At 73.5% G+C, this 57,671-nt stretch carries 44 protein-coding genes and 1 pseudogene (2 of these 45 cut by a window edge); 20 read left to right on the forward strand and 25 right to left on the reverse strand.

Annotation, left to right across the window (positions count from 1 at the left end; genetic code table 11):
- Positions 1-210 carry the 3' portion of an ABC transporter ATP-binding protein gene (locus tag AB0G59_RS21430; RefSeq protein ID WP_360913835.1) on the forward strand. 1,533 nt of this gene lie to the left of the window's left edge, so the window shows 210 of its 1,743 coding nt (coding positions 1,534-1,743); its start codon lies beyond the left edge, outside the window; its stop codon occupies positions 208-210.
- Entirely contained in the window at positions 207-2,096 is a 1,890-nt protein-coding gene (locus AB0G59_RS21435; protein ID WP_360913837.1) for an ABC transporter ATP-binding protein, read from the forward strand. Before AB0G59_RS21430 ends, AB0G59_RS21435 begins: the two co-directional genes overlap by 4 nt.
- 18 nt (positions 2,097-2,114) lie before the next feature.
- On the opposite strand, the gene AB0G59_RS21440 is transcribed toward AB0G59_RS21435, so the two are convergent.
- The 11 genes from AB0G59_RS21440 to AB0G59_RS21490 form a co-directional block, all read right to left on the reverse strand.
- On the reverse strand, positions 2,115-4,673 hold the full coding sequence (locus tag AB0G59_RS21440; protein ID WP_360913839.1) for an ATP-binding protein: 2,559 nt from the start codon (positions 4,671-4,673) through the stop codon (positions 2,115-2,117).
- Positions 4,674-4,845: 172 nt separating this feature from the next.
- Positions 4,846-7,350 (reverse strand): acyl-CoA reductase, encoded by a 2,505-nt coding sequence (locus AB0G59_RS21445; protein ID WP_360913841.1) that lies wholly within the window; start codon positions 7,348-7,350, stop codon positions 4,846-4,848.
- The gene (locus tag AB0G59_RS21450) at positions 7,350-8,507 is read right to left on the reverse strand and encodes an acyl-protein synthase (RefSeq protein ID WP_360913843.1); all 1,158 of its coding nucleotides are present in this window, start codon (positions 8,505-8,507) and stop codon (positions 7,350-7,352) included. Before AB0G59_RS21450 ends, AB0G59_RS21445 begins: the two co-directional genes overlap by 1 nt.
- Positions 8,504-9,646 (reverse strand): GNAT family N-acetyltransferase, encoded by a 1,143-nt coding sequence (locus AB0G59_RS21455; RefSeq protein ID WP_360913845.1) that lies wholly within the window; start codon positions 9,644-9,646, stop codon positions 8,504-8,506. Before AB0G59_RS21455 ends, AB0G59_RS21450 begins: the two co-directional genes overlap by 4 nt.
- Positions 9,643-10,950 (reverse strand): MFS transporter, encoded by a 1,308-nt coding sequence (locus AB0G59_RS21460; RefSeq protein ID WP_360913847.1) that lies wholly within the window; start codon positions 10,948-10,950, stop codon positions 9,643-9,645. Before AB0G59_RS21460 ends, AB0G59_RS21455 begins: the two co-directional genes overlap by 4 nt.
- Positions 10,947-12,218, reverse strand: coding sequence for an AMP-binding protein (locus AB0G59_RS21465; RefSeq protein ID WP_360913849.1), 1,272 nt, complete (start codon positions 12,216-12,218; stop codon positions 10,947-10,949). Before AB0G59_RS21465 ends, AB0G59_RS21460 begins: the two co-directional genes overlap by 4 nt.
- A 261-nt stretch (positions 12,219-12,479) precedes the next feature.
- Complete coding sequence (locus tag AB0G59_RS21470; protein WP_071963736.1) at positions 12,480-13,133, reverse strand: response regulator transcription factor; 654 nt, start codon at positions 13,131-13,133, stop codon at positions 12,480-12,482.
- A 39-nt stretch (positions 13,134-13,172) separates the two neighbouring features.
- A complete protein-coding gene (locus AB0G59_RS21475; protein WP_360913851.1) occupies positions 13,173-14,885 on the reverse strand; it encodes a histidine kinase in 1,713 nt (570 codons plus the stop codon).
- 136 nt (positions 14,886-15,021) lie between these two features.
- Positions 15,022-15,291, reverse strand: a complete 270-nt coding sequence (locus AB0G59_RS21480; protein WP_071963807.1) for a DUF1876 domain-containing protein — start codon at positions 15,289-15,291, stop codon at positions 15,022-15,024.
- Between the two features lie 61 nt (positions 15,292-15,352).
- Positions 15,353-16,087: a Mut7-C RNAse domain-containing protein gene (locus AB0G59_RS21485; RefSeq protein WP_360913853.1), complete on the reverse strand. Its 735-nt coding sequence runs from the start codon at positions 16,085-16,087 to the stop codon at positions 15,353-15,355.
- A 69-nt stretch (positions 16,088-16,156) separates the two neighbouring features.
- On the reverse strand, positions 16,157-17,065 hold the full coding sequence (locus tag AB0G59_RS21490; RefSeq protein WP_360913855.1) for an AraC family transcriptional regulator: 909 nt from the start codon (positions 17,063-17,065) through the stop codon (positions 16,157-16,159).
- 119 nt (positions 17,066-17,184) lie between these two features.
- Between AB0G59_RS21490 and AB0G59_RS21495 the strand changes: the two genes are divergently transcribed.
- The 6 genes from AB0G59_RS21495 to AB0G59_RS21520 all read left to right on the forward strand — a co-directional run bounded on the left by AB0G59_RS21495 (position 17,185) and on the right by AB0G59_RS21520 (position 23,372).
- The gene (locus AB0G59_RS21495) at positions 17,185-18,108 is read left to right on the forward strand and encodes an MBL fold metallo-hydrolase (protein WP_360913857.1); all 924 of its coding nucleotides are present in this window, start codon (positions 17,185-17,187) and stop codon (positions 18,106-18,108) included.
- Between the two features lie 202 nt (positions 18,109-18,310).
- Positions 18,311-18,610 carry a phosphopantetheine-binding protein gene (locus tag AB0G59_RS21500; protein WP_360913859.1) on the forward strand — a complete coding sequence of 100 codons (300 nt, stop codon included), beginning with the start codon at positions 18,311-18,313 and terminating at the stop codon, positions 18,608-18,610.
- Positions 18,607-19,830, forward strand: coding sequence for a beta-ketoacyl-[acyl-carrier-protein] synthase family protein (locus AB0G59_RS21505; protein ID WP_360913861.1), 1,224 nt, complete (start codon positions 18,607-18,609; stop codon positions 19,828-19,830). Before AB0G59_RS21500 ends, AB0G59_RS21505 begins: the two co-directional genes overlap by 4 nt.
- Positions 19,827-22,061 (forward strand): MMPL family transporter, encoded by a 2,235-nt coding sequence (locus tag AB0G59_RS21510; RefSeq protein ID WP_360913863.1) that lies wholly within the window; start codon positions 19,827-19,829, stop codon positions 22,059-22,061. Before AB0G59_RS21505 ends, AB0G59_RS21510 begins: the two co-directional genes overlap by 4 nt.
- Positions 22,062-22,198: 137 nt before the next feature.
- Positions 22,199-23,080 (forward strand): hypothetical protein, encoded by an 882-nt coding sequence (locus AB0G59_RS21515; RefSeq protein ID WP_360913865.1) that lies wholly within the window; start codon positions 22,199-22,201, stop codon positions 23,078-23,080.
- Between the two features lie 49 nt (positions 23,081-23,129).
- Positions 23,130-23,372, forward strand: coding sequence for a hypothetical protein (locus tag AB0G59_RS21520; protein ID WP_360913867.1), 243 nt, complete (start codon positions 23,130-23,132; stop codon positions 23,370-23,372).
- Positions 23,373-23,421: 49 nt separating this feature from the next.
- Here AB0G59_RS21520 and AB0G59_RS21525 read toward each other — a convergent pair whose 3' ends face one another.
- Entirely contained in the window at positions 23,422-24,477 is a 1,056-nt protein-coding gene (locus AB0G59_RS21525) for an NAD(P)-dependent alcohol dehydrogenase (protein WP_360913869.1), read from the reverse strand.
- A 119-nt stretch (positions 24,478-24,596) separates the two neighbouring features.
- On the opposite strand from AB0G59_RS21525, the gene AB0G59_RS21530 reads away from it, so the two are divergent.
- The gene (locus AB0G59_RS21530) at positions 24,597-25,484 is read left to right on the forward strand and encodes a helix-turn-helix transcriptional regulator (RefSeq protein ID WP_360913871.1); all 888 of its coding nucleotides are present in this window, start codon (positions 24,597-24,599) and stop codon (positions 25,482-25,484) included.
- Positions 25,485-25,490: 6 nt separating this feature from the next.
- Here the strand turns inward: AB0G59_RS21530 and AB0G59_RS21535 are convergent, their stop codons facing one another.
- The gene (locus tag AB0G59_RS21535; protein ID WP_360913873.1) at positions 25,491-26,396 is read right to left on the reverse strand and encodes a S1 family peptidase; all 906 of its coding nucleotides are present in this window, start codon (positions 26,394-26,396) and stop codon (positions 25,491-25,493) included.
- A gap of 443 nt (positions 26,397-26,839) precedes the next feature.
- On the opposite strand from AB0G59_RS21535, the gene AB0G59_RS21540 reads away from it, so the two are divergent.
- Positions 26,840-27,646 (forward strand): putative hydro-lyase, encoded by an 807-nt coding sequence (locus AB0G59_RS21540; protein WP_360913875.1) that lies wholly within the window; start codon positions 26,840-26,842, stop codon positions 27,644-27,646.
- 11 nt (positions 27,647-27,657) lie between these two features.
- Here AB0G59_RS21540 and AB0G59_RS21545 read toward each other — a convergent pair whose 3' ends face one another.
- From AB0G59_RS21545 to AB0G59_RS21560, 4 genes and pseudogenes are all read right to left on the reverse strand, one after another.
- Entirely contained in the window at positions 27,658-28,677 is a 1,020-nt protein-coding gene (locus tag AB0G59_RS21545; protein ID WP_360913877.1) for a TIGR04222 domain-containing membrane protein, read from the reverse strand.
- A 16-nt stretch (positions 28,678-28,693) separates the two neighbouring features.
- A pseudogene (locus tag AB0G59_RS21550) lies at positions 28,694-29,975 on the reverse strand (DUF692 domain-containing protein).
- Between the two features lie 118 nt (positions 29,976-30,093).
- Positions 30,094-31,113 carry a 2-oxoglutarate and iron-dependent oxygenase domain-containing protein gene (locus AB0G59_RS21555; protein ID WP_360913879.1) on the reverse strand — a complete coding sequence of 340 codons (1,020 nt, stop codon included), beginning with the start codon at positions 31,111-31,113 and terminating at the stop codon, positions 30,094-30,096.
- 328 nt (positions 31,114-31,441) lie between these two features.
- Positions 31,442-31,756 carry an antibiotic biosynthesis monooxygenase gene (locus tag AB0G59_RS21560; RefSeq protein WP_360913881.1) on the reverse strand — a complete coding sequence of 105 codons (315 nt, stop codon included), beginning with the start codon at positions 31,754-31,756 and terminating at the stop codon, positions 31,442-31,444.
- 338 nt (positions 31,757-32,094) lie between these two features.
- On the opposite strand from AB0G59_RS21560, the gene AB0G59_RS21565 reads away from it, so the two are divergent.
- The 6 genes from AB0G59_RS21565 to AB0G59_RS21590 all read left to right on the forward strand — a co-directional run bounded on the left by AB0G59_RS21565 (position 32,095) and on the right by AB0G59_RS21590 (position 37,432).
- The gene (locus AB0G59_RS21565; protein ID WP_360913883.1) at positions 32,095-32,526 is read left to right on the forward strand and encodes a rodlin; all 432 of its coding nucleotides are present in this window, start codon (positions 32,095-32,097) and stop codon (positions 32,524-32,526) included.
- Positions 32,527-32,708: 182 nt separating this feature from the next.
- A complete protein-coding gene (locus tag AB0G59_RS21570) occupies positions 32,709-33,395 on the forward strand; it encodes a DedA family protein (RefSeq protein ID WP_360913885.1) in 687 nt (228 codons plus the stop codon).
- The gene (locus AB0G59_RS21575; protein WP_360913887.1) at positions 33,392-34,066 is read left to right on the forward strand and encodes a phosphatase PAP2 family protein; all 675 of its coding nucleotides are present in this window, start codon (positions 33,392-33,394) and stop codon (positions 34,064-34,066) included. Before AB0G59_RS21570 ends, AB0G59_RS21575 begins: the two co-directional genes overlap by 4 nt.
- Positions 34,063-34,779, forward strand: coding sequence for a phosphatase PAP2 family protein (locus tag AB0G59_RS21580; protein ID WP_360913889.1), 717 nt, complete (start codon positions 34,063-34,065; stop codon positions 34,777-34,779). The genes AB0G59_RS21575 and AB0G59_RS21580 overlap by 4 nt, the downstream gene beginning before the upstream one ends.
- Positions 34,780-34,914: 135 nt before the next feature.
- Positions 34,915-36,114: a cytochrome P450 gene (locus AB0G59_RS21585; RefSeq protein WP_360913891.1), complete on the forward strand. Its 1,200-nt coding sequence runs from the start codon at positions 34,915-34,917 to the stop codon at positions 36,112-36,114.
- A 19-nt stretch (positions 36,115-36,133) separates the two neighbouring features.
- Positions 36,134-37,432, forward strand: a complete 1,299-nt coding sequence (locus AB0G59_RS21590; protein ID WP_360913893.1) for a DUF1343 domain-containing protein — start codon at positions 36,134-36,136, stop codon at positions 37,430-37,432.
- A 7-nt stretch (positions 37,433-37,439) separates the two neighbouring features.
- Here AB0G59_RS21590 and AB0G59_RS21595 read toward each other — a convergent pair whose 3' ends face one another.
- From AB0G59_RS21595 to AB0G59_RS21610, 4 genes are all read right to left on the reverse strand, one after another.
- Positions 37,440-38,372, reverse strand: coding sequence for a polysaccharide deacetylase family protein (locus AB0G59_RS21595; protein ID WP_360913895.1), 933 nt, complete (start codon positions 38,370-38,372; stop codon positions 37,440-37,442).
- Between the two features lie 187 nt (positions 38,373-38,559).
- Positions 38,560-39,636, reverse strand: a complete 1,077-nt coding sequence (locus tag AB0G59_RS21600; protein WP_360913897.1) for a YncE family protein — start codon at positions 39,634-39,636, stop codon at positions 38,560-38,562.
- Positions 39,637-39,797: 161 nt separating this feature from the next.
- Entirely contained in the window at positions 39,798-40,907 is a 1,110-nt protein-coding gene (locus AB0G59_RS21605; protein ID WP_360913899.1) for an isoaspartyl peptidase/L-asparaginase, read from the reverse strand.
- Positions 40,908-41,007: 100 nt separating this feature from the next.
- Entirely contained in the window at positions 41,008-41,874 is an 867-nt protein-coding gene (locus AB0G59_RS21610; protein ID WP_360913901.1) for a diaminopimelate epimerase, read from the reverse strand.
- A 353-nt stretch (positions 41,875-42,227) separates the two neighbouring features.
- On the opposite strand from AB0G59_RS21610, the gene AB0G59_RS21615 reads away from it, so the two are divergent.
- Positions 42,228-43,544 carry an NB-ARC domain-containing protein gene (locus AB0G59_RS21615; protein WP_360913903.1) on the forward strand — a complete coding sequence of 439 codons (1,317 nt, stop codon included), beginning with the start codon at positions 42,228-42,230 and terminating at the stop codon, positions 43,542-43,544.
- Here the strand turns inward: AB0G59_RS21615 and AB0G59_RS21620 are convergent.
- On the reverse strand, positions 43,529-44,284 hold the full coding sequence (locus tag AB0G59_RS21620; RefSeq protein ID WP_360913905.1) for an SDR family oxidoreductase: 756 nt from the start codon (positions 44,282-44,284) through the stop codon (positions 43,529-43,531). The genes AB0G59_RS21615 and AB0G59_RS21620 overlap by 16 nt on opposite strands.
- 121 nt (positions 44,285-44,405) lie before the next feature.
- Here AB0G59_RS21620 and fhuB point away from each other — a divergent pair, with 121 nt between their 5' ends.
- Both fhuB and fes read left to right on the forward strand, forming a co-directional pair.
- Entirely contained in the window at positions 44,406-46,598 is a 2,193-nt protein-coding gene (gene fhuB / locus AB0G59_RS21625; protein WP_360913907.1) for a Fe(3+)-hydroxamate ABC transporter permease FhuB, read from the forward strand.
- A gap of 255 nt (positions 46,599-46,853) precedes the next feature.
- Positions 46,854-48,077, forward strand: coding sequence for an enterochelin esterase (fes, locus tag AB0G59_RS21630; RefSeq protein WP_360913909.1), 1,224 nt, complete (start codon positions 46,854-46,856; stop codon positions 48,075-48,077).
- 63 nt (positions 48,078-48,140) lie between these two features.
- Here the strand turns inward: fes and AB0G59_RS21635 are convergent, their stop codons facing one another.
- Genes AB0G59_RS21635 through AB0G59_RS21645 form a run of 3 tightly spaced genes read right to left on the reverse strand, consistent with a single transcriptional unit; the run spans position 48,141 to position 56,972 of the window.
- On the reverse strand, positions 48,141-49,577 hold the full coding sequence (locus tag AB0G59_RS21635; RefSeq protein WP_360913911.1) for an MDR family MFS transporter: 1,437 nt from the start codon (positions 49,575-49,577) through the stop codon (positions 48,141-48,143).
- Positions 49,574-49,777, reverse strand: coding sequence for an MbtH family protein (locus AB0G59_RS21640; RefSeq protein WP_071963763.1), 204 nt, complete (start codon positions 49,775-49,777; stop codon positions 49,574-49,576). Before AB0G59_RS21640 ends, AB0G59_RS21635 begins: the two co-directional genes overlap by 4 nt.
- Before the next feature lie 4 nt (positions 49,778-49,781).
- Entirely contained in the window at positions 49,782-56,972 is a 7,191-nt protein-coding gene (locus AB0G59_RS21645) for an amino acid adenylation domain-containing protein (RefSeq protein WP_360913913.1), read from the reverse strand.
- A 155-nt stretch (positions 56,973-57,127) separates the two neighbouring features.
- Between AB0G59_RS21645 and AB0G59_RS21650 the strand changes: the two genes are divergently transcribed.
- On the forward strand, positions 57,128-57,671 hold the 5' portion of the coding sequence (locus tag AB0G59_RS21650) for a M20 family metallopeptidase (protein ID WP_360913915.1). 584 nt of this gene lie beyond the right edge of the window; 544 of the gene's 1,128 nt are visible here — the first part of the coding sequence; its start codon is at positions 57,128-57,130; its stop codon lies off the right edge, out of view.

Genomic DNA, 57,671 nt, shown 5'->3' on the forward strand with positions numbered 1-57,671 from the left:
CTGCGGGCCGCCCTCGCGCCCGAGGTCGCGGGGGCGACGGTCGTCGTGGTCGCCCAGCGGATCAGCACGGTCCGGGACGCCGACCGCATCGTGGTGCTCGACGCGGGCCGCGTCGTCGCCGCGGGGACCCACGCGGAACTCATGCGCGACAGCCTCACCTACCGGGAGATCGCGCTCTCGCAGCTCACCGAAGAGGAGGCCGCGGCATGACATCCGCGCGAGAGAAGCCCCACGGCACCGTCACCCGGCTGCTGGGGCTCCTGCGGCCCCACCGGGCGCTGGTGGCCCTGCTGCTGGCGCTGGGCATCGCCGGCGTCACCCTGGCCGCGTTCGGGCCGGTGCTCATGGGCAAGGCCACGGACCTGGTCTTCGCGGGCGTCGTCGGCAAGCGGCTGCCCGCCGGGACGTCCCCGCAGGAGGCGATCGAGCAACTGCGCGCGGACGGCCAGGGCTCCCTCGCCAAGGTCTTCAGCACGGTCGACGTGCACCCCGGCCGCGGCATCGACTTCGCCGCCCTGGAGCACGTCCTGCTGGTCCTGCTCGCCCTGTACCTGGCGGCGTCCCTGTTCACCCTCCTGCAGGGACGGCTGGCAACGCTCGTCATCAACAGGGTCGTCCTCGACCTGCGCGAGAAGGTGGCGGACAAGCTCGCGCGGCTGCCGATCGGCTACTTCGACCGGAATCCGGCGGGCGAGCTGCTGAGCCGGGTCACGAACGACGTCGACAACCTCCAGCAGACCCTTCAGCAGGCCCTCTCCCAGCTGATCACCTCGGTGTTCTCCTTCCTGGCGCTGCTGGCCATGATGTTCGTGATCTCGCCGCTGCTGGCGCTGGTGATGCTGGCGAGCGTGCCGGTGTCGGTGGTGCTGGTGTCCGTGATCGCCAAGCGCGCCCAGCCGCGGTACGCCGAGCAGTGGGCCGCCACCGGCACGCTCAGCGGGCACGTCGAGGAGATGTACAGCGGGCACGCCCTGGTCAAGGGCTTCGGCCGGCGCGAGCTGGCGGAGCGCGCCTTCGACGAGCACAACGACGCCGTGTACCGGGCGGGCGCCAAGGCGCAGTTCGCCTCCGGCACGATCGAGCCGTCGATGATGTTCATCGGCAACCTCGGCTACATCGTGGTGTCCGTGGTCGGTGCGCTGCGCGTCGTGAGCGGCTCGCTGTCGATCGGCGACGTGCAGGCCTTCGTCATGTACGCCCGCCAGTTCAACCAGCCGATCGTCGAGGCGGGCACCGTCGCCGGCCAGCTGCAGTCGGCGATCGCCTCGGCCGACCGGGTGTTCGCGCTGCTCGACGCGGACGAGCAGGGGCCGGACCCGGACCGCCCGGAGCGGCCCGCGCGCATCGAGGGCCGGGTGGAGTTCGAGGGCGTGGGATTCCGCTACTCCCCCGGCACTCCGCTGATCGAGGACCTGTCGCTCACCGTGGAACCTGGGCAGACAGTGGCGATCGTCGGGCCGACCGGTGCGGGCAAGACCACCCTGGGCAATCTCCTCATGCGGTTCTACGAGCCCGGCGAGGGCCGCGTGCTGCTGGACGGCACGGACATCACCCGCATGCGGCGCGACGAACTGCGCGGGCACATCGGGCTCGTGCTCCAGGACAGCTGGCTGTTCGGCGGCACGATCGCCGAGAACATCGCCTACGGGTCCCCGCTGGCGACGCGGGAGGAGATCGTGGCCGCCGCCCGCGCCACCTGCGTCGACCGGTTCGTACGGACCCTGCCCGAGGGCTACGACACCGTGCTGGACGAGGAGTCGTCCGGGGTGAGCGCCGGCGAGAAGCAGCTGATCACGATCGCCAGGGCGTTCCTGGCGGGGCCGGCGATCCTGGTGCTGGACGAGGCGACGAGCTCCGTCGACACCCGTACCGAGCTGCTCATCCAGCGCGCCCTGACCTCCCTGCGCGCCGGCCGCACCAGCTTCGTCATCGCCCACCGGCTCTCCACCATCCGCGACGCCGACGTCATCGTGGTGATGGACGCCGGCCGGATCGTCGAACGCGGCACGCACGACGAGCTGATCGGCGCCGGCGGGACCTACGCCCGGATGTACGCCTCGCGCACGCAGCCGGGGGCGTCGGCCGTTCCCCGCTGAGCGGGGAACGGCCCCCTCTCACGCCGGCCCGTCCGCGGCCGGGGGCGGGGCGGCGGGCAGGGAGAGAACCATCGTCAGGCCGCCGCCGGGGGTCTCCTCGGGCACGAGCGTGCCGCCCATCGCCTCGGTCAGGCCGCGGGAGAGGGCCAGACCCAGACCGAGGCCGGTGGTGTTGTCGGTGTCGCCGAGCCGCTGGAACGGCGCGAAGGCCCGCTCGCGGTCGGCGGGCCGTATGCCGGGTCCCCGGTCGACGATCCGCAGCTCGACCCGGGCGGCCAGGGTGCTGGCGGCGACGGTGACCGGCCGGCCGGCCGGGGAGTGCCGGGTGGCGTTGGCCACCAGGTTGGCGACGACGCGCTCCAGCAGGGGCGGATCGGCCAGGACGCACGGCACGGCCTCCACGTCCTGGACGCGGACGCCCGAGGCGGGGGTGTCCGGCAGGCTGTCCAGGGCCTGGGGCAGCACCTCGGCGAGCGCGGTGGGCTGCAGGTGCAGGGTCAGGGCGCCCGCCTGGATGCGGCTCATGTCGAGGAGGTTGTCGACCAGCCGGCTGAGCTTGATCATCGACTCCTCGGCGGTGGCCAGGAGCTCCTCCTTGTCCTCCGCGGAGAAGTCCACGTCCCGGCTGCGCAGCGAGCTGATGGCCGCCCAGCCGCCGGCGAGCGGGGTGCGCAGGTCGTGGCTGACGGCGGCGAGCAGCGCGGTGCGCATGCGGTCGGCGGCGCGGACGGGTTCGATCTCGGCGGCGGCCTCGGCGAGCCGGGCGCGCTCCACGGCGGCCGTCAGATGGGCGGCGAAGGCGGTCAGGACGCGGCGTTCGGTGGCGGGCAGTGCGCGGCCGTGCAGCACCAGCTCGTCGTCCTCGCCGATGGGCACCCGGGTGACGGCGGGCGCCGGCGTCCCGTCGGCCGCGGCGGGCCCGTGGACCGGCTCCCTCTCGCGGGGGCGCAATTCGGCGGAGTCCATGCCGAAGGTCTGGCGGGTGCGCTCCAGCAGCACCGGGACGGCCTGCTCGCCGCGGAGGATGCCGCCGGCCAGCGAGGACAGGGTCTCGGCCTCGGCGGTGGCGTGCGCGGCGCTGCGGCCGAGCCGCAGCGAACGGTCGACGACGGCCGCGACGGTGACGGCGACGAGCGCGAAGACCAGGAGCGCGAGGACGTTGTTGGCCTCGGCGATGGTGAAGCGTCCCGCGGGCGGGATGAAGTAGTAGTTGAGCAGCAGCGAGGCGGTGACGGAGGCCAGCAGCGCGGAGACCACGCCGCCGATGCAGGCCACGCCGACGACGGCCGCGAGGAAGAGCAGCGCCTCACTGGTGAGGTTGAGGCTGAGGGCGTCGGCGACCGCTTGCCGGCGCAGCAGCAGGGTGAGCAGGACGGGCAGGAGGAGTCCGGCCACGGGCCCGCCGAGCCGCCGGGCCGGCGACAGTCCGCTGCCCGGCAGGGGCCGGCTCCGGCCGCGGCCGGCCCGCTCGTGGGTGACCATGTGGACGTCGATGTCGCCGGATTGCCCGACGACGGTCTCGCCGACGCCGCGCGCGTCGGCCAGGCGCCGGAGCCGGCCGCGGCGGCTGACGCCGACGACGAGCTGGGTGGCGTTCTCGGCGCGGGCGAACGCGAGGAGGGCGGCGGGCACGTGCTCGCCGACGACGGTGTGGTAGCTGCCGCCCATGCTCTCCACGAGCCGGCGCTGCCCGGCGAGTGCGGCGGGCGAGGCCCCGGCGAGCCCGTCGCTGCGGGCGACGTGCACGGCGAGCAGGTCACCGCCGGAGGAGCGGGCGGCGATGCGGGCGGCGCGGCGGATGAGCGTCTCGCCCTCGGGGCCGCCGGTCAGGGCGACGACGACGCGTTCGCGGGTCTCCCAGACGCCGCCTATGCCGTGCTCGGCGCGGTAGCGCTGCAGGGTCTCGTCGACGCGTTCGGCCACCCACAGCAGGGCGAGTTCGCGCAGGGCGGTGAGGTTGCCGACGCGGAAGTAGTGCGAGAGCGCCGCGTCGATCTTCTCGGGCGCGAAGATGTTGCCGTGGGCCATGCGGCGGCGCAGTGCCTCGGGGGCCATGTCGACGAGTTCGATCTGGTGGGCGCGGCGGACGACCTCGTCGGGCACGGTCTCGCGCTGCGGCACGCCGGTGATCTTCTCGACGACGTCGTTGAGGGACTCCAGGTGCTGGATGTTGACGGTGGTGATGACGTCGATGCCGGCGGCGAGGAGTTCCTCGACGTCCTGCCAGCGCTTGGGGTGGGCGGCACCGGGGGCGTTGGTGTGGGCCAGCTCGTCGATGAGGGCCACTTCGGGTCGGCGTGCCCGTACGGCGTCGAGGTCGAGCTCGGCGCTGTCGCCGGCGGGGTGCGCACGGCGGGCGCGGGGCACGACCTCCAGGCCGTCGAGCATCTCCTCGGTGTGCGGGCGGTGGTGGCACTCGGCGAGGGCGACGACGACGTCGGTGCCGCGCAGGGCGCGCCGCCATCCCTCGTCCAGCATGCGGTAGGTCTTGCCGACTCCGGGGGCCGCGCCGAGGTAGACCTTCAGTCTGCCGGGACGGGTGCCCGGCGTGTCAGGCGGATCGCCGGCCTGGGCCATGGGTGTTCCTTATGTCAGGGGCGGCGGCGCGCCGCCCGGCGGTGTGAGGGGTTCCCTGACCCATCGTCACCGCGCGGCGGCCGGTTGGCCGCCCGGCGGCCCGACGTTGACGCGTTCCTGACTTCGGGACGGCAGGTGGGGCGGGCATGCCGCCCCACCTGCGTCAACGGCATCAGCCGTGCCGGGTGTCCACGACCGCCCGCAGCTTGCCGCTGGTGGCCGTGCGGTCGAACGCGGCGCCGTCCACGGCCTCCACGTCGAGGTCCAGGAGCCGGTCGTCGACGGCCGACCGCAGCTCCTCGTAGCCCGCGAGGAAGGCCGTCCGCAGCTCCTGCGGCTGTGCGGTGCCGGTGCGCTCGACGCGGACGGTGAGCCGTTCGCGGCGGTCGGTGCGGGTGAGCACCACCTGGAGCTCGCCGCTGTAGCCGCGGTCCTGCTCGGCGATGGCCACGAAGCGCCGGTAGTTGAGGAAGTACGACGCCACGCGCATCACGTCGCCGCCCCGGCCGAGCAGCTCGAAGCGCGGCGACTTGTTGCCGCAGGGGCAGGGGCCGGGCAGGGCGCGGCCGAGGTCGCCGATGACGTACCGGCCCAGGTTCTGGCCGCGCCGGGCGTGGGTGGAGAACACCAGGCGGCCTGTCTCGCCGGGCGTCACCGGCCGGTCGGCGTCGGTGTGCAGGATCTCCATGGTGTGCAGGTCGGCGTGCAGGTGGTGGACACCGCCCGTGGACTCGGTGCACTGGTAGCCGAGGGGGCCGAGGTCGGTGCTTCCGTAGGTGATGGAGCGGACCGTCTCGATGCCGAAGTCCTCGGTCAGGACGCGGCGCTGCTCGGCGGTGAAGTGCTCCCCGCCGTAGAAGATCTTGCGGATGCCGCCGTAGGAGCGCAGCAGGTCCGCCTGGTCGTGGAGGAGCTGCCACAGGTAGGAGGGCATGCCGAAGAGGGTGTCCACCTCGTGGGTGACGAGCATCTCGGCGGTGACCCGGTGGTCGGGGCCGGCCGCCATCGGCATCTGGGTGCCGCCCAGCCGCTCCAGGATGGAGAAGAAGCTGATGAAGCCGCCGTACATGCCGCCGCAGAAGAAGAGGTTGGCGGTGCGGTCGCGCGCCGGGTCGTAGCCGGCGGCGAGCAGGCCGCGGGCGGCGGCGCGCATCTGGGTGTCGTAGTCGTCGTAGGTGAACAGGGACAGGGCGGGCCTGCCGGTGCTGCCGCCGCTGCGGAAGTACAGCTCCGCGTCGCGCGGGTCGACGCCGTCGTTGAGCTTCTGGACGGCGGCCTTGTCGAGGAGCGGCCCGGTGGGGGGCGGGAAGGCGGCCGGCCGGGTCAGGTCGTCGAGGCAGGCGGTGGTGGCGAAGCGCTCGTCGGTCTGGACGGCCACGCGGCGGCTGTAGCGCTGCAGGGCGTAGACGCCGTCGTGCGGCTCGCCGGAGTAGCCGCCCAGCATCCGGCCGAGCGGCGTGACGCGGGTGGCGCCGGAGGCCAGGGCGAGGCGGGAGAGTTCGGCGATGTCGGTGCGGCTGCCGGCGATGCCGGCGGTCTGCAGGTAGCGGCGCATGGGGCGCAGGGTGGCGAGGAGCCTCTTGCGGGGCAGCGGCTTGACCCACACGCTGCGGTGCAGCGGGGAGGCGGTCAGGGCGGGCCGGGTGTCGGCCATGACCCGCCAGGAGCCGTCGGGCGCGGCGATGACGCGGGTCAGGCCCAGGTGCTCCTCGAGGCGGGCGATGAGCTCGGTGGTGCTGAGCTCGGCCTCCTCGGCGGGGCTCAGCGCGTCCTCGCGGGCGGCGGGCACGGCGGCGAGGACGGCGGCGAAGCGCTCCGCGAAGGCGAAGACCTCCGCGTGGTCCTCGGTGTCGAGGTAGACGACCTGGGGGCTGGAGCACGCCTGCTGTTCGTGCAGGCAGACGTCGGCGGCCAGGGCGGTCAGGGCGGCCTCGTCCTGCCAGGCGTCGCGGGTCAGGTAGGCGAAGGAGATCTTGTGGCCCCACTCCACCAGGCGGCAGCCCGGCGGCACATGGGCGGCCACGCCCTCGACGGCCGCTTCGCCGCCCCACACCGCGACGGCGTCGGCGGGGGCGCACATCATGCCCAGCCAGTCCTGCCGGGAGGAGGGGAAGCGCAGCACGATGACGCGCTCGGCGATGGCTCCCGTGGGGTCCAGGGCGGCGAGTTCGGCGAGCAGGCTCTGTGCGAGGAGGGTGTCGGAGCTGCTGGTCTTCAGGACGTTGACGTTCCCGGCCAGCAGGCCCTCGACGAGGCTCAGCGGCGCGACGGTGGCGGCGTTGCCCGGGGCGATGTGGGCGACCAGGCCGACCGGTGCCCACGCCTCGTAGACGCTCTCCTTGGCGTCGGGCCGGGTGAGCCGCTGGGGGGCGGTGCCGCCGAGCTCCCGGCGGAGCTTGCGGGTCAGTTCCGGCCGGCTGAGGAAGGCGGCCAGTTCGGTGAGGACGGCGCCGTCGTCGCCCTCGGGAAGGTGCTCGGCGAGGCGGGCCCGGGTGGGGTGCGAGGGGTCGAGCAGGGCGGCCGCGAGCCGTTCGCAGGCGGCCAGGACGGTCTCGGTGTCCAGGGGCTCGGCCAGCGCGGCCTCGACGGTGGCGGGCAGGGCCGCCAGGCGGCGGCCCGCCTCCTCGTCGTCGACGAACGCGCCCTGCCAGTAGTGGTGCTGCACGCTCTCGGTCATCACGACATGCCCTTCATCAGTTCGGCGGCGGCCACCGCGCAGCTCTTGTTGCGGCTCACTCCGGCGCGGCCGTGGAGGGTGAACCAGGGGGTGTCCAGCTCGCAGGGGCACTCCTCGCCGGGGTGCAGCGTGGCGAGGTCGCCCATGACGACGCTCTGCGCCGGTACGGAGGTGATGTAGGGCGAGACCAGGTGCAGGTAGCCCGTCTCGCCGTACGGCAGCGCTTCGAGGGTGCGGGTGGAGCGGATGAACACCCGGGAGTAGACGGGTGCGTGCAGGCGGTGGTGGGCGCACTCGATGTAGGGGATGCAGTGCTCGACCGAGCCGAAGGTGTCACGGATCCGCTCGGAGGGGACGCCGAGCTGTTCGGTGATGCGGCCGTAGAGCTCGTCCTTGCCGATCTGCTTGTCGGCGTTGCCCTTCCAGCCGCCGCCGAAGAGGATCAGGGAGCCCTCGGGCAGGGTCAGGGGCGGCAGCCCCATGGCGCGCATCCGCTCCAGGGCGAACCAGATGAACGCGGGGAAGCCCAGGATGCGTACGGGCGCGTCGTCCTCGGCGTAGCGGCGCAGGGCGGCGATGGTCCCGAAGGGGTCGAACTCGTGGCCGCCTCCGGTGTGGCGCAGCGCGTACTCGACGTTGCGTGCCGGGGCGAAGTCGCAGAGGTAGTTGTCGGTGAAGGAGGTGCCCAGCTTCAGGCCGGAGGCCGGCTGGTAGCTGGAGAGCAGGTAGTTGACCTGCTGGTCGGGGGTGATCCAGCCGTTGCGCTCGAAGATGCGGGCGACCATGCGCTGGGCGGAGCGGATGGTCCATTCGTCGAAGAACATCTGCGACTTCTGGCCGGTGGTGCCGGAGGAGGTCAGGTGCAGGTGGACGTCGTCGCGCGGGATGGAGAGCACTTCGTGGCGCTTGAAGAAGTTCGCGTGCACCAGGGGGGCGCGGAACGCCCCGGACTCCTCGGTGGCCTCGTGCAGGCTGCGGAAGAACGGGGAGCGTTCGCTGTGCCAGGCGTTGGTCTCGGCCATGGCCGCGGCGAACAGTTCGTCCTCGGCGGGGCCGCAGGCGTAGGGGTCGGTCAGGTCGCACAGTTCCTGGACCCGGGGCAGCAGCCGGGGGTCGGGGACGTCGACGGGAGCGAGGTGGGGGTTGGTCGGATTCATGAGGCAACCTCGAGTGTGGGCAGGTAGGTCGACGCCCAGGCCGACACGTAGGCGTCCAGGTAGGGCTGGAGCGGCTCGTCGACGACCACGCCGCGGAAGTCGATCTGCTCGGCGGTGCGGGACATCACGACGTAGTCGTGGAAGCCCTCACCGTCGGCCTCCGGGCGCATCGCCGGGTAGAGGGCGCTGGGGATGAAGCCCTGGGCGAGGAAGGCGGAGAGCATTCCGTGCTCGGAGAGCGGCAGCAGCGCCTCGACGTAGCCGGCGCCGGCCCGGGTCAGGGTCCGGGTGATCGCCTCCAGGCAGTCGGCGGCGACGGCGGGGGTGGGGTGCGCGGCGACCAGGGCGCAGTAGCGTCCGGTGCGGTTGAGGTAGGCGTACACCTCGAAGCGGTCGTCGTCGGGCACCAGGAGGGTGTTGGGGGTGTGCAGCGGGTAGAACCAGCGGTCGGCGTCGGGGAAGCGGTCGTGGAAGCGGCGGCGTACGAAGCCGGGCGCCTCGATCATCTCCAGCCGTGCGGTGGTCGTGTTCCCGGGCGTGGGCCGGGGCGGGGTGACGGCGGTGGCCGTGTAGTCGATGCCCAGGTTGCGCTCGACGGTGCGCAGGAGCGGCGCGAGCGGGGCGGGCACCTCGGGGACGGGGACGCGGCGGTTCAGGACCCCGGCGGAGTGACGCGCGTAGAGTGCGAGGCTCTCCCGGCTGTTGAGGGCCACGGCGTTGGGCAGGACGCCCAGCGGACGGAAGCCGTTGCGGGAGACCACGCGCTGCGGTCCGGCGCTGACGGTGCGGACGGTGGCGTACACCGAGTCCAGCCGCCCGGTGTCCAGCATCCGTGCGCACAGCTCCTCGGTCAGCGCCCCGGCCAGTCCGCCCGCCCGGTGGTCCGGGTGGACGGCGAGGCCCTCGAGCTTGCCGGTGCGGCTGCCGGCCTCGCTGCGGATGGCCGCCGACCCGGCCAGGTGGCCGGTGCGCGGGCAGCGGGCGACGAGCCAGAGGGAGTGCGGGTCCGCGATGAGGCGGGACATCTCGGCGGGGTCGGTGCCGAGCGCGACGGGGTAGTGCGGGCCGTAGACGGCGTAGTAGAGCTGACGCAGGTCGGCGATGTCGGCGGGGGTCGCCCGGTCGATGGTGGCGGTCATCGCTCTCCTCCGGCGGCCACGAGCGGGGACGGTTCGGCTGCGGCGGCGGGCGCGGGGGCGTCCGGCGCCGGCTCGCGCAGCAGCGCCAGCGCGCAGGCGGCGGGCACCAGGCCGGCGGCCTGGATCAGGCACAGGGTCTGCGCGGAGAGGTGGTCGCCGAGCAGGCCGAACAGCAGGGACGCGAGCGGGAAGGTGGCGCCGAGCACGGCCTGCATGACGGCGAAGAAGCCCGGCTTGTCGGCCGTGGGGACGAGCCGCTGGAACAGCGCCACGAAGCGGACCCCGATGACGCCGACGCACCAGCCGGCCACGACCAGACAGCCCGCGATGACGAACCGTCCGGTGAGGAGCCCGGCGACGGCGAACGCCGCGGACATGGCACCGAGCAGACAGGCGCCGAGGGCGGTGGGACGGCCGGGGACGCGGGCGCCGGTGAAGGAGCCGATCAGGGTGCCGACGCCCAGCGACGCCTCCAGCAGGGCGACGGTGGAGCCGCCGTCCTGCAGCACCGACTTGGTGTAGAGCGGGATGACGACGAAGACGGCGGTGGTGAAGAGGTTGGCCGCGGTGAAGCAGAGCAGGATGCGCCGGACGTACGGCAGGTCGGCGAGGATGCCGCGCAGCGTGCGCCGCTCCTCCTGGGTGGCTCCCTCATCCCCCTCGCCCGCCTCGGGGGACGGTGCGGCGGTGGTCCGGAACCTGACGGTGGTGATGAGCACCGCGGCCGTCAGATAGGCGGCGGCGCAGCCGACGGCCAGGCCCGCCACTCCGGCGGCGTCGACGATCAGGGCGCCCAGCAGCGCCCCGCCGAGGCTGGCGAGCGACTGGGTGGACAGCTCGAAGCCGGTGGCGGCCTCGATGTCCTCGTCGTCGACGAGCTCGGGTACGGAGGTGGTCAGGCAGGGGTCGAAGAAGGCCTGTCCGGCGGCGAGGGCCAGGGTGGCGGCGTAGGCGGCGGCGAGCGGCAGGTCGCTCGCGTACGCCCATACGGCCAGGGCCGCGGCGGCCGTGCCCGCGCCGGCGGCGGCCGCGCGCAGCACCGAGCGGTGCGCGAAGCGGGCGACGGTCCGGGCGACGACGGGGGCCAGGACGACGGCGGGCAGGGTGCTGACCGCCATGAACAGGCCCGAGGCCAGTCCGCGTCCGCCGCTGACGGCGTAGGCGATCAGCCACCAGGACACACCGACCTGGAACATGCGGACCGCGGCCTGGGTGAGGACCTGGCCGAGCCATACGGTGCCGAAGGCACGGTTGCGCAGGACGAGGGGCAGTCGGTGCCCCGCGTCCACCGGGGTGGCGGTCATGCGGTCGGCCTCTCGTCGATGACGCGTACGAGCTTGCCCGAGCGGGAGTTGACGACCAGGTCGCTGTGGCGGACCCACTCCACGGTCAGGGGGTGGACATATCCGGCGCGGACGCTGTCGGGGTACAGGGGCCGGGCGGTGCCGAGCTCCGTGACGACCGCCTTGGCGAGCACCTCGAGGGTGGCCGGGTCGTCGTCGCCGGGGGCGGTGGCCAGGCGCAGGACGAGTCCGTCGCGGCCGTCCCAGCGGCGTACGACGAGCTGGGTGCCCATGACGCGGCCGTCGGTGTCCGCCTCGGCGACGGCGGCGAGGGCGTCCTGGGAGTACAGCGACACGGGGCCGACACGCACGCCCTCCTCGGCCCGGCCGAGGATGCGGAAGTGCCCGGCTTCGGGGTCGGTCCACTCGGCGCGGTCGCCCGCGGGGTAGCGGATGACGGGCATGAGGCGGCGGTAGAGCTGGGTCACCAGGACGCGCCCGGGCCGCCCGGCCTCGTGGATGGGCTCGCCGGTGCTCTCGTCGACGATCTCGACGACGGTGTGCGGGGTGAAGGCGCGGTGCACCCGCGGGTCGGCGCCCGGTACGGGGGCGCCGAGCAGCCCGGCGTCGACGCTGGCGTAACCCAGGGAGCGCGGCTCGGCGTTGGGGAAGGCGGCGGCGAGCAGGCGTCGCTGGTCGTCGAAGAGCGCTTCGCCGCCGAAGAACAGCAACTCCACGGCGGGGAGCTGACGGCCCGTGGCCACCAGGTGCTCGGCGAGCCGGCACAGGGTGGTGGGGGTGCCCGCGACCACCTGGGCGGCGAAGTCCTCGAGCGTGGGGACCGTCGTCTCCAGCGGCGCGGCGCCGCCGATGGGCAGCCGTACGTTGTCGACGGGGGCGTGGGCGAGGGAGTCGAGGATGAAGAGGAAGCTGGCGTAGAGCTCACCGGCGTAGAACAGGTCCGCCACCCGGTGGCCGGGGCGTAGCCCCGCGTCGACGAGGCCCTGGCCGAAGGCGGTGACGAACTCCCGCCATTCCTCGCGGGTGTAGCAGGAGAACTTCGGCGCTCCGGTGGTGCCGCCGGTCTTGTAGACGACCGCCTCACCGAGCGGGGCCGTCAGGACCCGGTTGTCGTGGAGCGTGTTCGCCTGCCAGAAGGCGCTCTGGTCGACGACGGGGAGGTCGCCGAGGCGATCGGTGCCGGGCGGCAGATCGGCGTAGAGCGCGGAGTAAAAGGGAGAGTTATGACGGGCATAACGTATGAGGTCCGATAGCGGATGAACGGACATGCGGCCTTTGCCTAGGTGATACGGGACAGAGCTGAGGACTTTGCGGCACGGCGATGCGTGGCGGCGAAGGGGGTTCGCTCGCCATGTGCCTGTGCTGGGTGTTCCGCGGGATGCCTACAGCGCACTCCCGACGTCGCTCCGGCGTCGCGTCCGACGCTCGTTCACGAGGGAACGCCGCAAAAGATATCGCAAAATCCCCGGTTCTCTGAACACATGTCAGGCGAAGGTGGCCAAAAACCTTTGTTTCTTCGGCGTACGGCCTCAAACGCCCAGTCCCGCGTCGCGCGCCAGCAGGGCGGCCTGGACGCGGTTGTCGCAATCGAGCTTGGCGAGGATCCGACTCACGTACGTCTTCACGGTGGCCTCGCTCATGTGCAGCCGCCGGCCGGCGTCGGCGTTGGACAGCCCTTCGCCGAGCAGGGCCAGGACATCGCGCTCCCGCTCGCTCAGCACCGCCACCCGCTCCCGGGCCTCCTCGCCCCGGCCGGCGGCGGCGCCGGTCGCCAGCGAGTCGGCGACGTGCCGGGTGGCGGCGGGCGAGAGATACGCGTCGCCCGCCGCGGCCGCCCGTACCGCGCCGATCAGCTCACCGGGCGCCGAGTCCTTCAGCAGGAAGCCGGCCCCGCCCTGTCGCAGGGCCCGCAGGACGTTGTCGCGCTCGCCGAAGGTGGTGAGGATCAGCGCCCGGACGCCGGGGACGGCCCGGCCCAGTTCGGCGAGTGCCGCCAGGCCGTCCATGACCGGCATCCGGATGTCCAGGAGCGCCACGTCGGCCCCGTGCAGCCGCGCCAGCTCGACCGCCTCGCGCCCGTTCGCCGCCTCGGCCACGACCTCGATGTCGTCGGCCGAGGTGAGGATCATCCGGATGCCCGCCCGGATGAGCGGCTCGTCGTCGGCGATGAGGACGCGGATCACCTGGTCTACCTCTGCTCACGGTCGTGTGCTGTGGGTGCACTAGCTCTTGACGTGGAACTCACGTTTGTCGGACAGTTTCCCGTCCTTGAAGCAGAAGCGGTAAACCGTGTCGGTGCTCAGCCCCTTCGAGGTGTCGGTGGACAGCAGGGACAGGCAGGTGGTGCCGGCCGGTTCGGCGGGGAGCTTGTCCTTGACGTCGGCGGTGAGGAAGGACTTCCCCGACGGCAGCTTCTCGCGCACCTGCTGCTCGGGGTCCCCGGTGTGCACGGACGCGTAGACACTCGGATCGATCATCGCCTTGTCGGCCTCCTCCATGATCTTTCCGAATCCGAGGACGGCCGCCGCGGCCAGGCCCACCAGGATCAGCAGGCCTATGCCGCAGCCGATCAGGCAGCCGTTGCTCTTCTTCGTGCTCATGATGTCCTTGAACTCCTCGCGCGGATCCAGCCGGTCGATGACCGGTCCACCGTCGCCCGGAGCCCCCTGCGCGGTCTGCTCCCCAAAGTCGCCCCCCGCGTCGACGAAGGTCGCGCCCGTGCCGCCGGCCCCCCGCGTCTTACGGGCCTCCCTCGCCTCCGCCGAGTCGTACGGCAGGACTCCGGCGAGCCGGAAGCCGCCGCCCTCGGCGGGGCCGGTGAAGACCATGCCGCCGACGAGCCGGGCCCGCTCCCGCAGCCCGGTCAGCCCCTGCCCGCCGCTGACCGTCTCCGGCGGCGGCCCGCCGCCCTCGGGCACCGGCCCGTTGGCGACCTCGACCAGGAGCGAGTCGGGTTCGTAGCGCAGCGCGATGGAGATGGGGGCGCCGGGAGCGTGCTTGGCCGCGTTGGTCAGCCCCTCCTGCACGATGCGGTAGCCCGCGTGGTCGGCGGCGGGCGCCAGCGGCCGGGCCTCACCGAAGCGCTCGAGCCTCACCCGCATCCCCGCCGCCGCGGCCGCGTCGGCCAGCTCCTCGATGCCGGCGACCACCCGGGAGGTGGGCTGCTCCTCCTCCGGGGTGCCGTCCTTGAGGATGCCGACCACCTCGCGCAGCTCCTGCATGGCGGCCACCGAGGCCTCCCGCAGCACGCCCACCGCCTCGCGCTGCCGCCCGGTCAGCTCCCGGTCCACTTCCAGCGCCCCGGTCTGCACGGCGATGAGCGCGAGCTGATGGCCCAGGCTGTCGTGCATGTCCTGGGCGATGCGCTGCCGCTCGCGCATCCGGGCCTGGCCGGCGACCATCTCGCGCTCGCGCAGCAGCTGGGCGTTGCGCTGGGTGAGGGTCTGCAGCAGGGTGCGCCGCTGGGTCCAGTAGCGGTTGGCCAGACCCGGGACCACCGTGGACACCAGGAAGACGGGTGTGAAGAAGACCAGCGTGAGGAGCAGCTGGTCGGGCGTCTGCCACAACGCGAGGGCCAGGGAGAGCACGAAGGAGAGGCTGAAGGCGACCAGGGCCCGCAGGACCCCCGCGATCCTGCGCCCGGCGGACCAGCCGGCCACCACCAGCAGGAGCATCCCCCCACCGCCGGAGAAGCCGGCCAGCGGGCCCGCCGCGATCAGCACCGTCGCGGGCAGGGCGCGCCGCAGCAGGCACAGGCCGCCGACGGCCAGGGCGACGGCGATGATCCGCAGCCAGCTGTGCCCGGTCTCCGCCCAGCCCGCGAGCAGCGCGAGCGTCAGGGCGAGGGAGATCTCGCCGACCGTCCGGCGCCGGGACCACTCCCCCGGGTCGGTCAGCCGCTCCCACAGATCACGGGCCCACGTTCGTACGTTCACCCTCGAACCATAGGCAGTCTCCCCGGTCGGGCACATGCGCCGAAGGTCGCGCCGTGGTCCTACCAAAGTTGATGATCCTGCCCGGGGACGGTCCGCCGGACCGCCGGCCGGTGCCCTCGCATCGCGTGCGGGCGGCTCACATCGCCGGGTGGGCCTCCACGTGGGTGACCTCTTCGATGTCGTGTCCGGCCTTCTTCAGCAGTTCCCGGGAGAGCTCGTTGAGCGCCCTCGCCGCGGCGAGCTCCTCGCCGACGCGCTGCTGTTCGGGGTCGTCGGGGTGGCGGGTGGCATGGCCGCGGGCCCTCAGTTCCGTGCCGTCCTGGAGCCGGAGCATCGCGGCCGCGCGCGTCCGCTTCTCGACCTCTTCGAATTCGACCTCGATGTGCCAACCAACGATCGTCTGCATGGCGTCCACCTCCTGCGCTATTCCTCCAGCGTGCACCCGGCTCGTCCAGCGTGCATCCGGGTCAGGCCGCCGCGGCTCCGAACTCGCGCACCGCCTTCTCGACGATCGTCTCCAGCCGCCTGTGGTGCGCGCCGCGCCAGTACACCCGCCCGCAGGTCACGCACTGAGCGAAGACGTCGTAGGTCCGGCGCGTGCCGTGCTCGAGCTGTTCGCGGACCGCGTCCTTGTCGGCGTCCCGGAGCGGGCCGTTGCAGGCGGTGCACCGCGTCCAGGGGGCGAGGGGCGGCGTGAAGCGGCCCAGCACGTCCCGCAGCTGCTCCTCGGGCCGGTCGCTGTAGACGTACGCGCCCGCCCACAGCTCCCGCCGGCGCAGCAGGCCCCGGTCGCGGGAGAGCAGCACGCGGCGCTCTGAGGCGGAGAGCGCCGACAGCGCCGGGTCGCCGATGTCCTCGCTCTCGTAGGCCGCGTCGACGCCCAGCAGCCGCAGTCGCCGCGCGAGCGTTCCCAGGTGCACATCGAGGAGGAAGCGCAGCGGAGCCCCGGGCACCTCCTGCGGGCGGGTGACCGCCCGGACCTCCACCTCTTCGCCCGCGGCCGGCACGTGGGAGGCGGGCACCGGGCGGCCGTCGACGAGCAGCAGGCCCGCTTCGGTGAGCGGGACGCCGAGGGACTCGACCACGTGCCCGAGGGTGGAGGCGCCGTCGGTGACGACGGTGGCACCCGGCCGACGGCGCTCGGCGGCGATGAAAAGTTGCAGCTCAGGGGCGAAGCTGATGGAGATCTCGGGTCCGTTCACGTCCCACAGCATGCCATTGGGCCGCGCCCGGGCGCCCGGAGTTTTCCGGGCGGCAGGGCGCGAGCGACGTCACAGTGCGGCGGTGCCGGCCGTCACCGTGGTCATCTCCCAGGCGCCGAGGGGTTCGTGGTCGTCGTGGCGCTCCTTGCGGTAGCGGCCCGCGGAGACCCCGTAGGCGCGTTTGAAGGCGTGCGCGAAGGCGAACTGCGAGGTGTAGCCGATGCGCTGGGCGATGGCCGCCAGGGGTGCGTCCGACTCCCGCAGGAGCCGCGCCGCCAGGGTCAGCCGCCACCAGGTGAGATAGGCCAGGGGCGGCCGGCCGACCAGCGCGGAGAAGCGGCGGGCGAACGCGGCGCGCGACAGGCCGGCCCGGACGGCGAGGTCGGCCACCGTCCACGGCCTCGACGGTTCGCCGTGCAGGGCGCGCAGGACGGGGCCGATGGCCGGGTCGGCCAGGGCCCCGCACCAGCCGGTGGAGATGTGCCGGTCGGTGCGCTCCACGAACCACGCGCGCATCAGGTGGACGAGCAGCAGTTCCAGCAGGGCGGGCAGGGCCGCGTCCGTACCCGGGCCGGGGGTGCGCAGTTCGTCGCCGAACAGGGCGACGACGGCGCCCAGCGCCGGGTGCCGGCCGCCGCGCGTGGGCAGGTGGACGACCTCGGGAAAGTCCCCCAGCAGCGGGTGCGCCCGGGACCGGTCGAGGTGGTAGGCGCCGCACAGCATCACGATGGGCCCGGGCGAGTCGCCGATCAGGGTGTGCGCGGTGCCGTGCGGCAGGAACACCGCGTCCCCGGCCGCCAGCTCGAAGGGCTCCCCGCCCATGGCCGGGACCAGCCTGCACGTGCCCTCGAGCACGATGTGGAAGCCGGCGCCGGTGTAGGACCCGATGTCCGTCCGCCACTGTCCGCGCCACTCGGAGAAGGCCGAGTGGGGCCGGCCGGTGCGCAGGGCCGCCATGATGTCGCTGAGCACGTCCATGGACCGAGTATGCGCACCGTCCCTCGCGGCCGGTCGGGCGCCCCCGGTGAGACGATGACGCATAGACAGGGCACGCAGGCGCATTGGCCGTCTCGCCCACCCCGCATAACGTCGTGGACATGCAGACGATCACCTTGGGCGACGTGGACATCACCCGCGTCGTGGAATGGCACGCCCCGGTCGCACCGACCTCCGACATCTTCCCCGCGAGCACGCCCCGCATGTGGCAGGACAACGCCTCCTGGCTGGCGCCGGACTTCTGGGATCCGCAGACGGACTCCCTCATCGCCAACGTGCAGACGTGGGTGCTGCGCAGCGGGGGGAAGACGATCCTCGTCGACACCGGCGTCGGCAACGACAAGGAACGGCCGGACATGCCCGCCTGGTCGGGGCTGCGGACGGACTTCCTCGGCCGGCTGGCCGCGGCCGGGGTCCGGCCGGAGGACGTGGACGTCGTGGTGAACACCCATGTGCACTCCGACCACGTGGGCTGGAACACCCGGCTGGTGGACGGGGAGTGGGTGCCCACGTTCCCCAACGCCACGTACGTCATCTCCAAGGCCGACTACGACTACTGGAACCCGGCCAACGGCCACCGCAAGCGCGGCGGGATCGGCGGGGTGGGCATCAACCGGGCCGGCGGCAGCATGTTCGAGGACAGCGTGGAGCCGGTGCACCGGGCCGGTCAGGCCCTGCTGTGGGAGGACGGGTACCGCATCGACGAGCACCTGAGCCTGGAGCCCGCCCCCGGCCACACGCCCGGCTCGGCGGTGCTGCGGCTGGACTCCGGCGCGGACCGCGCCCTGTTCATCGGCGACCTGGTGCACAGTCCGCTGCAGATCGCCTACCCGGACTGCGACACGTGCCTGAGCGAGGACCAGGTGGCGGCCACCCGCTCCCGGCGCCGCATCCTGGAGCAGGCCGCCGACACCCGTGCGCTGGTCTTCCCGGCGCACCTGCCCGGCCACGGCGGGGCCGAAGTACGCCGGGAGGGCGGCGGGTTCGCCATAGCCGAGTGGGCCGCGTTCGAGCGGACCCGGTGAACCGGGGGCCGGGGCGGGGGGCCGGCGGCGGCCGTCGGCAGGACGGGTGACGCGCCCGTCGGCGGCGCGCGTGTCTCCCCGTCCCCGGCCGCCCGCCGGGGGACGCTGCTGCGCATCGAAACAACCGGAAAAGAGTGCTATGGCATGAGATGACCCATGTGCCTGGTGCCCGGTGTCCGCCCCCGATCGAGGAGCACGATCGATGGAACCCGTGTACGACCTGATGGCCCGTCTGCTCACCGAGCACTTCGGCGTCCCCGAGGAGGAGATCTCCCCGGACCTGACCTTCGACGAGCTCGACATCGACTCCCTCGCCCAGGCCGAGCTGATCACCGTGCTCGAGGACCGGCTGAAGGTGACGCTGGGTCAGGATCCCGTCGACGCCACGCTCGGCGAGACGTCGGCCTTCATCGAACGGGTCCTGGCGACAGGGGCCGGCAACATCGGCCCCCAGCAGCAGGGCGAGCCCGAATCCGTGACGCCGGCCCGGCCCGCGCGGTGAGCGAACGGGAGGTCGCGGTCACCGGCGTCGGCATGGTGACCCCGGCCGGCATCGGCCGCGAGGCGACCTGGGAGGGACTGTGCGCGGGCGTCGGTCTCGGCGCCACCGACGAGGACCTGGCCGGGCTGCCGGTCGACTTCTCCTGCAAGGTCCCCGGCTTCGACGCGGGCGCCCTGCTGGGCAGGAGGATCACCTGGCGCACGGACCGGTTCATCCATCTGTCGATGGTCGCCGCCCGCGAGGCCGTCGCCGACGCCGCGCTGTCCGGCGCCGACTGGGACGGGGCCCGGGTCGCCGTCGTCATCGGCGTCGCCAGCAACGGCGGCGACCGCTGGCCGCAGGAGTACGCGCACCTGGCCGCCGGCCGCGTCGAGGCCGTGGCGCCGACCGCCCTGCTGCGCTCCCTGCCCAACATGGCGGCCGGCGAGGTGTCCACGGACCTGGGGGCCCTCGGCCCCTGCCTGACCACGTCCACCGCCTGCGCCTCGGGGGCCACGGCGATCGGCACCGCCCGCGACCTGCTGCGGGCGGGCGCCTGCGACATCGCGATCGCCGGGGGCGCCGACTGCGCCCGCGTACCCATGGGCTCGGCCACCTTCTACAAGATGCAGGCGCTCTCCCGGCGGCGCCACGACCCGGCCGGGGCCTCCCGGCCGTTCGACGCCGACCGCGACGGCTTCGTCCTGAGCGAGGGGGCGGCCATGCTGGTCCTCGAGCGGGAGCGCCACGCGCGGGCACGCGGCGTACGGGCACGCGCCTTCCTCTCCGGTTACGGAGCCTCCAGCGACGGCTACCACGCCACGCGGCCGGACCCTGACGGCTCGGGCGGGCTGCGCGCGCTGACCGCGGCGCTGGCGGACGCCCGTGCCGACGTCTCCCAGGTGCACCACGTCAACGCGCACGGCACGTCGACGCCCCTCAACGACCGCGCGGAGGCCACCCTGCTCGGCAAGGTGTTCCGCACACCGCCGCCGGTCACCTCGGTCAAAGGCGCCATCGGCCATTCGCTGGGAGCGTCCGGGGCGATCGAGGCCGCGTGCACCGTCCTGACGCTGGAGCGACAGCTCATCCCGCCCACCGCCAACCACGACCGGCTCGACGAGGGCATGGACCTGGACGTGGTGACGAAGACGCCCAGGCGGCACCGCATGGACGGCGCGCTCAGCAACGCGTTCGGCTTCGGAGGCCAGAACGCCGTCCTGTTCTTCCGCACCGCATGACCCCGCCCCGGGACCTCGACACGGCGGCCCTGGGCCCCGGGACCACGGCCGCGGGAACGGCGCCCGGTCCGGCCGAGGGCGTCCTGGGACGCCTGCGGCCCTGGCTGGTGCCGGCGGTCGCGGTCGTCCTGACGGCGCTGCTCGCCCTGGCCGGCGCCGGCACCTCCGAACGGCTCGCCAACGGCGGCTACGCCGCCACCGGCACCGAATCGGCCCGCGCCGACGCCCTGCTGGCCGACCGCTTCGGCGCCGGCTACCCCGACGTCATCCTCCTCGCGCGGGCCGAGGGCGGCGTGGACACCGCCCGGGCCCGCGAGGAGGGACGCCGCCTCGCGCGGCGGTTCGCGCGCTCCGCCGGAGTGGCGAGCGTGCGCTCGTACTGGACGGACAAGGACCCCTCCCTAAGGTCCGAGGACGGCTCGCGGGCCCTGCTCGCCGCCGACCTCACCGGCGCCGACCGGGACGCGGCACGCACCGCGGAGACCCTGGTCCCCGCCCTGACCGGCACCCACGGCGTGCTCGAGGTCTCCGCGACCGGCGCCGCCTGGGTCAGCACGGAGGCCCGGCGGGCCGGCCGGCAGGACCTGGTGCGCGCCGAGCTGGTGGCCGCGCCGCTGACCCTGCTGCTCCTGCTGGTCGCGCTGCGGTCGCTGGTCGCGGCCCTCGTCCCGCTGGCGATCGGGGCGGTCTCCGTCGTCGGCACCTTCGCGCTGCTGAAGCTGCTCACCCTCGCCATGCCCGTGTCCGTCTTCGCCATGAACCTCACCAGCGCCCTGGGCTTCGGACTGGCCGTGGACTACGGACTGTTCCTCGTCACCCGCTACCGCGAGGAGCTGCTCGCCGGCCGCGGCGTGCAGCAGGCGGTGCGGCGCACCACGCGACGGGCGGGCCGCACGGTCGCGGTGTCGGCGGCCGCGGTGGCGCTGTCGATGTCGGCCCTGCTGGTGCTGCCGCTGCCCTTCCTGCGGTCGATGGCCTGTGCCGGCATGGCGGTCGCCGTGTTCTCGGCGGCCGCCGCGACCGTGCTCGTACCCCCCGTGCTGGCGCTCATCGGCACCCGGATCGACCGCTGGGACCCGCTGAGCCTGCTGCGCGGGCGGCGACCATGCGGTCCGCCGCGGCCGGACAGCCCGCTGTGGCGGAGCGTCGCGGGGGCCGTCACGCGGCGTCCGCTGTACTACGGCGGCGGGTGCGCGATCATCCTGCTGTTGCTCGCCTCGCCGTTCGCCCGGGTCCACTTCGGCCTGGCGGACGAGCGCGTGCTGCCCGCGCACACCGAGGCGCACCGGACGGCCGCGGAGATCCGCGAGGGCTTCCCCGTGCGCCCCGAGCGGACGGTGACGGTGGTCCTTCCCGACGCGGTCCCCGCCCGGGACGGCGCGGCGCTGGCCGCCTACGAGCGGAAGGTCGCCGCGGTTGCGGGAGTGGAGCGGGCGGGGTGGGCCCGCACCGCGGTCCCGCCCGGCATGGGCACGGGCGCGGTGCTGCAGGTGTCCGGCCCGCAGGATCCCCACTCGCAGGAGGCCCGGGACCTGGTGCGCCGGCTGCGGGCCCTGCCGGGGCCCGGCGGCGGGCAGCTGGTGACCGGGAGGGCCGCGATGCTCTCCGACACCCGGGAGGCGGTGCGGGACCGGCTGCCGCTGGCGGCGGCCGTCGCCGCCGCGACGACGTGGGCGATGCTCTTCCTACTCACGGGAAGCGTGCTGCTCCCCCTCAAGGGGCTGCTGATCGCGGCGCTGAGCCTGGGCGCGAGCTTCGGGGTGATGGTGCTGGTCTTCCAGGACGGCCGTCTGCAGGGCCTGCTCGGCGAGTTCGCCGTGACCGGGGCGCTGGACATGACGATGCCGCTGCTGATGTTCTCCATCGCCTTCGGTCTGGCCCTCGACTACGAGATCTTCCTGCTGTCGCGGGTGCGTGAGCACTACCGACTGACCGGCGACAACCGGCGGGCGGTGGTCGAGGGCGTCGCCCGGACGGGGCGGCTGGTGACCACGGGGGCGCTTGCGGTGGCGGTGGTCACGGGAGCGCTGGCGACGTCGGGAGTGACCATGCTCAAGGTGCTGGGCACGGGGCTGGCGGTGGCCGTGCTGGTCGACGCGGTGCTGGTCCGGGGCGTCCTCGTCCCGGCGTATCTGACCGTGGCGGGACGGCTCAACTGGTGGGCGCCCGCTCCCCTGGCCCGGCTGCACGCGCGGGTGGGCCGCCGGCTCGGCCCGGACGAGGAGCACTGACCCCGCCCGGAGGCCGTACTCCATGCGGGCGGTCATGGGTGACAAAAGCCGAAAGCCGGGCACAGTCACCGCATCCTGCCCGGGCCCCGCCCCGCGCCACGACCCGCCCACCACGCCCCCAGAAAGACGGCCCCCGCATGCTCGTCACCCAGCTCGCCCTGGTCTCCGAGACGGATCAGATCACCCCTTCCCAGCTCAACCGGGTCGCCGCGGCCCTGCAGAAGCAGGCCATCCGCGACTTCGCGCCCGTGTGGAACCTGCCGGCCTCGGTCGACGCCTTCGACAAGCTGGACGACGTCCCCGTCGGCTACTGGCCCATGATCGTCAGGGATGACATCGGCATGGAGGGCGCGGCCGGCGTCCACATGGACGACAACGGACAGCCGTTCTCCCTGATCGAGTACAGCGACAGCTGGTCGCTGACCGCGAGCCACGAGATGCTGGAGATGCTCGGCGACCCGTGGGGCAACCGGCTGGTGGCGGGCCAGTCGCCCAAGCCCGGACAAGGGGTGGTGGAGTTCCTCGTCGAAGTGGCGGACCCGCCGGAGGCCCCCGAGTTCGGCTACACGATCAACGGGATGCTGGTGTCGGACTTCTTCACGCCCCACTTCTACGACCCCGTCGCCGCGCCCGGCGTCCGCTACAGCTTCGGCGGGCACCTGCCGGGCCCGCGCCAGATCCTGCCGGGCGGCTACATCAGCTGGCGCGACCCGGTCACCGACCACTGGTGGCAGCAGATCTGGTTCGGCACCGACAAGCCGCAGTTCCGCGACCTCGGCAAGCTCACCGCACGCGCGGGAAGCCTGCGCGCGGCCATCGACGCCCGCACCAAGACCGCTCAGCGCATCGCCAGCAGCGGCCCCACCTCCGAGCGCTTCTCGGCGGCCCGGAGCCTGACGGCGCGCGTGAAGGAGTCCACCAGCTCCCGGGCCAGCGGCTGGCGGTCCCAGATCGAGTCCCTGCAGGCCGGCCGGAGCGCCGAAGGCACATGGGAAGGCGGAACGCAGGACAATGGCTGAGGGCGGGGCCGCCACTCCGCGCGGCCCGGCCGCCCGAGGAGGGTCCGATATGGGCGAGAACACATCAGACGCGGCCAAGCGCAGCGCACGCGCCCGCGAGCTGCACCGGATGATCGAGCGGTTCAAGGCCGGGCGGGCCGCCACCGGGGAGCGCGCGCAGAGCCCGCTCACCGGCCCGGCCGAGGGCCCGCGCACCGGTCCGGGCGGCCCGAACCTGCGGGAGGCCGTCCAGCGGCGCATGCGGGAGCTGGACAAGGCCGAGGACGACAAGCCGGCACGCGAGCGGGAGTGAGCCCTCCCGGCCGCCTGCCGGCCGCCCGCCCCCGTGCGGGGCGTCGCCTTCAGATGGTCGCGGCGTCGATGACGAAGCGGTAGCGGACGTCGCTGGCCAGCACCCGCTCGTACGCCTCGTTGATCTGGTCGGCGCGGATCAGCTCGATGTCGGAGGCGATGCCGTGCTCGCCGCAGAAGTCCAGCATCTCCTGGGTCTCGGGGATGCCGCCGATCATCGATCCGGCGAAGGACTTGCGCTGCGTCACCAGCGCGAACGCCGCTACGGGCAGCGGGTGCTCCGGCAGGCCGAGCTGGACGAAGGTGCCGTCGGTCCGCAGCAGGCCGAAGTAGGCGTTCAGGTCGAGCTCGGCGGAGACGGTGCTCAGGATCAGGTCGAAGGTGCCCGCCAACTCCTCGAAGGTCGCCGGGTCGGAGGTGGCGTGGTAGTGGTCCGCGCCCAGCCGCAGGCCGTCCTCCTTCTTGCGCAGCGACTGGCTCAGGACGGTGACCTCGGCGCCCATGGCGTGCGCGATCTTGACCCCCATGTGGCCCAGGCCGCCCAGCCCGACGACGGCGACCTTCTTGCCGGGGCCGGCCTTCCAGTGCGCGAGCGGCGAGTAGAGCGTGATGCCGGCGCACAGCAGCGGGGCCGCGGCGTCCAGCGGAATGCTCTCGGGGATGCGCAGGACGTAGTTCTCGTCGGCGACCAGGTGCGTGGAGTAGCCGCCCTGGGTGACCTGCCCGTCGCGGCCGGTGGCGCCGTAGGTGCCGACGTTGCCGAGCTCGCCGGTGCAGTACTGCTGCAGGCCGGCCCGGCAGTTCTCGCACTCGCGGCAGGAGTCGACGAAGCAGCCGACGCCGACCCGGTCGCCGGGCGCGTAGCGGGTGACGGCGGAGCCGACCTCGGCGACCACGCCCGCGATCTCGTGGCCGGGGACGATGGGGAAGTGCCCGCCCTCGCCCCATTCGGCGCGGGCGGTGTGGATGTCGGAGTGGCAGATGCCGGCGTACTTGACCTCGATGAGGATGTCGTGCGCGCCCAGCTCACGGCGGACGATGGTGGTCCGCTCCAGCGGGGCCTTCGGCGCGGGTGCCGCGTATGCGTGGACGGTGGTGTGCGTCATGGCAACGATCCTGCGCCCGGCGGGCGTGCGTAGCCAGAACTCCGCTGAGCCCACGCTTGCCGTTCCTACCACTGGCAGGACCACCCTGGCCGGTGGGGAGCGCACGCATACTGGTGTCCATGGATCAGCGCACCGAACTGAGCGAGTTCCTCCGCTCCCGCCGCGCCCGGCTGCGGCCCGAGGACGTGGGGCTGTCCCCGCACGGCGGGCGGCGCCGGGTGCCGGGGCTGCGCCGTGAGGAGCTGTCCCAGCTCGCCGGTGTGAGCGTGGCCTACTACACGCGCCTCGAGCAGGGCCGGGGGCAGAATGTCTCGGCGGCCGTGCTCGACGCGATAGCCGGTGCGCTGCGGCTGAACAGGGCCGAGCGGGATCATCTGAACCGGCTGGCGAGGCCGGCCGACCGGCCCTCGCGGGCCTCGGCGGTCCGCCCGCAGCGGGTGCGTCCGGCGGTTCAGCAGCTCATCGACACCATGGACAGCGTCCCGGCCTATGTCATCGGGCGGCGCCTGGACATCATCGGCTGGAACCGGTTCGCGTGCGCCCTGCTCGGCGACTTCGCCGCCCTGCCGCCCCAGCAGTGCAATCTGGCGTGGCTGGTCTTCCTGGACCCCGCCACCCGTGAGCTGTACGTGGAGTGGGAGAGCAAGGCAGCCGACATCGTCGCCCTGCTGCGTCTGGAGGCCGGCCGCCACCCGGACGACCCGAAGCTGGCCGCCCTGGTGGGCGAGCTGTCCGTCAAGAGCCCGGAGTTCCGGGCGCTGTGGGCGGCGCACAACGTGCAGGACAAGGGCTTCGGGGTGAAGCGGCTGCGGCATCCGGTGGTGGGTGCGCTGACCCTGTCCTACGAGACGCTGGTCCTGCCGGCCGACCCGGAGCAGCAGCTGGTCACCTATCACGCCGAGCCCGCTTCGCCGTCCGCGGAGTCCCTGCGGCTGCTGGCCAGTTGGGCGCTGGGCGGGGCCGACGGTGCGGCGTCGCAGGTTCCGGCGCCGCACCCCGGCTTGTAGGGGCGGTCAGGGCAGCTGGGCTCCGACCGCCTTCAGGGCGGCGGGTACCGGCTGGAAGAAGGTCTCGCCTCCGGAGCTGCAGTCGCCGCTGCCGCCGGAGGTGAGGCCGAGTGCGGTGTCGCCGGCGAACAGGGCGCCGCCGCTGTCGCCGGGCTCGGCGCACACGGAGGTGCCGATGAGTCCTCTGACCTGTCCTTCCTGGTAGTTGACGGTGACGTTGAGGCCGGTGACCTCGCCCTCATGGACCTGGGTGGTGCTGCCGCTGCGCCGTACCTGCTGGCCGACGGTGGCCTCGCCGGCCTTGGCGATGTCCTGCCGGCCGCCGTCGTAGAGGTTCACCGCGCTGGGGTGGTCGGTGGAGGAGGTGTACTTCACGAGGGCGTAGTCGTTGCCGGGGAAGGAGGACTTCTCCACGGTGCCGATGCGGGCGCCGCCCTGCGAGCCGGCCCAGCTGGCGGAGGCGTTGCCGCAGTGCCCGGCGGTGAGGAAGTACGGCTGGCCGCCCTTGGAGACGTTGAACCCCAGCGAACAGCGCACTCCGCTGCCCCAGATGGCGTCGCCGCCGGCGATCAGCGGGCGCAGCTGCCCGGTCGTCCGCTTGACCGCGACCTTGTCGCCGAGGGCGGCGACGGCCTTCTCGAGCCGGGCCAGGTTCTCGCCCTTGACGGTGCTGTCGACGGTGACGACGACCTTGTTGAGCCGGGGGTCGACGGACCAGGCGGTGCCGGGGACGGCTGCCTGGGCGTCGAGCGCCTCTTGGGCCGAGGCGAGGTCGGCGGCCGAGTGCGCGACGCCCGGCTGTGCGGCCGGGGCCGCCGTGGCGTTCTGGAGGGTGAGGGAGGCGGTGGACAGGGCCAGGACGCCCGCGACGGCCAGCGCGGTGCGCCGTCCGGGTATGCGTGAGTGGTTCAACTCGTCGACCTCCTGTGAGGGGGGTGTGCCCGCAGCGCGAGGGGCGTACGGGCCCGGAGGATTCATGCGGCATGAGGACGACCGCACGTCGCGTCCATGCCAAGAGTTGCCGGACCAGCGTCCGTCCGGACAAGGCGGCACACAAGAAGACATCCGGTCACACACAATCGCCCAGGAGAGCGCAGTAAAAGGGCGTCCATATCAAAGGTTTGACGAAGCGTCAGAGGTCAACGACACGGCGGTGCGCGACCGGACACCGTGCACCGCCGAGCACATAACGGACGGTGAGGCCCGCGACTGTCCGGTACTCGCCGTTCCGCTCCCGGCGATCCGGACCGATCGCTTCCCTCCTTGTAGAATTGTTCAACAATCCATACGCTGACCGGCAATCACCGCGTCCGTGCCCCCACCCTCGCCCTCGCTTCCGCCTTCGAGAGGTGCTCATGGGAACCACCACGCACACGTACGGCCCCCACTCCACGGTCACGCCCGCCGAAGCCCGGGCGGCCTTCCGGGCGGGCCGCGCGGAACCGACCGCAGGCTGGGCCGACGGCCGCACCCAGGCCAACCTGATCGCCGTGCCCGCCGACTGGGCCTACGACGTCCTGCTCTTCGCCCAGCGCAACCCCCAGCCCTGTCCCGTCCTCGACGTCACCGAGCCCGGCGTCCCCACCACCCCGCTCGCCCCCGGCGCCGATCTGCGTACCGACTTGCCCAAGTACCGCGTGTGGCGCGAGGGCAGGCTCGTGGCGGAGCCCACGGACGTGACCGGGCTGTGGCGCGAGGACCTGGTCGCGTTCCTCATCGGCTGCAGCTTCACCTTCGAGGGGGCCCTGCGCGAGGCGGGCGTCCCCCTGCGCCACATCGAGCAGGGGCGCAACGTCTCCATGTACGTCACCGACCGCGGGTGCCGCCCCGCCGGGCGGCTGCACGGCCCCATGGTCGTCTCCATGCGGCCCGTCCCCGCGGACTTCGTCCACACGGCACGGCGGCTGACCGCCCGCATGCCCGCCGTCCACGGCGCGCCCGTCCACACCGGGGACGCCGCCGCCCTCGGCATCACGGACCTCTCCCGGCCCGACTTCGGCGACCCCGTGGCCCTGCACCCCGGCGACGTGCCGGTCTTCTGGGCCTGCGGCGTCACCCCCCAGGCCGCGCTGATGGCGTCGGCACCACGGTTCGCGATCACCCACGCGCCGGGGCACATGTTCATCACCGACGCCCTGGACGCGGCGTACCGGCTGCTGTGAGGGGACGGCCCCTAGGAGGAGCAGCTGCTGCCACCGCCGCAGCTCGAGCACGAGCTGCCGGACGAGCAGCTGGAACCGCTCGAACAACTCGACGACGAACCGGAACCGTCCGAGCCGCCCGAACCGCCGCCGTCACTCGCGTGGTTGGCCTCGCCGCTCCCGCCCGAGTCGCAGGACGCGCCCACGAGGACCGCCGTGTAGGACGAGGAGGAGGTCGAGCAGGACGAGGCGCTGCGCCAGTCCCCGGAAGGGCTGTGGGAGGAACGTGCGGCGCGCCGCACGGCCGCCTTGGTCGCCGTGTCGAATTCTCCGCGCATCGGCTGGGTCAGGTCTCCGGTGCCCCTGACGGCGACGACTCCCGCCGGTCCCTCCGGGTGGAGTTCGGGGTTGCGGACGCTCCACGGCCCCGACATCCGCAGCTCACGGGCCACGCGCTCGCCGTGATCGGTGCGGGGAACCAGTCCCTTGCGGGGCCGGCACTTCACGCCCGCCACGACGCCCAGGGCGATCAGGGCCAGGAGGACGAACGGTGCCGGATGGGGGCCGGACCACAAGAGCAGCACCACGGCGATGACCGCCGCGACGACCAGCCCCGCCTTCTGCGCCACGGCGGCACGGGGCCACAGCCGCCGGACCTCCGGCGTCAGGAGCAGACCCGATTTCACCAGCGCGCGGTCGATCGACTCCAGGGCGACGTCCCGCCGCATCTGTGCGCGGAGCGCCCGCAGGGACCGGCTCCAGTCCTTGTCGCACTGCTTCAGCAGCGCACGCTCCATGGGATTGCCGGAGACGGGGTCGGCCACCTTGACCCTGCCGTTCTTCACGGTGACGCGGCCGTCGCTCTCCATTTTCGTGATCACGGTGTCCGTGACCCGGCCCGCGCCGCCCATCAGATAGGCCATGTGCAGCAGGTCCGCCCGGCCGGCCTCGAAGAGGGGGCGGCGCGGTCCGCGTGCCGTCAGTCGTATGCGGACCAGCCAGGCGGTCGGGGCGCACAGCGCAAGCAGCGCCACCGTCACAGCGACGATCATTGATAGTGCCTTTCGTTCAGCGCGGTGTACGCCCGGCGGCGCGGTGGATGCGCAGGGCCGTGGCGAGGCGGTGCAGCGGGCCTGCGGTCGGTGCGGGCGAGGCGGTCCGTTCCGCGACCCAGGCCGTCAGCGGCGGCCGCTGGGATTGCGGTACGGCGCCGGTGTGCAGCAGATGGCGGGCGAAGTCGAGCGCGTCGCGCTGATAGCCCTCGCTCATGGGCCGGCCCCGGGCGTAGGCGAGGAACAGGCGCCGGAAGTCCTGGCCCAGGATCTCGGGCAGGGCGGGCGCCACCTTGGCGACGACGCCGGTGCGCTTGCGGAGCAGGGCGCGGCGCTGGACCTCCAGCCGCTCGTGGTCGAAGCCTTCCGGCGGCGGGGCGTCCGCGACGAGCGTGGAGAGCAGGGCGAGCTGGGCCTGTGCGAGCCGCTCGCGGGCCTCGTCGGTGCCGGTGCCGTGGTCAGACACGCTCGCGCACCCCCTCGACCACCGAGCGCACGGCGTCCAGCTCCGCAGCCAGCCCCTGTGCCGTGGGAAAGTCGTCGTCGCGCTCCAGCAGCACCCCGGGCGGTTCGACCCGTTCGCACAGCGCGGCGAGGACGTCCAGGACGGGCCGGGTGACGGGGTGGGCGTGGCTGTCGTGCCAGACGCCGTCCCGCTCGAAGCCGCCGGCCACGTGGACGTAGGCGATGGCCTCGGTCGGCAGCTCGTCCAGGGCGGCGGCCGGGTCCTCGCCGCGGTTGACGTGGTTGGTGTGGAGGTTGGCGACGTCGACGAGCAGCCGTACGCCGGTCCGCTCGACCAGCTCGGCGAGGAACCGGCCCTCGCTGAGCTCTTCGCCGGGCCAGGTCAGATACGCCGCGACGTTCTCCAGCGCGAGCGGGACGGGCAGCGCGGCCTGTGCCATGCGCACGTTCGCGACCAGCACGTCCAGCGCGTCGCGGGTGCGGGGCACCGGCAGCAGGTGCCCCGCCTCGATCCGTGGTGATCGCGTGAGCGCGCCCCCGGCCCGGACGAAGGCGATGTGCTCGGTGACGAGCGGGGCCCCGACCGCGTCGGCCAGGTCGGCGAGCGCGACCAGCCGGCGCAGGTCGGGCCGGTCCGCGCCGCCGAGGCCGAGCGAGACCCCGTGCGGGACGACGGTCGTGCCGCGCTCGCGCAGCAGCCGCAGGGCGTCGGGGAGGTGGCCCGGGCAGAGGTTCTCCGCCACCACCTCCACCCAGTCGACGCCGGGCAGTTGTGCGATGTCCTCCGCGATCTCCGGCCGCCAGCCGATGCCCGTCCCCAACCGAACGCTCATGATCACACCCCCTGTGGTCCCCCGTCGCGCATCAGCGCGCATACGAAGGTCATTCCCAGCGAATACCTTATAAACCCTTGATCAGCGGGCTTGTCTGGCTGGGGGTGTGATCTCGGCGTCAGACGGCGGGCGTGGCGGCGCCCTCCAGCAGGTCCGCGTGGTGGCGGCGGGCGACCCCGGGGTGGGCGCGGAGCCAGCCCTTGATCTCGTTGCGGCCGTACTCGGCGAACAGCGGGTTCGTCTCGTCCTGGGTGACGCCGGGGGCCTTGTCGGCGTGCGGGAAGGGCACGGGCTCGATGCGGGCGTCCAGGCGGGGGTTGTAGAAGAACGGGACGGAGAAGCGCTCCCGGGTGCCGGGCGGGCTGACCACCCGGTGGTTGGTGGCCTTGAGGTAGCCGTTGGTGGCGACCTCGAGCAGCTCGCCCAGGTTGATCACGAAGGCGCCGGGCAGCGGCGGCACGTCGATGAAGTCGCCGTCGGGGTTCTCGACCTGGAGGCCGCCGACCTGGTCCTGCAGGAGCAGGGTCAGGAAGCCGTAGTCCTTGTGGGCGCCCACGCCCTGGGCGGCGCCGTCGGGGGCGCTGCCGGGGTAGCGGACCAGCTTCAGGTGCAGGTGGGGACGGTCGGCGAAGGCCTTGTCGTAGAAGTCCGCGGGGGCGCCGATCGCGGCGAGCAGCTCGTGCAGCAGCCGCTCGGCGACCGAGCTCAGCCGGTCGACCCAGTGCAGGGCGGCGGTGCGCAGCTCCGGGAGGGCGTCGGGCCACTGGTTGGGGCCCTCCAGCCACCAGTAGCCGGGCTCGTCGGGGCCGGGGTTGCGGGGGGCGCGCTCGGCGCCGATGTCGAGCTGGTCCCGCCAGTCGCGGCTGCCGCCGGTGCGCTCGTCGCCGATGCGGGTGTAGCCGCGGAAATGGGGGGAGTTGAGGTTGCTGATCGCCAGCCGGTCGGCCTCGGGGAGGGCGAAGAACGCGCGCATCGTGCGCATCAGTTCCTCGGTCTCGGCGGGGGTGATGCCATGGCCGGTCAGATGGAAGAAACCGACGTCGCGGGCGGCGCTGTGCAGCGCGTCGTGGAAGCGCGCACGGGCCTCGGGGCCGGCGGAGGCGGCGGAGAGGTCGAGGACGGGAAGCTCGTTGATCATGAGAGGTCCACAGCGTGAGGGGCCCGGGTAAGCGTCCGGCGGTGGCCGGACGGTCCGCGGGTGCGCCGCAGGGTATGCGGGCAGGGCGGAGCCGGGCAGCGGCTAGGAATAAGGAGAAGCAGAAAAGCAGAAAGAAGACAGACGCGGCCTCGGCCCGGAAAGCGGGCTGGGCACAGGCGTACATATCAGCCGGAGCGGCGACAGGACATGCTCGTGACACGGACGAAGTCCACGTGGCGGCGTTTGACGAGCATGTTCACATCCCCGAGGGTATACGCCCCGGCGGCGTTCCACCGCCCCGACGACAGTGGCGCGCGTCACACGCCGTTCACATTCGGCGCTTGTCGACGACCAGGGTCCGCTCGTAGTGCCGCATCTCCTCGATGTCGTCGGCGTAGGGCCGGACCTCGGCCAGGAAGGGCGGGAAGTGCGGGCCGCCGCGGAACCCCCGCTCGTGGTCCTCCACCGAGGACCACTCGATGCGCAGGATGTAGCGCTCGGGTTCCTCCACTCCGCGCGACAACTCGTAGGCCAGGCACTGGGGCGCGGCGTACAGATGACTGGCGGCCGCCGCGTACGCCTTCTCGAAGGCGGTACGGCGGTCGGGCTCGGCGATGCGGTAGCGAATGTATTCAACGGTCACGCAGACACTCCTCCATCGGCACCGTCGACACGGTCGATTCACCGGGCGTCCAAAAGCCCGCCCGGACGCATCGTGTGGGGGGCGCTGTCCGAGCGGGCCGACGGCTGAGAAACCCGCCGTGTGGCGCACGCTACCAGCCCCGGCGGCGTGCACCCCGCCGCCGTCACTCAATTGAACGCCGCGCCTTCGGAAGGCGTCCATTAATACGGAGTTGACCGCCCCGGCCCGCAAATGGCCCGCTGGCGCGAATGAGTGAAAATCCGGAACTTCTCAATTCGCCTGTAGTTACTCAGGTCGCTTCCCGGTGGGAATCACCGGTCGATCGAAAGGCTATAGACGTGCTCAAGAAGGTACTCGCCACGGCCGCGGTGACTGCTTCCGCGGTCGGCGCCATCACCACCCCCGCGATGGCCATCGGCAACGACCAGGATGTCGCCAACGGCAACGGTGCGAAGACCGGCTACGGCAACACCAAGACCGGGGGCGTGGAAAGCCCGCAGATGAGCCTGATCCAGGGCACGCTCAACAAGCCGTGCCTGGGCATCGGGAAGATCAACCTGCAGGGCCTCCTCGGGGCGGTACCCATCGACCTCCAGGACATTCCGATCCTCACGTCCCAGCAGCAGCAGCAGTGCACGGACAACTCGACGATCAACGACGGCGACGACCCGCTGTCGCACCTCCTGGACGAGATCCCGATCATTTCGGGCAACGGTTCGGGCAACAGCTCGGACGACCACGGTCACGACCACCACGAGGGCGGTCACTGACGACCCCCGCGGTTCCATGGAATCCCCCTGCTCCGGGTGTACGGGCCCCGGGGCGGGGGGATTCTTGTATCTCCGGGCGGCGACGAAATGAACTGCCCACCGTGATCCGGATAATCAGCTTGCCCGGCAATTCCTTTGGGCCGGCCACACGCCCGCCCCCGATCATGGGAGGCCTCGCACTCGTGCTCGTACCATCCGCTCACGCCCTGGCCGTCAACGTCCTGGACGCCTCTTCCCTCCTGGCGGCCTTCGGCGCGCTCGGCATCGCCGTCGTGCTGTTCGCCGAGACCGGTCTGCTCGTCGGCTTCTTCCTGCCCGGCGACTCGCTGCTGTTCACCGCGGGCCTCCTCAGCAGGGCGGGCGCGCACTCCGGGCCGCATCTGGACCTCGCCCAGGTGCTGATCGCGTCCGTGGCCGGCGCGCTGGCCGGCGCGCAGTGCGGATACGCCCTCGGCCGGCGGGGCGGCCGGACCCTGCTGGCCCGCACCCGCAGCAAGAAGGTGTGCGAAGGCGCCGCGCGGGCCGAGGAGTTGCTCGACCGGTACGGGCACGCCCGCGCGATCGTGCTGGCCCGTTTCGTTCCCGTCGTACGGACCGTGCTCAACCCGCTGGCCGGTGCGCTCGGGGTGGCGCCGCGCGTGTTCGCGCTCTGGCAGGTGGCCGGCGGTCTGCTGTGGACGGTGGGGCTGGTCCTCGCCGGCTACGGTCTGGGGTCCGTCGTGCCGGACGTGGACCGCTATCTGCTGCCGATCGTGGGCGTCGTCGTCGCGCTCTCGCTGCTGCCGCTCGCCCTGGAGCTGCTGCGCGGCCGCCGCCGGGCCGCCGCGGAAGCGGGCGCGTCCGCCGGCTCCGACGGAGGAGGACGATGAACGGCATAGCCCTCCTCCAGCTCCACGTCCACCTCCCCGCGCTTCCCGGACTCCCGGTCGCGGGGCTCCCCGTCTTCGACGGCTCGGGCATCGACGGCGGTCTCTACACGCAGATCACCCGGGACGCGCAGCACGCTCCCTGGCTGCTGAACGATACGGTCACCACGTGGTCGGCCTTCGGCCTCGGGCTGTTCGCCGCGCTGATGCTCGCCGCCTGGTGGCAGGCGCGGCGCTCGGACTCCCCGATGATGGCCAGGGCGCTGGCCACGCCTTTGGTGGTGGCGGTCGTCTACGGAGTGGACATGATGCTGAGGACGCTGGTGCGCGAGGAGCGGCCCTGCCGGTCGATACCGGGGAGTTTCACGCTGGAGTCGTGCCCGGCCCCGGGCGACTGGTCCTTCCCGAGCAACCACGCGGTGATCGCCTTCGCGGCGGCCGCGGCGCTGTGGCTCGTCGAGCGGCGCCTGGGCGCGGTGGCCGTGCTGGCGGCCGTGGCCATGGCCGCCTCCCGGGTCTGGATCGGCATGCACTACCCGCACGACGTGGCCGGCGGCGCGCTGCTCGGGGTGGCGCTGGCCGTACCGCTGACCGTCTTCGCGACCCGGGGCACCCCATGGGTCGAACGGGCGCGCAAGGGCCGGCTGCGGCCGCTCCTGCTGACCGCCGCGTGACCGGCCCCCGGCCCTCCCGGCGGGCCTGGCTGATCGTCATACCGGCGGTCCTGGCGCTGGCCGTGCTGACGGCTCTGGTGGTGGCCGCGCGGGGCGTGCCCTTCTCCCTGGACGCGGCGCTGCACGACGCGGCGCTCGAGCGGCGGTCCGCCACCGTCGTGGACGCCGCGGTGCTCCTGACCGACACGGGGACGGGCGTCGTCGCCTACGCCCTGGCGGCGCTGGCGGGCTGGATCGCCTGCCGCCGGGCCAGGGTCGTCCTGGCGTCGGTGGCGGTGCTGGCCCTCGGACAGCTGGTGCGGATGACCCTGCGCGTCACGGTGGACCGGCCGCGGCCGCCCCTGGCCGACCGGGTCACGGACTCCTCCGGGGCGGCCTTCCCCTCCGGACACGCCACGACCAGCGCCCTGGTGGCCGGGCTGCTGGCCTGGGCCCTGCTGCGCGTGGCGCCGCCCCTGGCGGGGCGCCTGGCCGCGGCGTGCTGCGCCCTGTGGGCGATCGGGGTGGCCGCCACCCGTGTCTACCTGGGCGTCCACTGGCCCACGGACATCGTCGGGGGCTGGTTGCTGGCCACCTGTTGGCTGGTGCTCACGCTGCCGGTACTGACCGCCTATACCGACGGGCAGTCGGTGCGGGCCGAGCCGCAATCCGCGGACGTCGCGGAGCGCGCCGGGGACCGCGCCGGCGAACGGTCCGGCCGGCCCCGCCCGTAGCCCACCCCTCCCCCGCACCGCACCCCCCTACCGGGGAGCACTCCCCACTCTTCTGGTACGGTCGCGGCACGCCAAATGGGGAGTGATCCCCGATTGGGTCTTCCGGCACTTCGCCGCACGGAGAAGGGAACGCCCGTGTCCGCACCCACGCTCGAGGAACTGACGCCCCCCGGAACGGACTTCGACACCGACCCGCACCCCCTCTACGACCGTCTGCGCGAGCAGGGACCCGTCCACCGGATCCTCACCCCCGACGCCCGCGAGGCCTGGCTCGTCGTCGGGCACGAGGAGGCGCGGGCCGTGCTGGCCGACCCCCGGATGAGCCACGACATCCGCAACTCGCCCTGCTGGGACGGCGACGGCGGCTACAGCATCGGCGTGAACATGCTGCAGACCGATCCCCCGGACCACACCCGTCTGCGCAGGCTGGTCGCCAAGGAGTTCACCGCCCAGCGCATCGAGGCCCTACGCCCCCGGATCCAGCACATCGCCGACCGGCTGCTCGACGACATGCTGCCCCTCGGCCGCGCCGACCTCGTCGAGGCCTTCGCCCTCCCCCTGCCCCTGACCGTCATCTGTGAGCTGCTGGGGGTCCCGGACGCCGACCGTGCCGCCTTCCGCGCGTGGTCGAACGAGATGATCCTGCCCACGACCCCGGAAACGGCGATGGGCGCCCTGCAGGCGATGACCGGCTACCTCGCCGACCTCATCGAGACCAAGCGCCGCCACCCGCGGGAGGACCTCCTCAGCGCCCTGACCCGCACCGCCGACAACGGCGACCGGCTGTCCCCCGCCGAGCTGTCGGGCATGGCGTTCGTCCTGCTCGTCGCCGGCCACGAGACCACCGTCAACCTCATCTCCAGCGGCGTCCACTCCCTGCTGCGCCACCCCGGCCAGCTCGCCGCGCTGCGGGCCGACGGCTCGCTGATGGCCGGCGCGGTCGAGGAGATCCTGCGCCACGACTGCCCGGTGGAGCGGGCCGCCTACCGCTACACCACCGAGCCCGTCGAGATCGGCGGCACCACCGTGCCCGCCGGAGAGGCCGTGATCGTGGTCCTCGCGGCCGCGGCCCACGACCCGCGGCGCTTCGCCGAGCCCGGCCGGTTCGACATCCACCGCGAAGCACGCGGCCACCTCGCCTTCGGCCACGGCATCCACCACTGCCTCGGCGCCTCCCTCGCCCGGATGGAGGCGTCCATCGCCCTGGAGACCCTCCTGCGACGCTGCCCCGATCTGGCGTTCGACTGCGATCCCGACGATCTCACCTGGCGGCCGAGCCTCATGCTGCGCGGCGTGCACGCCTTGCCGGTGAGATACACGGCCACGGGCCGTTGATGAGCTAATTTGCGGAAGTATGACGGTTTCGCGACGCACCCTGCTGACCACCGGAGCCACCGGAGCGATGTGGCCGGCCGCTCCGGCGGCAGCGACCGGGGCGCAGCGGACCGCCGTCACCGGGCCCCCCGGCCCCGCGGCCCGGGCCGGCTCCGCCCCACGGATGCGCACCGGCTTCGAACGGCTCGCCGCGGACGGCTACCGGCTGCTGACCGGGCAGCGCGTGGGGATCATCACCAACCAGAGCGGCATCACGTCCGACGCGCGGGGCGTCGTCGACATCATGCACGCCGACCGCCGCGTACGGCTGACCGCCGTCTTCGGCGCCGAGCACGGCTACCGGGGCACTCCGCAGGCGGGGCTCTCGGAGGGCGACTACACCGATCCCGCGACGAAGCTGCCCGTCCTCGACACCTACCGCAAGAGCGGGCAGCGGCTCGCGGACGTCTTCACCAAGGCCGGCGTCGACACGCTCGTCTACGACAGCCAGGACGCGGGCGCCCGCTTCTACACCTGCATCTGGACGCTCTACGACTGCATGGTGGCGGCCGCCCTGGCCGGCAAGCGCTTCGTCGTGCTCGACCGGCCCAACCCCGTCTCGGGCCGTGAGGCGTACGGGCCCGTGCTCGACCCGCGCTACGCCACGTTCATCGGGCGGGCGCCGATCGCCCAGGCGCACGGCATGACCGTCGGTGAGCTGGCACTGCTCTACAACGGCGAGTTCCTGCGGGCGGCGGCCGGCCGGCCGGTGGAACTGGAGGTGGTGGAGATGTCGGGCTGGCGGCGCGCCGACTTCTTCGACGCCACGGGGCTGCCCTGGGTGCCGCCCAGCCCCAACATGGCCACCCCCGACACCGCTCTGGTCTACGCGGGCACGGGCCTGTTCGAGGGCACCACCATGTCCGAGGGGCGCGGCACGGTCCGGCCCTTCGAGATGCTCGGCGCCGAGGGCCTCGACGGCCGCTGGGCGGAGGCGGCCAACACCGCCGGGCTGCGGGGGGTCCGCTTCCGGGAGGCCTATTACGTGCCGACCTTCGGCGCGTTCCAGGGCAGGACGGTGGGTGGTCTGCACATCCACGTCCACGACCGGGCCGCCTACGACCCGGTCCGCACGGCGGTGGCGCTGCTCGTCACCGCCAAGCGGACGTGGCGCGGCTTCGCCTGGCGCCCGGACCGCTTCATCGACAAGCTGTCCGGATCGTCCCGGCTGCGCACCATGATCGACGCGGGGGCCGGCACGGACGACGTGACCGGCGCCTGGCAGGAGGAGCTCACGGCGTTCCGGGCGGTGCGCCGCAGGTATCTGCGCTACCGCTGACCGGTGGTCAGCAGTCGAGGGGGAAGGGGACCTGGTCGGTGACCGGTCCGTTGTTGCGGCAGATGCCGTAGCCCTGGCTCTGCAGGTCGCTGATGATGCCCGGCAGGGCGTCGGGGAAGTTGCTGAACAGGTGTCCGAGGACGACGCCGTTGTTCTTCTCCTCCGGCGTGGCGTCGCGGACGCTCGCCCGGATCTCCTCCACGCTGCGGGGCCTGCCGTCGACCTTCTCCCAGTCGTGGGTGTCGATGGTCCAGTTGCAGATCCGGAAGCCGAGGTCGGCCGCGACGTCGCGCTCCCGCTCGTCGGCGGCGCCGTAGGGCGGGCGGAGCAGGTTGCCGGGCACGCCCTGGCGGATCTCGTCCAGCAGGACGTCGTCGTCCAGGCTGGGCAGCTTGCGGTGGGAGAAGGAGTGGTTGGCCACCCAGTGGCCCTGCTGTCGCAGGGTCGCGGTGATCTGGGGGTACTGGGCGGCGAACTTGCCGATGAGGAAGAAGGCCGCGCGCACCCCCTGGGCCTGCAGCTGGGCGCCGATGCGCACCGACCGCTGCGGGTCGTTGTACGGCCAGTCGTCCAGCGTCAGCAGCACCCGTCCGGACGTATTGCCGCACCGCTCGCGGTCCCAGACCCCGTCCGCCTCCGGGGTACGGGGCCGGGTGACCGCGCCCGCGCCGTCACCCTCCTGCGGCACCGCGTCGGTGCCGCCGCCCGCCTTGCCGGCCGGGCCGTCGACGCGCTTGCCGACGGCCTGGCCCGGGCAGGCCGGATTGTTCCCGGCGCCGCCCAGGGGGCCGCACTCCATGGGGTCGTCGTCCACCGCGTGCGCCATGTACGCCGAGCAGGCCACCAGTACGGAGACGGTCAGGGCCGTCTTCAGCGGAGCCCGCCGGCGGCGCCGGTGGCGCCCGCGGCCACGCCGGAAGACGTCACGGTATCCGGACATGCACGACTCCTCACGGGTGACGGACCGCCAGCAGCACGCGGCCCGTCACCTCACCCCGGCGGCGACGCCGGTTCGATGATCTTGACACCCACCCTCAGGGCATGTGACGGCTCCCGCAACCGCGGGCAGCGCCGCGGTTCGCCCGCCCGGGTGGCGCGCCGGGCCGCCCGAAACCCCCTGCGGCGCCTCAGTCCTGGGCCGCGGGCACGTAAGCCAGCCCGTGGGCCCCCGCTTCGCCCGCCCGGTCGACGGTGAGGGTGGTGATCACCTCCATGCGCTCCAGATCGACCACGGTCACCGTGCTGGACATGACGTTCGACACGTAACCCACTGAGCCGTCCGGCGAAGAGGTGATCGTCAGCGGGAACCGGCCGACCTCCACCTGGCCCACCGGCCGGTGTGTCCCCGGCGCGAAGACGTGCAGCACGCCGTCGGTCTGCTTGCCGAGCACGCTGCCGGGCTCCACGGCCACCCGCAGCTCCCCGGCGAGCACGGCCCCGGTGGCCGTGGTGTGCACGGGGAAGACCACTCCTTCGGTGGGCAGGGTGCGGACGACCTCGCCCTTGGCTATGTCGATCACGCGTACGCCCGGCTGTGCGGCGGGCGGGGTGTGGAAGTCGCCCTTGGGCGCGGCGACGTAGAGGTACCGGCCGTCGGGCGAGACGTCCAGGCCCTCGCTGCCGGGCACCTCGATCCGGCCAGTGAACTCCTGGCTCTCGAGGTCGACGACGGAGACGAAGGGCGCCTCCTTGTTGGTGGAGTAGCCACGGCGCCCGTCCGGGGTGATCGCGAACCAGTGCGGTCCGTCGGCCATGACCGGGATCCTGCCGATGCGCTCGCGGGTCTGCGCGTCGTAGACGATCACCCCGCCGGGCGCGGTGTCGGTGGCCTCGACGCTGACGTACAGGCGGGCGCGGGCGCGGTCCAGGGCGATTCCGTGGGGCGCGTGATCGGGCGCGGTGTCGAGGGTGTCCACGATCGTGCGGGTGTCGGGGTCGATGACGGTGACGCTACGGGCCCGGCCCTGGTGCGCGTTGTAGTAGCCGGAGACGTAGGTGCTGACGCAGTACAGCAGGCGGCGGTCCGCGTCGAAGAGCAACTCGTGGGGCTGGGCGGGGACTTCGAGGACGTCGAGCCGCTCGTAGGTGACGGCGTCGAAGAAGGTGACGCTCGGGCCGCTCTGGCTGACGACCGCCAGCACGTCGCGCGCCGCGGCGGCCTTGGTGGGGTGCGTTCCGGTGGGGTTCTTCTCGGTGGAGTTCATGAACGGGATCCTCGGCGCACCCACCGCACGACTCCAGTGCAACGTCGTCAACGCAGCTTTGCGGCCCGTGCATTCGCCCTGGTGGCGGGCCGGATGACGGCCCCGGCCCGTGACCGGCGCCACACGTCCGCATCAGGTCCGGCGGTGCCCGTGACGCCCGTTCACCGCCCGCCGTCGTCCTCGTCCGGGAACACCCGCGTGACGATCCGGCCGTCGGCCGTCGCATAGCCGTGCAGCATCCCCTCGCTGCTGTGCGGGGCGGCGTACGTGCCGCGGGAGTCCAGCGCGATCACGCCTCCCGTGCCGCCCAGCTTCGGCAGCCTCCGGATCACGACCTCGTGGGCGGCCTCGGCCACGTCCATTCCGCCGAACTCCATCAGGTGGGAGATCGTCGCGGTCGCCGCGCCCCGGATGAAGACCTCGCCCTGGCCCGTGGCGCTCGCGGCGACGTTGCCGTTCTTGGCGTAGGTGCCGGCGCCCACCACCGGCGAGTCGCCGACGCGGCCCGCCATCTTGTTGGTCATGCCGCCGGTGGAGGTGGCGGCGGCGAGACCGCGGCGGGTGTCGAGGGCGACCGCGCCGACCGTGCCGGTGGTGCTCGCGCCGGGGGTGCGTGCCGCCGGGCGCGTCCCCTTGGCCTTCATCAGTTCGTCCCACCGCTGCTGGGTCCAGAAGTAGTCCTGCGTCACGGGCGTGAGCCCGCTGCGCGCGGCGAAGGCGTCGGCCGCCTCGCCGGCGAGCATCACGTGCCGGGTCCTCTCCATCACCAGGCGGGCGGCGGAGACGGGGTTGCGTACGTGGCGCACTCCGGCGACGGCGCCGGCCGCCTGGTCCGAGCCGCGCATGACCGAGGCGTCGAGTTCATGGCCGGCGTCCTCGGTGAACACCGCGCCCTTGCCGGCGTTGAACAGCGGGTCGTCCTCCAGGACGCGCACGGCCGCCTCGACGGCGGCCACGCTGTCGCCGCCGTCGCGCAGCACCTTCGCTCCCGCGCGCAGCGCGGCGGCGAGCCCGTCGCGGTAGGCCTTCTCCGTCCGGGCGTCGGTGTCCTCCCGCCGCAGCGCGGTCCCCGCGCCGCCGTGCACGGCCAGGACGACGTCCCGGGCCTGGGGCCGGGGTGCGCCCCCGCCGCTGTCGCGGGCCGCCGCGGCGGCGGGTTCCGTGCCGCCGCCGGCGCGGTGCGGCAGGGCGGGCAGCGCCATGACGGCGGTCACGAGCAGGAGGAGCAGGGGGACGATCCACGGTCTGCCGGTCGCTCGAAGCGGGCGCATGACTTCCCCTCGGTCGCGGTGGTGGGTCCGCTACGACCTTGGGCACCGCGCCCGCCGTTGTCCATACGGCGTTCGCCCTCGTCTCCGGGAGCGCCCCCGCTCACAGCGAGGCCAGCCAGCGGGCGTCCAGGACGCCCTCGGAGGTGATGCCGGCCGGGCCCGTCAGGAGCGTCGGCTCGTTCCCGCCGAGGGTGACCGACAGCGGCCCCGAGGCGCTCTCCACGACCGAGGGGCCCCCACGGCCGGTGGTGTGCTGGACCGCCGCGGCCGCCGCGCACACGGCGCTGCCGCGGGAGGGCAACTCCCCCAGGCGCGGGCGGTGGACGCGGACGCGGAGTCTGCCGGTGGGCAGGACGTTGACGAACGACAGGGCCACGTCCGGGACCATGGCGCCGGAGGCGTCCGGGAAGTCGGCCAGGTCGAGCCGGGGCTCGCGGGTCAGGTCCAGGCCGGACACGGGCAGTTCGGTGGGGCAGACCAGGTGCAGGCTGTCCAGCGCCACGGCCGTCCCGGTGAAGGCGTACCCGTCCAGCGTCACCTCGGATGGGCCGAGGATGCGCGGGGGCGGCAGTTCCACCGTCGTCCGGCCGCCGGCGCCGACCGTGGCGCGCGCGTCGCCGCCGCGCGTACCGAGCCGGATCTCCCCCGGCGGGGCCAGGCCGACCGCGGTGAGGTAGCGGGCGACGAGGCCGAGGCCGGGGCCGCACGTCAGGGCGTGGGAGCCGTCGGGGTTGCGCACGTCGGCGAACCAGTCGCCGCGCGGCCTGCCGGGCGGACGGTCGCGCGGGGTCCGGACCAGGCGCAGCAGCGCGTCGCCGCCCAGCCCGGTGCGTGGATCGCACAGGGCGCGCACGGCGTCGTCGCAGAGGCGGATCCGGTCGTCGGGGTCGAGCAGGAGGAGGAATCCGTCGCCGCAGCAGTGGCCCTTGGCGTACCGCGGCCCCGGCTCAACGCAGGGCCGGGGCATGGGGGTTCCGGCTCCGGGCGATCGCTTCGAGCTGGGGAGCCATCGGCCACCTTCCCGGTACGTGGACGGCACGGCGGGCCCGTGGCCGCTTCCGCGGAATCCTCGGGCCGGTGGGCGGCGGCGCGCAACGCGTTCCCCGCTGCCCGCGTCCCGATCGCCGGCCGGCTTCCGGTCGGTGGCCCGGAACCTCCGGAGAACCACCGGCTCGCTGCCGCTCGCTTTTCGGGGCGGATTTCACTGAGCGTGCGCAACCACCGTGAAGCACGACAAGGGGCGCGGTCGGGGGCATCTTGACTGGGGGAGCCACGCTTCTAACCTGGGGTCAGCCGTATACGGCCGAGGGGGAATCGAAGGTGGTTGACGGGGGCCAGGGGCTTTCGTTCGGCCCGCTGCTGCGCCGCTGCCGGCTCGCGGCCGGCATGACCCAGGCGGAGCTCGCGGGCGCGTCGGGGCTGAGCGTGCGCGCCATCAGCGACATGGAGCGCGGCCGGACCGGTCGTCCGCAGCGCAAGTCCGTGGAGTTGCTGGCCGGGGCGCTCGGCCGGGGCGGGGAGGGCGCCCGGGGGCTCGTCGAAGCGGCCAGGGCCGCCCGGCTCGCGCCGGAGCGCGATCCGCTGCCGTTCGACGGCTTCGCTCCCGCCTGTGAACTGCCGCCGGACATTCCCGACTTCACCGCCCGTGAGCAGGCCTTGCGGCGGCTGGGCAGCGCGTTGTCCCCCGGGGGGCGCCGGCCCGCCGGGGCACCGCCGTCCGGGCAGCGGCTGACGCTCGTCGTCGGCCTTCCCGGCGCGGGCAAGACCGCTCTGGCCGTGCACGCCGCCCACCTGTCGCGCTCCCGCTTCCCCGACGGCCAGATCTACGTCGACCTGGCCCCGGCCGGCCGGCCCGCGCACGGGCCCCACGAGGTGGTGCGCCGGATCCTGCAGTCGCTCGGGGCCGCGGACGGCGCGGCGGCGCCGCTGGAGGAGGCCAGCGCCAGGCTGCGGGCGGTGCTGGCGCGCAGACGGGTGCTCATCGTGCTCGACGACGCCGTCTCGGAGGGGCAGATCCGCTGCGCCCGCCCGGCGGTCGGCGAGTCGGCCGTCATCGCGACGTGCCGCCGCCGGCTCACGGCGCTGGCGGGCGCCGAGTGCGTCGAGGCGCCTCCCTTCAGCCCCGAGGAGTCGCTCGCGTTCCTGGCGAGGATGCTCGGGGAGGACCGCGTCCGTGCGGAGCGTTCCGACGCCGCCCTGGTGGCGGAGTGGTGCGGCCATCTGCCGCTCGCCCTGAGGGTGGTCGGCTGCCGGTTGCTGGCCCGGCCGCACTGGACGATGCGCACGCTCGCCGACGAGGTGCTGCACGATCCGCGGACCCGGCTGCGGGAGCTGAGCTCGGGCGATCTGACGGTGCGGTCCGTGATGGCGGCGGCGTTCGGCGCGCTGGACGCGCGGACGCGCTCCGCGCTGCGGACGCTGGCGGCGGACCGGACGCCGGACTTCAGCCCGCACAGCGCCGCGGCGACGCTGGGGTGCAGCGTGGCCCGCGCGCACCGGATCATCGGTGACCTGATGGACGGCCAGCTCGTGGAGGTCCTGGACGGCCCGCCCGGGGACCCGCGCTGCCTCATCCCGCCGGTGGTGCGCCTGTTCGCCTTCGAGGAGGCCGGGCCCGCCGGTCAGCGGGTGGTGTAGCCGCCGTTGACGAAGAGGGTCTGCCCGTTGAGCCACCAGCCGTCGGTGAGCAGGAACTTCACATAGGGCACGATGTCCTCGATCTTGGTGAGCTCGCCGTTCATCGCCGAGGACTTGTGGTAGGCGATCGAGTCGTCGGTCTCGGCGGGGTAGAAGAAGCCGGTGTCCATCGGTCCGGGGGCGATGTTGTTGACCGAGATGCCGCGGCCGAACAGCTCCTTGGACAGGGCCCGGGTGAAGTGCTCGACGGGCGCCTTGCTGCCCGCGTAGACGGAGTACAGGCCGGTGTAGGCGGCCAGCAGCGAGGTGACGATGGTGACGATCTTCCCGCCGTCCTCCAGCCGCCGGGCCGCCTCCTGCATCATGAAGTAGGCCGCCTTGGAGTTGACGGCGAACATCCTGTCGTATTCGGCCTCGGTGACCTGCGTCATCGGCTTCTTGATGACCATGCCGGCCGTGTTCACCATGCAGTCGACCTTGTCGAACGCCCCGACCGCTACCTCGAAGAGCCCCTCGACCTCGGAGACCTGCGTCAGGTCGGCCTCGTGGACCACCGCCTCGCCGCCCGCCGCCCTGACCGCGTCGGCGGTCTGCTGCGCCCCTTCCTTGGAGGAGGGGCTGTTGTAGTGGACGACGACCTTGGCGCCGTCGGCGGCGACTTCCCGCGCGACGAGGCTGCCGAGGTTCCTCGACGCGCCCCCGATGACGACGACCTTGTCCTTCAGCGTTCGGGTGGGCATGCGCCTCTCCTCGGGGGACGACTGCGGAACGACGCCCACTTTATTGCGGTGTGTCCGCATTCGCATGCCGATGCCCTTGAGGCCCTCCGGGCCTCACATATCATTAGGCTAGCCTTACCTTATGACTTTGTCGCACGTGGACACCGAGGCGGAAGCCGTCGACGACCAGGCACTTTCCAGACCGTCGCACGGCCGCCGGACCCTTCTGGTCGCCTCCGCCTCCCTGCTGCTGGCCGTCCTCGTGCTCGCCGCCCTCTCCCTGTCCGTCGGCGCGGGAGAAGTCGGGCCGGGCGACGTACTGGACTACCTCCTCGGCCGCGACGGCGCACGCGACAACTCCCGTCTGTCCCTGGTCGTCGGGGACCTGCGGCTCCCCCGCACCCTCACCGCCCTGCTCGTCGGCGCGGCGCTCGGCACGTCCGGCAGCCTGCTCCAGGCCGTCACCCGCAACCCGCTCGCCGAGACGGGCCTGCTGGGCGTCAACGCGGGCGCCTCGCTCGGCGTCGTCGTCGGCATCGCCTTCCTCGGGGTGCAGAGCGGAATGGGCCACCTGCTGTGGGCCTTCGGGGGCGCCATCGTCGCCAGCGGGCTCGTCCTGCTCATCGCGGGGCGGCGCGGCGGCGGTTCACCGATGCGGCTGGTCCTGGCCGGCTCCGCACTGGGCGCCACCTTCGGCGGCGTCACCAGCGTCATCATCGTCAACTCCGCCGAGACCTACGACCGGTTCCGCTTCTGGGTCCTGGGCTCGCTCGCGGGGGTCGAGGGCTACGACAAGCTGACCGGGCTGCTGCCCGTGCTCGCCGTGGGCTTCGTCGTGGCCCTGCTCGTCGCCCGCCCGCTGTCCGCGCTGGCGCTCGGCGACGACCTGGCCCGCGGTCTGGGCCACCGGCCCTCCACCATCCGGGTGGTCGTCGCCGTCGCGGTCACCCTGCTCACCGCGTCCTCCGTCGCCCTGGTCGGCCCCATCTCCTTCCTGGGCCTGCTCGCCGGCTTCCTGGCCCGGGCCGTCACCGGCCCCCGGCTCACCGCGCAGATCGCGCTGGCCGGGCTCATCGGCGCGGGCGTGCTGACCGGCGCCGACGTGCTGGCCCGGGTCGTCTCCCGGCCCTTCGAGGCACCGGTCTCCGTCATCATCGCCCTCATCGGCGCCCCCGTCCTCATCGGCATCGTCCGCTCCCGGCGCATGGGCGCGATGGGCATGACCGACCCCGCCACGCAGGAAGCCGGCCGGCCGCCCCGGCGGCTCCTCCCCCGCATCCCCCGCCCCGCCCAGGGGACGAAGGAACGTTCCGAGAGCCTGGTCGTACGGCGCGGCGCGCTGTCGCTGCTGCTGCCGCGCCGGGCCGCGCTCGCCGCGCTCGCCCTGGCCGCGCTGCTGGTGGCCGCCGTCGTGCTGTCCGCGTACGCCGGCCAGAACGAGATGAGCCTGAGCCGCACCTTCAACGCCGTCTTCGGTTCCGGCGACCACTTCGACGTGCTGATGGTGCAGAAGTTCCGGCTCGGGCGGATCGTCGCCGGCCTCACCGCCGGCGCCGCCCTGGGCCTCGCGGGCTGCCTCACCCAGACCCTCGCCCGCAACCGCCTCGCCACGCCGGAGCTGCTGGGCGTCAACGACGGCGCCACCGCGGCCGTCCTGCTGTCCACGACCCTCACCGGCACCTTCGGCGCCTGGTGGGCGGGCCCGCTGGGCGCCCTCGCGGCCGTCCTCGTCGTCACCACCGTCTCCGGCGGCCTGGGGCAGCGCGGCTACCGCGTCCTCGTCGTCGGCCTGGCCATGTCGGCGCTCGCCTCGGCCGTCACCCAGGTCGTCCTCTCCCGCCGCTCCCTCAACTCCGCGAGCTCCCTGTACGTGTGGACCTCCGGCAGCCTCAACGGGCGCGGCTACTCCGTCGCCGTCCCCGTCCTCATCGGCCTGGCGGTGCTCGTACCGCTCGCGCTCGTCGTCGCGCGCCAGCTCAACGTGCTGCGCTTCGACGACTCCACGGCGTCCTCCCTGGGCGTCGCCCCGGGCCGGGTGCGGCTGGTGTGCCTGCTGCTGGCGGTGGGGCTCGCGGGCCTCGCGGTCGGCATCTGCGGCCCGGTGGGCTTCGTGGCCCTCGCCTCGCCGGTCATCGCGGGGCGGCTGGCCGGGCCGCTGCGGGTGCCGGTGGTGGGGTCGATGCTGACGGGGGCGGTGCTGATCGTGGTGGCGGACACGGTGGGGCGGATCGTCTTCGACGGGGTCGAGGTGCCGGTGGGCATTGTGACGACCGTCTTGGGCGGGCCCTTCCTTCTCTGGGTACTGCTGGGCAGGTCAGCTGCAGCCCGGGTCTAAGGGCCTCCGGCGGTCCTTCCCCACCCCGCCCCTTCCCGAACCGGGGGCTCCGCCCCCCCCCCCGGACCCCCGGTCCTCAAACGCCGGACGGGCTGATTTGTTGCCCGGAACCGGCGGAAAATCCAGCCCGGCCGGCGTTTGAGGCCACCGCGCGAAGCGCGGTCCGGGGTCCGGGGCGCAGCCCCGGGAAACGGTGAAAGGGCGGGACCGGGGCTCCCTCCTCCCCCCTCGGACACCTGCCACCGAAAGGAAGCCATGGAGATCCAAAGCCCGGCGCTTCGCGAGCTCGCCGAGGCCGTCGAGGCCCACGGCCCCGGCGCCGTCAACGACTTCTGGGCCCGCGCCCAGCGCACCGGCACCCCCCTCGTCGAGCCCGACGCCGACCCGGCGTACCGCCTCGTCACCTTCCTCTGGCGCGACGACCCCGCCGCCCCCGCCACCGACGTCCTCGCCCTCGTGCACACGGTGACCGACAAGGACCGGCACGCCCGTGACCTCGCCCCGCACCTGATGGCCAAGGTGCCCGGCACCGACGTGTGGGCCATCAGCCACCGGCTGCGGGCCGATCACCGGGCCTCGTACCAGTTCTCCGTGCACCGCGGCTCCCGCGAGGAGGCCCTGCGCACCGACCGCCGGTCCTGGCTGGGCGTGCTGGACGGCGCCCTGCCCGACCCGCTCGCCGCGGGCCCCGCTCTCGCGGCCCGTGACGGCCGCAACCCGTCCTCAGTGATGGAGCTCGCCGACGCGCCCGCGCAGCAGTGGGTCTCCCGCCGGGAGTCCGTGCCGCGCGGGGAGCGGTTCGAGTGTGTGGTCGACGGCCGGGCCGTGGGCGTCCACCTGCCCGCCGGGCACACCGCCGACGGCGGCCCGTACGCCGTCGCCGTCCTGCTGGACGGCGAGATGTGGGGCCCCGTGCTGGACTTCGGCGCGACCCTGGACAACCTGCACGCCGACGGCCGCATACCGCCGACGGTGACGCTGTTCGTCGAGACCATGGGCCGCGACCGGCGCATGGCCGACCTCAGCTGCAGCGAGGAGTTCGTCGACTGGCTGGCGGACGTGCTGCTGCCGTGGGCCGCCCGCGCGTACGGGGCGACGGACGACCCGGCGCGCACCGTCGTGGCCGGGCAGAGCGCGGGCGGTCTGACGGCGGCCTTCGCCGCCTTCCGCAGGCCGGAGCGGTTCGGGAACGCCCTGTCCCAGTCGGGTTCCTTCTGGTGGCCGGACGGGACCGAGTTCGACGGCGGCAGCGAATGGCTGACCCGGCAGTACGCGACGTGCGAGAAGCTGCCGGTCCGCTTCCACGTGGAGGTGGGCCTGCAGGAGTGGATGCTGCTCCCGCAGAACCGGCACCTGCGCAACGTGCTGGAAGCACGTGGCTATGACGTGACGTACCAGGAGTTCAACGGCGGCCACGACTACGCCTGCTGGCGCGGCGGCCTCGCGGACGGGCTCGTAGGGCTGCTGGCGCCGCGGTAGCACTGCGACGACAGAGGTCCCGGACCGGCAAGCGCCGGTCCGGGACCTCTGTCGTACAAGCCGTCAGGCCGCGGACGGCAACTCCTCGCCCTGCGGCTCGTCGTCGAAGGACGGCGGCGCGGGGGCCTCCTTGGGCATCCGCAGCGCGCACAGCGTGCCGAGGGCGACGAGGCCCGCGGTGACCGCGATGGCGGCCCGGTACGGGCCCGGGTCCGCGTCGTGCGTGCCGGAGCCGCCCCAGGCGGAGATCACCGCGGCGGTGACCGCGATGCCGAGCGCGCCGCCCAGGGTGCGCACGATGGTGAACAGGCCCATGGCCTGGCCCATGGCCGGCGGCGGGACGTCCGAGAAGCCGGCGATCTGCACCGTGAGCACGGCCGTGCCCAGCACCAGGCCCACGCAGAACATCAGCGCCCGCACCGCCCAGGCGTTCTCGGCCACGCCCGGCACGGCCAGCGCGCCGAAGACGGCCGTCGCCAGCACCAGGGCGGGCACGGCGAGCCACCGGGGCCCGAGCCTGGGCATCAGCCGGTCGGCCACCTGGGAGGCCAGCATCAGTCCGAGCGCCTCCGGGAAGACGCTCAGGCCCGCGTCCAGGGCCGAGGCGCCGAGCGCCGCCTGGTAGAGCAGCGGGAAGGCGAACAGCACGCCCATCAGGCCCGCCGAGGTGACCAGCGCCAGCACGGTGGCGGACGCGAACACCTTGTCGGCCAGCAGCCGCAGCTGGAGCAGCGGCGCCCCCGCCCGCAGCAGGTGCACGCACCCGGCGGCCAGCAGGACGAGCCCGAGGGGACCGGCGACCAGGACGGAGGGCGCGCTCCAGCCGTGCGTGGGGCCGAAGCCCAGCGCGTAGGTGAGCAGACCCAGTGCGGGGGTCGCCAGCAGGAAGCCCCTCAGGTCGAAGCCCTCGGGCTCCTCCTTGTGCTCCCGCAGCCCCAGCACGCCGATCAGCACGGCGGCCGCGCCGAGCGGCACGTTCACGAAGAACAGCCAGTGCCAGGACAGGTGCTCGGTCAGGAAGCCGCCCAGCGGCGGGCCGAGCGCCGGCATCAGCGCGGTCGGCACGATGAGCACCTTGGACAGCTTCATCCGCTCGTGCGGCGGGAAGGCCCGGAAGAGCAGCGTCATCCCCACCGGCGTGAGGAGGCCGCCCGCGACGCCCTGCACGACGCGGGCGAGGACCAGCGTCGGAAGGTTCTGGGCCAGCCCGCAGACCGCCGATGCCGCCGTGAAGACGGCGAGCGCGCCGAGGAACACCTTCTTCGTGCCGAAGCGGTCGCCGAGCCAGCCCGCGACGGGCAGGGCGACGGCGAGCGCCACGAGGAAGGCCACCTCGACGGTGTTGGCCGCCGACACCGGTTCGCCGAAGTCACGGGCGATGGTGAGCAGCGCCGGATTGACGATGGTGGAGTCGAGCCCGTTCATGCACATCGCCACCGTGTAGACGATCACGACGGCGATGCGGGCGGCCCTGCTTGTGGAAAAGACGGGGCCTCTCACAGCGCGGCGGCCGGGGTCAGGTCGGTCCAGTTCCCGGTGATCCAGTCCAGGGCGTCCTGCCGGGCGCACGGCCCGTGGGCGGCGGTCCAGCCCTGCGGCACGGCGGCGAAGCCCGGCCAGAGGCTGTGCTGCCCTTCGCCGTTGACGAGGACGAAAAACTCCCCGTCGCCGTCGAAGGGGTTGGCGGGTGCGTCGCTCATGGGGTCAGTTCTCCAGGTTCTGCAGACGGTCGGCGATGACGCTCGCGATGTGCGCGATCGGTTCGGGCAGGGTCATGTCCTTGTGCGAGCAGGCGACGTCGGTGTTGTCGATCCGCCCGGTCACATAGGGGGTCCACGTGTCGGGGGTGAGCTCGTCGTCGATGGTGTCGACGGTGGCCCGGAAGAAGAGCACGTCGCCGTCGAAGACGCGGTGGTCGAAGGCCCGCACCAGATGGTTGGTGTTGAGGTACGTGCGGTTGAGGGCCTCGATGGTGGCGTCGTCGAGGCTGGCCAGCGGGGAGCCCTCGCGGCGCAGCACCTCGGTGACGTGGGCGAGTTCGAAGGGCTTGCCCTCGAGGCTGTCCGGTCCGTAGCCGCCCATGGCGAGCAGGGCCTCGAGGGCCTCGGCCTGGTCGGGTACGGGCAGCTCGCGGAAGCCCTCGGCGGGGTAGGCGTCGAGGATGGCGAGCAGCTCGACCCCGGCGCCGAGGTCCTGCAGGCGGGTGGCCATGGCCTGGGCGATGATGCCGCCGGTGGACCAGCCCATCAGGCGGTACGGGCCCTCGGGCTGGACCTCGCGGAGCCGGTCGACGTAGTGCGCGGCCAGCTCCTCCAGGGTCTTCGGCAGCGGCTCGGCGGCGGTGGCCGGGCCGACGCCCTGGGCCTGGAGGCCGTAGATCGGCACGTCGGCGGGGAGGTGGCGGATCAGTCCGGCGTAGCACCAGCTGAGGCCGCCGGCGGGGTGGACGCAGTACAGCGGGGCCTTGTCGCCGGGCGCGGCCGGGCGCAGCGGCAGCAGGACGTCCAGGGCGTCCGTCCTCTCCGCCGCGTCGAGGGCGGCGTCGAGGGCGGCCACGGTGGGTGCCTGGAAGATGGTGCCGATGCCGACGTCGGTGCCGAGCGCGGCCTTGACGCGGCCGGCCAGGCGCACGGCGAGCAGCGAGTGGCCGCCGAGGTCGAAGAAGTTGTCGTCCACGCCGACCCGGGGCAGGCCCAGGACGTCGGCGAAGATCGCGCAGAGCTGCTCCTCGCGGGGGCCGCGCGGGGCCCGGCCCTCCGTGACGGCGGCGGCCAGGTCGGGGGCCGGGAGCGCCTTGCGGTCGAGCTTGCCGTTGGCGGTCAGCGGCAGGCGGTCCAGGAGGACGACGGCGGAGGGGACCATGTGGACGGGCAGTTCGGTGCCCGCGTGCTCGCGCAGCAGGGCGGGCGTGGTCTCGCGGGCGGGGACGGCGTAGGCGACGAGGCGCTTGTCGCCGGGGCTGTCCTCGCGGACGACGACGGCCGCGTCGGCGACGTCGGGGTGGTCGGCGAGGACGGCCTCGATCTCACCGAGCTCGATGCGGAAGCCGCGGATCTTCACCTGGTGGTCGGCGCGCCCGAAGTACTCCAGGGTGCCGTCGGGGCGACGGCGGGCGAGGTCGCCGGAGCGGTACATCCGGCTGCCGCTCTCGCCGAAGAGGTGGGCGAAGGGGTCGGCGACGAATCGTTCCGCCGTCAGCGCGTGGCGGCCCAGGTAGCCGCGGGCCAGGCCCTCGCCGGCGACGTACATCTCGCCGGTGACGCCGGGCGGCACGGGCTGGAGGTACGCGTCGAGGACGTAGACGCGCAGGTCGGGGATGTTGACGCCGATGGTGCTGGAGGCGCCGGCGGCCGCGCTGGCGCGGTCGAGGGCGATGTAGGAGACGTGGACCGTGGTCTCGGTGATGCCGTACATGTTGACGAGCGTGGGCGCGTCGTCGGCATGGCGGTCGTACCAGTCGTCCAAGCGGCCCAGTTCCAGGGCCTCGCCGCCGAAGACGACGTAGCGCAGGGCCAGTTCCCGCCCCGGATGCTCCTTGTCCGCGGCCATCAGCTGGTAGAAGGCGGACGGCGTCTGGTTGAGGACGGTCACGCCCTCGTCGGCGAGCAGGCCGAGGAAGGCCCGCGGGTCGCGGCTGACCAGGTGGGGTACGACCACGAGCCGGCCGCCGTGCAGCAGCGCGCCCCACAGCTCCCACACCGAGAAGTCGAAGGCGTAGGAGTGGAAGAGGGTCCACACGTCCTTCTCGTCGAAGCCGAACCAGTGGTCGGTGGCGGAGAAGAGGCGGGCGACGTTGTGGTGGGTGACGGGGACGCCCTTGGGGCGGCCGGTGGAGCCCGAGGTGTAGATGACGTAGGCGACGTCGCCGGGCCGCTGCGGCCGGGTGCGGTCCTCGTCGTCCAGGTCGGTGGGCTCGTACGCGTCGGCGTCGGTACCGTCGACGAGGACGACCGGCAGGTCGTGGGCGGGGATGCGCGCGGCGGTCGCGGTGTCGGTGACGACGGCGGCCGGGGCGGCGTCGGCGAGCATGTACGCGAGGCGGTCGGCCGGGTAGTCCGGGTCGAGCGGGAGGTACGCGGCGCCGCACTTGGCGACGGCCAGCAGGCCGGTGACCAGTTCGAGGGAACGGGGCAGGGCGAGGGCGACGATGGCGCCGGGCCCGATGCCGCGCCCGGCGAGCAGCCGGGCCAGGCGGTTGGCGCGGGCGGACAGCTGCGCGTAGGTGAGGGAGGCGCCCTCGCAGGTGACGGCCGTGCGGTCGGGGTGGCGGCGGGCGGCGTCCTCGTAGAGCTCGACGAGGGTCTGCTTGGAGGGGGTGGGAGTGGACGGGCCGGCGTTCCATTCGACGAGGGAGCGGTGCAGCTCCTGCGCGTCGAGGAGGGGGAGCCGGCCGACGGGGGTGTCCGGGTCGGCGGCGGCCGCGGTGAGCAGGCCGGCGAGGTGGGTGGCCAGACGTTCCGCCGTGCCGGCGTCGAAGAGGTCGGTGCGGTATTCGAGGAAACCGGATATGCCGCCGCCGGGCTGCTCGCCCGCGTTCAGGGTGAGGTCGAACTTGGCGGTGCCGGAGGGGACGGCGTCCAAGCGGGCGCTCAGGCCCGGGCCCATGGCGAACTCGGCGTCGGGCAGCGACTGCCAGGCGAGCATCACCTGGAAGAGCGGGTGCCGGGCCAGCGAGCGGGGCGGGTTGAGCTCCTCGACGAGCCGGTCGAAGGGCACGTCGGCGTGTTCGTACGCCGCGATCGTCGTGGCGCGGACGCGGTCGAGGAGGGTGCGGAAGGTGGGGGCGCCGGAGGTGTCGGTGCGCAGGACCAGGGTGTTGACGAAGAAGCCGACGAGGTCGGCGGTCGTGTCGTCGTCGCGCCCGGCGACGGGGGTGCCGAGCGGGATGTCGGTGCCGCAGCCGTAGCGGGTGAGGAGGGTGGCGAGGGCGGCCTGGACGGCCATGAAAACGCTGGTGCCGGTGGTGCGGGTGAGCTGTTCGAGGGCGGCGTGCGTGCGCGCGTCGAGGTGGAAGGGGACGGTGTCGCCTTCGTAGGACGCGACGGCGGGGCGCGGCCGGTCGGTGGGCAGTTCGAGCTGGTCGGGCAGGCCGGCGAGGGCCTGCTTCCAGTGGCCGAGCTGGCGGGTGGCGAGCGCGGTCGGCTCGTCGGCGGTGCCCAGGAGGCGCTGCTGCCAGGCGGTGTGGTCGGCGTACTGCACGGGCCGGTGCGGCAGTTCGGGGGCGCGGCCGGCGGCGCGGGCGGTGTAGGCGGTGGCGAGGTCGCGGGCCAGGGGGGTGGTGGAGGCGCCGTCGCCGGCGATGTGGTGCAGGAGGAGGAGCAGGGTGTGGCGGTCGCCGCCGTCGCTGAACAGCGTCGCCTTGAGCGGCGGTTCGGTGGCCAGGTCGAAGCAGTGGCGGACGGCCTCGGTCAGGTCGGCTCCCGCGGGCGCGGTGTGCAGGCGCGTCCTCGCCTCGTCGGCGGTGAGGATCCGCTGGTAGGGCTCGTTGTCAGTGGCCGGATATACCGTTCTGAGCGTCTCGTGGGCGTGCGTCAGGTCGTTCAGGGCGAGCTGCAGCGCGTCGTGGTCGAGCGGTCCGGTCAGGGTCAGCACGAGGGGGATGTTGTAGGTGGGGCTGAGTCCTTCGAGGCGGTACATGAACCACAGCCGCTTCTGCGCCGGGGAGAGCGGCATGCGGTCCGTGCGGGGTACGGGCGTGAGCGCGGGGCGCTCCTCGCCGTCGGCCGCGGGGGCGTCGCGCAGGAGGGCGGCGAGCGCGGCCGGGGTGGGGTTGCGGAAGACGTCGGCGAGGCTGACGGTCGCGCCGAAGCTCTCGCGGACGCGGGCGGCGATGCGGCCGGCGGTCAGCGAGTGGCCGCCGAGGTCGAAGAGACTGGCCTGCGGGGCGGGGGTGGCGTCCAGACCGAGGGTGGCGGCGAAGAGACCGCACAGGATCTCCTCGTGGGCGGTGCGGGGGCCGCTGTGGCCGGGAGCGCCGCCCGCGACGGCGGCCGGGTCCGGGTCGGGCAGGGCCCGGACGTCGAGCTTGTCGTTGGCGGTGCGGGGCAGGGCGTCCAGGGCGAGGATCGCGCTGGGCACCATGTGCTCGGGCAGCCGCTCCGCGAGGTGGGCGCGCAGCGCCTCGGGGTCGGCGCCGGCGCCTTCGGCGGGGACGACGTAGCCGAGGAGCCGCTTGCCGGTGGCGGTGTCGCGGGCGATGACGGCGGCCCGGTCCACGGCCGGGTGGGCGGCCAGGGCGGCCTGGATCTCGCCGAGTTCGACGCGGAAGCCGCGGATCTTGACCTGGTCGTCGGCGCGGCCGAGGAATTCGAGGGTGCCGTCCTCGCGGCGGCGCACGAGGTCGCCGGTGCGGTACATGCGGGCGCCGCTCTCGCCGTGCAGGGCGCCGAAGGGGTCGGCGGTGAAGCGTTCGGCGGTGAGGTCGGGGCGGCGCAGGTAGCCGGCGGCCAGGCAGGCGCCGGCGATGTACAGCTCGCCGGTGACGCCGACGGCCGTCGGGCGCAGGGAGGTGTCGAGGACGTACGCCCGTGAGCCGCGCACGGGACGGCCGACGGCGGTGCCGTCCTGGGGGCCGCGGGGCAGCCAGTAGTAGGCGTCGACGGTGGTCTCGGTGGGCCCGTAGAGGTTGATGGGGCTCAGGCCGTCGGTGCCGGCCAGCCGGTGCCACAGCGGCTCGGGCACGGTCTCGCCGCCGACCACGACGAGTGCGGGGTGGTGCCGGCCCTCGTCGAGGAGGCCTTCGGCGATGAGGGCCTCGACGTAGGAGGGGGTGGCGTCGAGGTAGTCGATGCGCTGTGCGTCGACGTAGGCGGTCAGGACGGCGGGGTCGCGGTAGGCGGCGTCGTCCAGGAGGTGCAGCTCGTGTCCGTGGACCATCCAGATCAGGGGGTCCCAGGAGGCGTCGAAGGCGAAGGAGGCGCTGTGCGCGATCCGCAGCCGCTCGCGGCCGGTGCGCTGCACGGCCGGGGCGATGTGGTCGCTGCCGTGCCCGACGTGGAGGTTGGCGAGGGAGGCGTGGGTGACGAGGACGCCCTTGGGCCGGCCGGTGGAGCCGGAGGTGTGGATGATGTACGCCGCCTGGCCGGGTGCGGGGGCCTCGGGGGCCGTGGCGGGCCGGGCGTCGATGCGGGCCCGGGTGGCCGGGTCGTCCAGGAGCAGGGTGGCGACGCCGTGCTCGGGCAGGCCGCGGACGGCGTCGGCGGTGCCGACGACGCGGCCGGGGCGGGTGTCGTCGAGGACGGCGGTGATGCGCTGCGCGGGGTGGCCGAGGTCGAGCGGCTGGCAGACGCCGCCCGCCTTGAGGACGGCGAGCAGGGCGACGACGGTGTCCGCGCTGCGGGGCAGGGCCAGCGCCACCGCGCTGCCCTGCGGCAGGCCGGAGGCCCGCAGTTCGTGGGCGAGGCGGTTGGCGGCCCGTTCCAGCTCGGCGAAGGTGAGGGCGGTGTCCCCGCTGCGGACGGCGGTGGCGTCGGGGGTGCGGGCGGCCTGGTCCGCGAACAGCTCGGGCAGGGTCCGCTCGGCGGCGGGCTCGGTGCGGCCCGCGGTGGCGGTGCGGATCTCCTCCGCGTCCAGGAGGTCGATGGTGCCGACGGGCCGCTGCGGGTCGTCCAGCAGCAGCGCGGTGAGGCCGTCGAGGTAGCGGCGCAGGCCGCTCTCGTGCGCGGCGAGCGAGGGGGCGTCGTAGCGGGCGGGGTTGGCGTCCAGGCCGAGCCGGACGGCGCCGTCGGGCGTGGGGGTGACGGCCACGGCGAGGTCGTCGACGGGCCCGGCGGCGAGGTTGCGCACCATGCCGGGCAGCCCGCCGAACTCCAGGTCGCCCTCGAAGGCCTTGATGTTCACCATCGGCCCGAACAGGGGCTGTTCGGCGGCGGTCAGGCCGAGGTCGCGGCGCAGGTCCTCCTGGCGGTAGCGCTGGTGGCGGCGCACAGCCCGCACCTCGAGGACGACGCGGCGCAGGAGTTCGGCGCCGGTGTCCTGCGGCTGGACGGCGATGCGCAGCGGCATGACGTTGACCATCATGGCGGGGGTGCGCAGGGCGGCGGGGCCGCGGCGGTTCATCAGCGGCAGGCCGAGGACGATGTCCTGTGCGCCGGTCGTGCGGTGCACATAGCCGGCGGTGGCGGCGATGAGGAGTTCGGCCCAGGTGGCTCTGGCGGCCCGGGCGGCGGACTCCAGGCGGGTCAGGGAGCCGGCGGGGAGCTCGGCGCCGTGGCGCAGGACGAAGTCGGCGGGGGCGGCGGGGCCGTCGGCGAGGGAGACGGGCTCGGGCCGGTCGGCGAACCGCTCGCGCCAGAAGTCGCGGTCGGCTCCGTGGCGTTCTCCGGCGGCGTATTCGGCCTCGTCCTCGACCAGTTCGCGCAGCGTGCCGAAGGGGTTGGGGGCGGGCTCGGTGCCGGCGGCGAGCGCGGTGTAGATCTCGGCGGTGCGGCGGCCGATGAGGGTCAGGGCGTAGGCGTCGACGGCGAAGTGGTGGACGCGCTGGTACCACCAGTAGCGGTCGTCGGCCAGGCGGATGAGGGCCTGGGTGACCAGGGATCCCTCGGTGAGGTCGACGGGCCGGTCGAGGTCGGCCCGCATCCAGGCCTCGGCCTCCTCGGCCGGGCGGTCGGCCGTGCGCAGGTCGAGGCGGTGCAGCGGCCAGGGGCGGTCGGAGGCGACGCGCTGGGCGGGCGGGTCGTCCGCCGTGGCCACGAGGGCGAGGGTCTCGGCCTCCCGGGCGGTCCGCCGCAGGGCGCGCTCGAACAGCTCCTCGTCCAGGCTGCCGTTGATCTCCACGCAGTCACCGGTGTTGTAGACCGGGTTGTCGGGGGCGAGAGCCTGGGCGTACAGGATGCCGGACTGCGCGGCGAGCAGCGGCAGTTCGGCGGGGGTGGTCTCGGCCTGGTGGTCACGCATGCGTGGGGACTCCCGAAATATGGCAAACGTTCCTGGTCACACCGGACCCCCCGGTGCGTCAGCTTAGGTAAGCCTAAGCTATTTTTTGATCGCTTGTGAGAGCGGCCCCCGACCTGCGCGGGGCGGAGCGAACACCCATGACACAGGAGCCGTACATGACCGTGGCCGAAGGCCTCAAATCCGCCATACGCGAGCGCGTTTCAGCCCATCGTGAGGAGCTCCTGTCGCTCAGCCGGCGCATCCACGCACACCCTGAGACCGCCTTCGCCGAGCGCCGAGCCGCCGCCTGGTGCGCCGAGGCCCTGCGCGGCCACGGCTTCGACGTCACCGCCCCCGCCTACGGCCTGGACACGGCGTTCTCGGCGACCGCCGGATCCGGCCCGGTCACCGTGGCCATCGCCTGCGAGTACGACGCGCTGCCCGGCCTCGGGCACGCCTGCGGCCACAATCTGATCGCCGCCGCCGGTGTGGGCGCGGCGCTCGCGCTGGCCCCGTACGCGGACGAACTGGGCCTGACCGTACGGGTCGTGGGCACCCCGGCCGAGGAGCGCGGCGCGGGCAAGGCGCTGCTGCTGGAGGCCGGGGCGTTCGAGGGGGTGGACGCCGCGATGATGGTGCACCCCTGCCCGTTCGAGGTCGCGGAGTTCCGTTCGTTCGCGCTCGGCACGCTCTCGGTCGAGTACCGGGGCCGCTCGGCGC

The organism is Streptomyces sp. NPDC021096 (assembly GCF_040641275.1).
Classification (GTDB): domain Bacteria; phylum Actinomycetota; class Actinomycetes; order Streptomycetales; family Streptomycetaceae; genus Streptomyces.

Coding starts and splice junctions, on each gene's coding strand:
- AB0G59_RS21435 (WP_360913837.1), top strand. CDS start 207: ATGACATCCGCGCGAGAGAAGCCCCACGGCACCGTCACCCGGCTGCTG.
- AB0G59_RS21440 (WP_360913839.1), bottom strand. CDS start 4,673: ATGGCCCAGGCCGGCGATCCGCCTGACACGCCGGGCACCCGTCCCGGC.
- AB0G59_RS21445 (WP_360913841.1), bottom strand. CDS start 7,350: ATGACCGAGAGCGTGCAGCACCACTACTGGCAGGGCGCGTTCGTCGAC.
- AB0G59_RS21450 (WP_360913843.1), bottom strand. CDS start 8,507: ATGAATCCGACCAACCCCCACCTCGCTCCCGTCGACGTCCCCGACCCC.
- AB0G59_RS21455 (WP_360913845.1), bottom strand. CDS start 9,646: ATGACCGCCACCATCGACCGGGCGACCCCCGCCGACATCGCCGACCTG.
- AB0G59_RS21460 (WP_360913847.1), bottom strand. CDS start 10,950: ATGACCGCCACCCCGGTGGACGCGGGGCACCGACTGCCCCTCGTCCTG.
- AB0G59_RS21465 (WP_360913849.1), bottom strand. CDS start 12,218: ATGTCCGTTCATCCGCTATCGGACCTCATACGTTATGCCCGTCATAAC.
- AB0G59_RS21480 (WP_071963807.1), bottom strand. CDS start 15,291: ATGCAGACGATCGTTGGTTGGCACATCGAGGTCGAATTCGAAGAGGTC.
- AB0G59_RS21490 (WP_360913855.1), bottom strand. CDS start 17,065: ATGGACGTGCTCAGCGACATCATGGCGGCCCTGCGCACCGGCCGGCCC.
- AB0G59_RS21495 (WP_360913857.1), top strand. CDS start 17,185: ATGCAGACGATCACCTTGGGCGACGTGGACATCACCCGCGTCGTGGAA.
- AB0G59_RS21500 (WP_360913859.1), top strand. CDS start 18,311: ATGGAACCCGTGTACGACCTGATGGCCCGTCTGCTCACCGAGCACTTC.
- AB0G59_RS21510 (WP_360913863.1), top strand. CDS start 19,827: ATGACCCCGCCCCGGGACCTCGACACGGCGGCCCTGGGCCCCGGGACC.
- AB0G59_RS21515 (WP_360913865.1), top strand. CDS start 22,199: ATGCTCGTCACCCAGCTCGCCCTGGTCTCCGAGACGGATCAGATCACC.
- AB0G59_RS21520 (WP_360913867.1), top strand. CDS start 23,130: ATGGGCGAGAACACATCAGACGCGGCCAAGCGCAGCGCACGCGCCCGC.
- AB0G59_RS21525 (WP_360913869.1), bottom strand. CDS start 24,477: ATGACGCACACCACCGTCCACGCATACGCGGCACCCGCGCCGAAGGCC.
- AB0G59_RS21530 (WP_360913871.1), top strand. CDS start 24,597: ATGGATCAGCGCACCGAACTGAGCGAGTTCCTCCGCTCCCGCCGCGCC.
- AB0G59_RS21540 (WP_360913875.1), top strand. CDS start 26,840: ATGGGAACCACCACGCACACGTACGGCCCCCACTCCACGGTCACGCCC.
- AB0G59_RS21545 (WP_360913877.1), bottom strand. CDS start 28,677: ATGATCGTCGCTGTGACGGTGGCGCTGCTTGCGCTGTGCGCCCCGACC.
- AB0G59_RS21555 (WP_360913879.1), bottom strand. CDS start 31,113: ATGATCAACGAGCTTCCCGTCCTCGACCTCTCCGCCGCCTCCGCCGGC.
- AB0G59_RS21575 (WP_360913887.1), top strand. CDS start 33,392: ATGAACGGCATAGCCCTCCTCCAGCTCCACGTCCACCTCCCCGCGCTT.
- AB0G59_RS21590 (WP_360913893.1), top strand. CDS start 36,134: ATGACGGTTTCGCGACGCACCCTGCTGACCACCGGAGCCACCGGAGCG.
- AB0G59_RS21595 (WP_360913895.1), bottom strand. CDS start 38,372: ATGTCCGGATACCGTGACGTCTTCCGGCGTGGCCGCGGGCGCCACCGG.
- AB0G59_RS21600 (WP_360913897.1), bottom strand. CDS start 39,636: ATGAACTCCACCGAGAAGAACCCCACCGGAACGCACCCCACCAAGGCC.
- AB0G59_RS21605 (WP_360913899.1), bottom strand. CDS start 40,907: ATGCGCCCGCTTCGAGCGACCGGCAGACCGTGGATCGTCCCCCTGCTC.
- AB0G59_RS21610 (WP_360913901.1), bottom strand. CDS start 41,874: ATGCCCCGGCCCTGCGTTGAGCCGGGGCCGCGGTACGCCAAGGGCCAC.
- AB0G59_RS21620 (WP_360913905.1), bottom strand. CDS start 44,284: ATGCCCACCCGAACGCTGAAGGACAAGGTCGTCGTCATCGGGGGCGCG.
- fhuB (WP_360913907.1), top strand. CDS start 44,406: ATGACTTTGTCGCACGTGGACACCGAGGCGGAAGCCGTCGACGACCAG.
- fes (WP_360913909.1), top strand. CDS start 46,854: ATGGAGATCCAAAGCCCGGCGCTTCGCGAGCTCGCCGAGGCCGTCGAG.
- AB0G59_RS21640 (WP_071963763.1), bottom strand. CDS start 49,777: ATGAGCGACGCACCCGCCAACCCCTTCGACGGCGACGGGGAGTTTTTC.
- AB0G59_RS21645 (WP_360913913.1), bottom strand. CDS start 56,972: ATGCGTGACCACCAGGCCGAGACCACCCCCGCCGAACTGCCGCTGCTC.